Raw genomic sequence first — 54651 nt, forward strand, 5'->3', positions numbered from 1 at the left:
AGAACGGGTGGGCGCTCGCCTGCATGGCCCCGCCGGTCGGGCTACGCCCTCCCGACGGCGCCATGCAGGCGTTTCTCATCCAGATCGCCGCGCGTTCTCACCCTGATCGCCGCGCAGCAGCAAATGTCGGCACGCCGCACACGTCGGCTGACGCCTTCCGCTCCCCGACCTCTACCCGTCCCTCCCGATCCAAGCCGCTACCGCCCCGGCGCAAGATCGAGCATGTGAGGGACCGCGACGGCGCACCCATCGTCCGCGTGGCGCTGCCCTGCGGCGCCTCCGCCAAGACCGACCCGAAGAGCTTCGCCGCGCTGGAGGCCGAAGGGGTGTCGCTCAACTGGACCTTCAACGAGAATGGGCAGCGGTCCCGTGCCTATGTCCGGGTTGGGATGCTGAACGCCGCCGGTACACGAAACAACCTCGCCACCGTCGCCCGCCTCATCACGCAGGCCCCGCCCGGCAGCGTTGTCCATTACCGGGACGGCGATCCCCTCAACCTCCGCCGGGACAACCTCAAGGTTCTCGGGGCTGTCCATGACGACCAAGGCGCATCGGCGCAGGCAGGGGAGGCATAACCATGTGCATCCCGCTTGCCGCCGGCATCGCCTTGGCCGGCGTGGCGGTGTCTGCGGCTGGCACCGCGATGTCCTACTCCGCCGCGAAGTCCGCCTCCAAGGCGCAGAACAGCTACAACGCCGAGACTGAGAAGCAGCAGCTCCAGTACCGACAGGAGGTGATGGAGTACCAGAACCAGGTGTGGGAGCAGGACTTGGCCTACTCCGAGGACTTGCTCTCCTGGGCGCAGGGCGAGTGGAACCGCCAAGAGCGGTACGATGTCCGCGCCCGGCAGGCCATCGAGAAGAACACCCTCGCCGGTATCGGTCAGGTTCTCCTCCGCCAAGTCGAGGAGGACATGAGCGTCGTGGCGCAGGGCATGGAGGTCGGCCGGCAGGGTCAGCAGGCCCGTGCCTCCGCCAGCGCCCGCGACCGGGGCGTCGAGGGTAACTCCGTGGATGCGATCCTCCAGGACGTGTCGCGGCAGGAGGGCGAGGTGCTGAACGTGATGGCGATGAACCGCGCCGGCACGATCCGCCAGCTCAACCGCGAGGCCGTGGCCCTGGACGCCCAAGGCGATCAGCAGCTCGCCAACATCCAGCTCAAGACCTATGCCCCGCAGGCGCAGATCAGGCAGCCCTCGCCCGTGTCTCCGGTCAACCCGGCTGCACCCGTGGCGTCGCCCAACGTCGGCACCCTCGTGACCGGCCTTGCCGGCGCGGGCATCCAGGGCATCACCAACTACAGCACCTACTCCGGGCAGAAGGTGCCCGACACTGTGAATGACCTCGGCAAATGGATGGGGCGTCAGTTCAGCATCACGCCCGCCCCGGCAGGCTGACGGCTCCCCATCCGTTGTCCTTGCGGCCGGCTGCAAAAGTGCAGTCGGCTGCACCGTGGGAGGGTGGGCGATGCGCCTGCGGGCCGCCCGGGGTTGACCCTTGGGCGGTCCCGAGGATTTCGTTGCAAAAATCTGAGCGGCTACCCCCGGTACGGGCGGCGGCTTTACCCCCCGGTGGGGGTGTCGACCTCGCCCGCCGGTCCCACCTCTGGGGCTGCGGTTAGATATGCCCGAAGGTGAACGTGACAGGCTGACCGCCGAGCCTGCCCGTCCCGGTTCCGCGCTGCCCTGTAGACACGAAGGTGAACGGCCCCGTCCGGCCGTCATCGCAGTTGAAGGTGCCTTCGCCCTGTCGGCTGCTGACATAGACGAAGGCCCCGGTGCAGCGGGTGCCGCTACTGGACACCAAAGCCAAGCCGCCCGCTCCGTCCATGTAGCCTGTCGCGCTGCCGCTGAACGTCTCGCCTGCGTCCCCGACGTGTCCTCGGATGGGTAGCGTCAGGCTGCATCCGCCCAGGATCAACAAGGCTGCTACCGAGACAGCGCCGTTCCGAACCATTGCCTTGCTCACAACCTTCGGGCCTCCATGAGGGCGCGAAATGATCCCATAAGGCGATTTTCATTGCTATCCCCCACTGGAGTGTTCTGTGTCGGATGCCCGTGTCGGACGTTATGAGTTATTGACACGGTGCGGTCAGGACGGCACGCTGCCGGAACCACTGGCTCCTGGACCTACCTGCCATGTCCTCCGCTACCTCACCGCTCCCCGGCCGCACCTTCGTCGCCTATGCCCGAGTTTCCACGCAGCAGCAGGGACGCAGCGGCCTCGGCCTGGAGGCCCAGGAGGCAGCCATTCGCGCCTTCCTCCGCCCCGAGGATCGACTGTTGGCTCCGATCTTCGTGGAGGTGGAGAGTGGCAGGCGCACGGATCGCCCCGAGCTGGCCAAGGCGATTGCCCGATGCCGCGCCACTGGCGCCGTTCTGTTGATCGCCAAGCTCGACCGCCTTTCTCGTGACGCGCATTTCCTCCTCGGGCTGTCGAAGGCAGGAGTGGAGTTCGTCGCGGCCGACATGCCCCACGCAAACCGGCTGACTGTCGGCATCATGGCGCTGGTAGCGGAGGAGGAGGCCCGCGCCATCTCCGCCCGCACCAAGGCCGCCCTCGCCGCCGCGAAGGCGCGAGGCGTGAAGCTCGGGGCGCCGAAGGGGACACGTCCGGCCGCGACGCAGGAGAGCGTTCGCAGCGGGGCGAAGGCATCGGCCGAGGCCCGCAGCATGACCGCTGACCACCGCGCCCATGCAGTCCTTCCCATCGTGGAGGAGCTGCGGGCGGAGGGGGCCAGCTCGCTCCATCAACTCGCCGCCGGCCTCAACGCGCGGGGCATCCCGACGCCCCGAGGCGACGGGAGCTGGACCGCCACGGCCGTTCGCAGGGTGCTCCTGCGGGCCGGGAAGGAGGCTGCCTGATGCCCGTTCCTCGCTCCCGCCCTCAGCGCCGGCCCGAGCGCCTCAACCCGCAGGCATCTCGCCCCGTCGGAGTGCGCGGCCGGAAGCCGATGACGCCAGAGGAGTTTGAGGACTACATCAACCCGCGTCTCCTGCCCCACTCCATCGCCGGCCGCCCTGTCCCACAGGCTGCCGAAGTCCTCGTCACGTTCGCCTTCGGGCTGACCGGATGGGGCGCCTTCGGATGGTTGGTGCTGGCCTACCTCGGGATCGCCTGACGCGACGGCCCCACAGGTGCAGTCGGCTGCACCGATGACCGGGGGTGCCCGGCGCCAGTCCAGCAGATGCAGCCGAGCGGCAATCGGTTGCGTCCTCCCCGGCGTCCAGCCCTGCGCTCTCCCGATCTGAACTGTGAGCCGCATGGGCGGGAGGGCATGTTCTTTTTGTCGCCTTCCGCTCCCACTCACGGGAGGGGCGAGGGGCTGGCAGGCCGCAAGATGCTGATGCGAGATGCCTTCCCGACCACAGCCACAATCCCACAACTGAGAGTTTATTTCTGTGTCCGAAATAAACTAAATGGGAGATAATCAGCCCTGCCGCGCAACCCCGCGCGTCATGAGGCCGCCATGAGCACCACCGCACCCAACGCCTTCAACCCCACCCCGCGCCCTACTGCCAGCCGCCGCTTTCCCATGCCGTTCCTTGAGTGGGGCGGCGGTGCCTTGTTCGCCCGCTTCGGCCGCCTGGAGGTCTATGCCCGTCCCGAGTGCCCTGGCGCTTGGTTCGTCCTCCGGGAGCCGGGATCGGTGGAGGTGGCGACGGGGCGGTACCGCGTCACTATCGCCCGCGTCCCCTCGGTGCGTGGTGGGGCATGAGACGCCCCGCTGTGGAGGCGGTGAGCTGCCCGCAGGACCCCATCCGGTGAGCGCCGCCCGGAGGAAGCGCCCGCTGGCGCATGAGGCGGAAGTGCCGCCGGAAACCCTGGGGAACCCGCTTATGGGTGCCCTGCGGAATACCATCCTGGCGGTCGTGCGGCGGGACGGTCCCGATCTGTCGGCCCGCCACCTCGGCTTGTTCCTGACCCTGTACCTCACTGCCGGCCCGCATACCGTTGCAGGGCTGGCGGCGGAGGTCGGCATCACGAAGTCATCCATCACTCGGGCGCTGGACAAGCTTGAGGAGCTGGACCTCGCGCGGCGCAAGCTGTGGCCTCGGGACCGGCGCGTGGTGATGGTGCAGCGGACGCCCAAGGGAGTAGCGATGCTGCGCCGGGTAGAGGCGACGATGGCAGGGAGCATGGCGGGTGCGCCGCCCTCGGCCTGATCGTCCGGGCAACTCCGGGACGGCCCCAGGATCGTCCTGGAGGCCGCCAAGGGTTCGCCCCCTGGTCGCACTACCCCTGTGATGTTGACCCCGCCAGCGGCAGCGGGAACGCCGGGAAAGGGCATATGCGCAGGAGATCACCAGAGGAACACCCGAGGCTTGTCGCCCACCCCCGGTAGTGATCCCGCTCACGTTCCGGCGCCGTTGACCCCCGGCCCGGAGGGTCCCACAATGGCCCCACATCGCGAACCCGCCGGTCGAGAACGTGGTTTGATTTCAGTGCCTTACGGCTGCGGGACTGCGGCTCCAACCGCCGGAGCCATCTTCCCTCCTCATTTCCGCCTTCGCGCCGCTGCCCCAGGCAGCTTTCCTGCGCGTCCCAGAGGGTGAGGTCCGGGAACAGCATGACCAGCGCCGACAGCATGACGAGACCCGCCACGCGGGTCCTGGTGGCGACCGCCTGCGCGTCGCTCTGCCTCGCCTTCTTCTTCCGCGGCCAGCTCGGCAATGGCTTCACGCTGCTGCTCGGGGACCGGCATGACGGCGTCATCGCCCTCTCGATCCTGGAGCACTGGTACAACGTGCTGCGGGGGATCGAGCCCTGGCACCGGACGGCCTATTTCCACCCGGTGCCGGCGACCCTCGGCTACAATGACGGCTACCTGCTCTTCGGCCTGATCCATGCCGGATTCCGGGCGCTGGGCGCCGATCCCTTCCTCTCGGGCGAGCTGGTGAATGTCGCCACCCGCGCCATCGGCTTCGCGGCGACCCTGGCCCTCGGCCGGCGGATGCTCGGCCTTCCCTTCGGCTGGGCGCTGCTCGGCGCCGCGCTCTTCACCATCAGCAACAACCTCTTCATCCGCGGCAGCCATGTGCAGCTCTTCAGCGTCTCCTTCGTGCCGTTGCTGGCGCTGCTGGCGCATGGCGCGCTGGCGGCGCTGTGGGAGGGCCGGCGCGCGGCGCTGATGGCCTGGGGCGCCGGCTTCTGCCTGCTCTTCGCCGCCATGCTCCTGACCGGCTTCTACATGGCCTGGTACAGCGCCTTCCTGGGCGGCGCGCTGCTGCTCGCCTGGCTGGCCGTCGCGGGCGGCGCGGCGCGGCGGCACCTGCTGGCGGCGCTCCGGGCGCAGGCCCTGCCGGTCGCCGGGCTGCTGGGCTTCGCCGTGCTGCTCAACCTGCCCTTCCTCTGGCTCTACCTGCCCAAGGCGGCCGAGACCGGCATGCATCCCTGGTCCGATGTCATCCGCAGCACGCCGGAGCCGATCGACATGCTCAATGTCGGGCAGGACAACCTACTCTGGGGCTGGCTGGTCCGGGCGCTGAACGATGCCTTCCGCCCCGGCTTCCCGGCCTGGAGCGAGCGGATGACCGGCCTGCCGCCGCTGCTGCTGGCCTGCTATGCGGCCGCCCTGCTCTGGCTGCTGCGCGGCGGAGAGGGGCTGCCGCCGCGGCGCCTGGCCCTTCTGCGGGCCCTCGGCCTGGCCAGCCTGGTCACCTGGCTGCTCACCATCCAGGTCGGCGGCGTCACCGCCTGGTCGCTGGTCTATGCCTATGTCCCCGGGGCCAGGGCGCCGCGGGCCGTGGCGCGGTACCAGATCTTCCTCACGCTCGCGGTCATCGTGCTGGCGCTGGCCTTCCTCTCGGCCCGCCGCTGGCCGCGGCCGGTGGTCGCGGCCCTGGCCGGCCTGCTGCTGCTTGAGCAGGCCAATGGCTATGCCCCGCTCTTCCTCGACCGACCGCTGGAGAATGGCAGGCTGGAGGCGGTGCCGCCCGCCCCCGCCGGCTGCCGCGCCTTCTATGTCTCGGCCGCCCGGGCCGAGAGCCGGTTCGACGAGGCGGTGGCCGACCCCTACAACCACAATACCGAAGCGATGATCGTGGCGGCGGTCCGCCACATCCCGACGATCAACGGCATCTCCACCTTCAACCCGCCGCACTGGCCTGCGGGGATTCCGGAGGACCCGGGCTACCTCCCCTCGATCGAGGCCTATGCGAAGGCATGGGGCGTCACGGGCCTGTGCGCCCTGGACCTGCGGCGGATGCAGTGGAGCGGGCCGGAGGACCGGTAGCCGCCCCCGCCCCCCTGCCCTATCTTCAGGGTTCTCGGCCGGGACGGGATAACCAGGAATGACGGATGGGCTCGTGGCCAGCGCGCCGCGTGGGGAGTTCCAGGGCAGCACCTGCCCGCATGACTGTCCCTCGACCTGCGCGCTGGAGGTGGAGGTGCTGCGGGACGCGCAGGGCGTCGGGCGGGGGATCGGCACGGTCCGCGGGGCGGAGGCGAACAGCTACACCGCCGGGGTGATCTGCGCGAAGGTCGCCCGCTATGCCGAGCGCGTCCACCACCCGGACCGCCTGCTGCGCCCCTTGCTGCGCACCGGGCCCAAGGGTTCCGGCCAGTTCCGGGAGATCGGCTGGGAGGAGGCGCTGGACCGCGTCGCCGAGGCCTTCATCGAGCGGACCGCGCGACATGGCAGCGAGACGGTCTGGCCCTACTACTATGCCGGGACCATGGGCCTGGTGCAGCGCGACGGCATCCACCGGCTGCGCCATGTCATGCGCTATTCCGGCCAGCTCAACACCATCTGCACCGCGCTGTGCGAGAGCGGCTGGATGGCCGGCGTCGGGCGCTATGGCGGCCCCGACCCGCGGGAGATGGCGGAGGCCGACCTGATCGTCATGTGGGGCGGCAACCCGGTGGCGACGCAGGTCAATGTCATGACCCATGTCAGCCGCGCCCGGAAGCGGCGCGGGGCGAAATTCGTGGTCGTCGACCCCTACCGCACCGGCACCGCCGCGGCGGCCGACCTGCACCTGGCGGTGCGGCCGGGGACGGACGGCGCGCTCGCCTGCGCCGTCATGCACATCGCCTTCCGGGACGGCTTCGCCGATCGGGACTACATCGCCCGCATGTCGGACGCGCCGGCCGATCTCGAGGCGCATCTGGCGGCGCGCGGGCCGGACTGGGCCAGCGCCATCACCGGCCTCCCCGTCGCGGAGATCGAGGCATTCGCCAGGCTCTACTGCGAGACGGAGCGGGCCTATATCCGCTGCGGCTACGGCTTCTCCCGCAGCCGCAACGGCGCCGCCTCCCTGCATGCGGTCACCTGCCTGCCGACCGTGACGGGCAAGTGGCGCCACAAGGGCGGCGGCGCCTTCTGGTCCAACCGTGCGATCTATCACTGGGACAAGACGCTGATCGAAGGGCTGGACGCGCGCGACCCCGCCATCCGCGTGCTGGACCAGAGCCGGATCGGCGCCGTCCTCACCGGCGACCGCCGCGACCTGGGCGACGGCCCGCCGGTCACCGGCCTGCTGATCCAGAACACCAACCCGGTGGTGGTGGCGCCGGCCAGCGGCACGGTCCGCCGCGGCTTCGCGCGCGAGGACCTCTTCACCTGCGTGCACGAGCAGTTCCTGACCGACACCGCGAAATATGCCGATGTGGTGCTGCCCGCGACCATGTTCGTCGAGCATGACGACCTCTACCAGTCCGGCGGGCACAGCCATATCCAGCTCGGCCCCAGGATCGTGGAGCCGCCGGGCGAGTGCCGCTCGAACCACGAGGTGCTGCAGGGCCTGGCGCGGCGGCTGGGGGCCGAACACCGCGGCTTCCGCATGACGGCGCGCGAGATCGCCGATGCCACCCTGCGCGCCTCCGGCTGGCCGGGCTGGGAGGAGATCGCGGCCGGGCGCTGGCTGGACGCGCAGCCCGACTTCGCCTCGGCGCATTTCGAGACGGGCTTCGGCCACCAGGACGGCAGGTTCCGCTTCGCGCCGGACTGGGCGGCAATTGGCGCCGACCATGCCCGCATGCCGCGCCTGCCGGACCACATGGCGTCGATCGACGCGGCGGATGGCGAGCACCCCTTCCGCATGGTGACGGCGCCGGCGCGGCAGTTCCTCAACACCACCTTCACCGAGACGCCGGGGGCCCGCAAGCGCGAGGTCCGGCCGACCGCCCTGCTGCATCCGCGCGACGCGGAGCGGCTGGGCGTGACGGAGGGCGGCCGCGTGCGGCTCGGCAATGCGCAGGGCGAGGTGGTGGTGACGGCGAAGCTGGCGGAGGGCCAGCAGGAAGGCGTCGTGATCGTCGAGAGCATCTGGCCGAATGCCGATTTCGAGGGCGGCATCGGCATCAACCTGCTGGTCAGCGATGATCCGGGCCCGCCCAAGGGCGGCGCGGTGTTCCACGACACGGCGGTCTGGGTGCGGCCGGCAGTCGCGGAGACCGAAGGGCTGGAGCGGCTGGCGGCGGAGTAGCGGACGCGCCCATCCCGCGCTCGACATTGCCGAGCGCGGCACGCACCGGCACTGCGAGACCGAAGCCGCTTCGCCGCAGCCTGCGGGACGCGGCTACGGCCTTGCCGCCGCTCGGGCAGGGCCGCGGCACGGGGTCGCCTTCGATGCGGCCGAAGGCGCGGGCCGACGCCCCGACCTACACCAATCGCGCGGCGCCCGCCGCGGTGAGATGGGACAGGCGCCCGCCGCAGAACACCGCGAGGGCCTCCGGCCCCGCCGGATCCACCACCACCACATCGCCCCGCAGGCCGGGCTGCAAGGCGCCGCGGTCATGCAGCCCGGCCGCCGCCGCCGGGTTGCCGGAGACCAGCGCCCAGGCCTCCGGCAGCGCCATGCGGCCGCGCCTGACCAGGGCGAAGGGCGCGTCGAGCAGCGCCGGCCAGTGGTAATCGCTGGCCAGCACCGTCACGACGCCGCGTTCCGCCAGCGGCGCCGCGCTGGCCCAGCCGAGATGGCTGCCGCCGCGCACCACATTGGGCGCGCCCATCACCACCGCCTCGCCGGCGGCGCGGGCATCCTCCGCCACTGCCTCGGCCATCGGGAATTCGCAGATGCGGGCGCCGAGGCCGCGATAGAGCGCGCGATCCGCGAGCGTCGCATCGTCATGGCTCAGCATCGGCAGGCCGGCCTTCGCCGCTGCGGCGGCCAGCCGCGCGCGGGCCTCCGGCACCGCATCCCGCCGCGCCGCGACCCGCCCGATCAGCGCCCTGAACGCTTCCGGGGACAGGCCGGCCCGGCCGGCATACTTGGCCAGTTGCTTCGGATCATCGAGGCGCGAGAGGATCGGCGGCGTGTGGTCGTTGAAGCCGAGCAGATGCACCTGGCCGGTGGCGATGCCCGACAGCGCGTCGTCCAGCGCATCGAGGTTGTCCGCCTCGAAGCGCAGATGCACCCGCAGGTCGAGCGCGAGGCGCGGTCTCGCCTCCTCCAGCGCCGCCATCAGCAGCCGCCAGGTCGCGAGCGAGCGCAGCCCCGGCTCCCAGGACAGGGTCACGCCGAGATAGGCGGTGGTGATGCCCGAGGCGAGCAGTTGCGCCGCCATGTCCCGCACTGCCAGCGCAGCGGGAAAACCGATGCCCGGCCGCGGCTGCAGGCAGCGCTCATGCGCGTCGCCATGCAGGTCCACCAGGCCCGGCAGCACCAGCAGGCCGCGCGCATCCAGCACCCGCCCGCCGGATGCCGGTTCGGCAAGGCGTCCATCCGCCAGGGCGATGTCGGCGGGGCGCAGCGCGCCGTCCAGCAGCGCGGTGCCGCCGGTGATCCGCCAGGAGGGCTGTTCCATGCTCAGCTTTCCACCAGGATCTGCATGCGGCCCGCGGCATAGCAGGCCAGGCTCAGTTCCACCGGCTCGCCCGCCGGGTCGACATTGACCGCCTCGGTCACCAGCACCGGGCGGGTGCGGGCCTGCTCCAGCAGCGCCGCCTCCTCCGCCGTCGGCATCCGGGCGGTGATGCGCGTCACCTGCCGGCGGTAGTCGCCGAGGCCGAGCGCCGCGAGCGCCCTGGTGATGGAGGAATCCTCGGCCAGCAGCCGGGCAATGCCGGGGAAGCGCGCGGCGGAGAAGTAATGCGTGCCGATCACCACCGGCCGGCCATCCGCCAGGCCCAGCCGCTCCGCCGCCACCACCGGACGGCCGCGGCGCAGCTTCAGCGCCTCCGCCACTATGGCATCGGCATTGATCTCCTCCAGCCGGAGGATGCGGCCCTGCGGCTCCCGGTTCTGGCGGCGGATGGTCTCGGAGAAGCGGGTGCGCGGCCCGAGGGGGTAGTCGAGCAGATCCTCCGCCACGAAGCTGCCGCGCCCCTGCTCGATCCGCACCAGGCCGCGCGACTGCAGCTCCTCCATGGCGCGGCGGACGGTGTGGCGGTTGACGGCGAAGCGCGCCGAGAGCTCGGCTTCCGTCGGCAGCCGGGCACCGGGCGGCAACTGGCCGGAGCCGATCTCCTTCTCCAGGCTCCCGACGATCTGCCGCCACAGCGCCACCCCCTGGCCGCGGGCCAGGGGTGACGCGATCACCGGGCCTGCGGCCGCCGTCATGGAAGTTTCAACCATGCGCGCATCCTGCCGTGGCAATGTTGGGGCCTGAATATCCGGCTAGACATCTGGTTGTCTAGACCTTTAAGAAAGCCGCATGACCCAGGCCGCAGAGATGCAGGATCCCGAGACAGAACGGAACGCGGCCCGGCGCCGCTGGATGGGCATCCTCGCCAGGGCAAGCGGCGCGGAGATCGCCGGGCGCCTCGCCGCCGCCCCTGCCCTGCCGGCGCATCGCCGCCTGCGGGGCCCGGAGACCGGGCTGGTGATGGCGCGCGGCCGGCAGGGCGGCGACGGCGCGCCGTTCAATCTGGGCGAGGTCACCGTCACGCGCTGCAGCGTGTGCCTGGAGGATGGCCGGATTGGCCACGCCTATGTCGCCGGCCGGGATGCCCGCCAGGCGGAACTGGCCGCGGTGCTGGATGCGGCGCTGCAGGACCCCGCCCGGCAGCCGGCCCTGCTGGCCGCGGTGGTAGAGCCGCTGGCCACGTTCCAGGCAGCCCGGGCGGCGAAGGACGCCGCCAGGGCGGCCGCGACGCGCGTGCAATTCTTCACCATGGCGACGATGCGATGAACGCCCCCCTGACGCCGGGCTTCGCCGAGCCCGTCCTCGATGCGCAGCGCTGCTTCCGCGCGGTGCTGGAGGCGATGGCGCGGCCCGGCCGCGTGCAGGCCCTCCCGGCACTGCCGGAGGCCCCGGCGCCGCTCGCCCCGGCCGCGGCGGCGGTGCTGCTGACCCTGGCCGATGCCGACACGCCGGTCTGGCTGGATGCCGGCGAGGCGGCCGCGGCCTGGCTGCGCTTCCATGCCGGCTGCCCGATCGCCGCCAGCGCCGCCGAGGCGACCTTCGCGCTGGCCGGCGGCGTGCCGCCCGCCCTGCGCGACCTCAGCCAGGGCACGGAGGAGGAGCCGCATCGCTCCGCCACCCTGCTTGTCCAGGTGGCGGCGCTGGCGGAGGGCGGCGGCTGGCGGCTGACCGGCCCGGGCATCGAGCGCGAGCACCGGCTGCTGGCCGCGGGGCTGCCGGCAGGTTTCGAGGCGGAGTGGGCGGCCAACCACGCCCGCTTCCCGCGGGGGGTGGATGTCATCCTCTGCGCCGGCGACCGGCTGGCCGCCCTGCCCCGCACCACCAGGCTGGAGGCCGGCTGATGTATGTCGCGGTAAAGGGCGGCGAGCGCGCGATCGAGGCGGCGCATGCCTGGCTGGCGGAGGAACGGCGCGGCGATCCGGCGCTGCCGGAACTCTCGGTCGAGCAGATCGGGCAGCAGCTCGGCCTCGCCGTGGACCGGGTGATGGCGGAGGGCGCCTGCTTCGACCGCGGCCTCGCCGCGCTCGCCATCAAGCAGGCGCGCGGCGACCTGATCGAGGCGGCCTTCCTGCTGCGGGCCTATCGCACCACCCTGCCCCGCTTCGGCGCCAGCCTGCCGCTGGATACCGGCGCCATGCGCATCCGCCGGCGCGTCAGCGCCACCTACAAGGACCTGCCGGGCGGCCAGGTGCTGGGCCCGACCTTCGACTACACCCACCGGCTTCTGGACTTCGCCCTGGCCTGCGATCGTCCCGGGTCGCCAGACCCGGGGCGTGAATCGCAGGCCCCAGGTTTGACCGCCGCCGAGGGCAATGCGCCGCCCTCCGCCCCCGAGGCACCGGCGAAGGCCGCGGCCATGCCGCGCGTCACCAGCATTCTGGCGCAGGAAGGGCTGATGCAGCCGGAGACGCCCGGCGAGGCGGAGCCGCCCGACCTGACGCGCGAGCCCCTGTCCTTTCCCGCCGACCGGCCAGTGCGCCTGCAGGCGCTGGCGCGCGGCGACGAGGGCTTCCTGCTCGGCCTCGGCTATTCGACCCAGCGCGGCTACGGCAACGCCCACCCCTTCGTCGGGGAGATCCGCATGGGCGAGGTGGCGGTGGAGATCGAGCCGCCCGAGCTCGGCTTCCCCATCGAGATCGGCGAGATCACCGTGACCGAATGCCAGATGGTGAACCAGTTCGCCGGCTCGAAGACCGAGCCGGCGCAATTCACCCGCGGCTACGGCCTCACCTTCGGGCATGGCGAGCGCAAGGCCATGGCCATGGCGCTGGTGGACCGCAGCCTGCGCGCGGCGGAGCTGGGCGAGGAGGCGACGGCGCCGGCCCAGAGCGAGGAATTCGTGCTGTACCACTGCGACAATGTGGAGGCGACCGGCTTCGTCGAGCACCTGAAGCTGCCGCATTACGTCGATTTCCAGAGCGAGCTGGAGAAGATCCGGCAGATGCGGGCAACGGCGCTGCGGGAGGCCGCGGAATGAGCGCCGTGCCGGCCGCCCGACCGGCGGAGGACGCGGCCGCCGAGGGTGGTGAGGACCGGAGCGATGGATCGGCCGGCCGGCTGGCGGGCTACAATCTCGGCTATCTCGACGAGAACACCAAGCGGATGATCCGCCGGACCCTGCTGAAGGCGGTGGCGATCCCCGGCCACCAGGTTCCCTTCGGCAGCCGGGAGATGCCGCTGCCCTATGGCTGGGGCACGGGCGGCATCCAGGTGACGGCGGCGGTCATCGGGCCGGAGGACCGGCTGAAGGTCATCGATCAGGGGGCGGACGACACCACCAACGCCGTCTCCATCCGTCGCTTCTTCGCCCGTGTCGCCGGCGTCGCCACCACCGAGCGGACGCGGGAGGCCAGCATCATCCAGACCCGCCACCGCATTCCCGAAACACCGCTGCGCGAGGGCCAGATCATCGTCTACCAGGTCCCGATGCCGGAGCCGCTCTTCCGCCTGGAGCCGCGCGTGGCGGAGACGCGGCGCATGCATGCGCTGGCCGATTACGGCCTCATGCATGTGAAGCTCTATGAGGACATTGCCCGCCACGGCCAGGTCGCGATCAGCTACAACTACCCGGTCATGGTGAATGGCCGCTACCTCATGGCGCCCTCCCCCATTCCGTCCTTCGACAATCCGAAGATGGACCGGATGCCGGCGCTGCAGCTTTTCGGCGCCGGGCGGGAGAAGCGGATCTACGCCGTGCCGCCCTACACCGCGGTGAAGAGCCTCGACTTCGAGGACCACCCCTTCCAGCCGGTCCGCGCCCCGGCGGCCTGCGCGCTCTGCGGCAGCCAGGAGAGCTACCTGGACGAGGTGGTGACGGACGACCGCGGCGGGCGGATCTTCGTCTGCTCCGATACGGATTACTGCCACACCCGCCAGGCGGCGCAGCCCCGGGAGGCGGCGGAATGAGCCCGCCCCTGCTGGAGGCGCGCGGACTGTCCCTGCGCTATGGCGCGGTGCCGGCGCTCGATGACGTCGCGCTTTCCATCTGGCCGGGTGAGGTTGTCGCCATCGTCGGCGAATCCGGCTCCGGCAAGACCACCCTGCTGCGCGTCCTCTCCGGCCTGCTGCGGCCGGAGGCCGGCACGGTGCTCTACCGCGCCCCGGCGGGCGCCACGCATGCGGTCCATGACATGGGCGAGGCCGCGTTGCGCCGGCTGCAGCGGACCGATTGGGGCTTCGTCCACCAGAACCCGCGCGACGGGCTGCGCCTCGGCATCTCCGCCGGCGGCAATATCGGCGAGCGGCTGATGGCGACCGGCGCGCGCCATTACGGCACGATCCGGGGTGCCGCGACCGAATGGCTGAAGCGCGTCGAGATCGACCCGGCGCGCATCGACGGGCTGCCGCGCACCTTCTCCGGCGGCATGCAGCAGCGGCTGCAGATCGCCCGCACCCTGGTGACGCATCCGCGCCTCGTCTTCATGGACGAGCCGACCGGCGGCCTCGACGTCTCGGTCCAGGCCCGGCTGCTGGACCTGATCCGGGCGCTGGTCGCGGATCTGGGCCTCTCGGTCCTGCTGGTGACGCATGATATCGCCGCGGCGCGGCTGCTGGCGCACCGCATGCTGGTGATGCGCCAGGGCCGCGTGGTGGAGGAAGGGCTGACCGACCGCGTGCTGGACGATCCGCAACACGAATACACGCAGCTTCTCGTCGCCTCGGTGCTCGCGGCATGAGCTGGGCGCTGCGGACCGAGGGCCTCGGCAAGGCATTCACCCTGCATCTCCAGGGCGGCACCCGCATACCCGTGCTGCACGGGGTGGAACTGGCGGTCGCGCCCGGCGAATGCGTGGCCCTCGCGGGTCCCTCGGGCGCCGGCAAGTCCACCCTGATGCGCTGCCTCTACGGCAATTACGGGGCCGGCGAGGGCCGCATCCTGCTCCGCCACCACGGCGCGGAGACCGACCTCGCCACCGCCGATCCGCGGCTGGTGCGGGAGGTGCGGCGGGACACGCTCGGCTATGTCAGCCAGTTCCTGCGGGTGATCCCGCGCGTCCCGACCATCGATATCGTGGCGGAGCCGCTGATGGAGCGCGGGATGCCCCGCGGGGAGGCGCGCGCCCGTGCCGCGGCGCTGCTCGCGCGGCTCAACCTGCCGGCCAGGCTGCACGGGCTGCCGCCCGCCACCTTCTCGGGCGGCGAGCAGCAGCGGGTGAACCTGGCGCGCGGCTTCGCCCCGCACTATCCGATCCTGCTGCTCGACGAGCCGACCGCCAGCCTGGATGCCGGCAACCGCGCGGTGGTCATCGGGCTGATCGAGGAGGCGAAGCGCGCCGGGACTGCCATCATCGGCATCTTCCACGATGCGGAGGTCCGCGACTGCGTCGCCGACCGGCTTTTCGAGGTAACCCCCATGCAGGCCGCCGCATGAAGGAGACCATTCTGACGAATGCCCGGCTGGTGCTGCCGCAGGAGGTGGTATCCGGCACGGTGCTGATCCAGGGCGAGGCGATCGCCGACATCCAGCCGGGGCGCAGCCATCTGAGCGCCGCCGAGGACCTGGAGGGCGACCACCTGATCCCGGGCGTCGTCGATGTCCATACCGACAACCTGGAACGCCAGGTGCTGCCGCGCGCCAATGCCCGCTGGCCCAGCCGGTCCGCCATGCTGGCGCATGACGCGCAATGCGCCGCAGCCGGCGTCACCACGGTGCTGGATGCGCTCTGCCTGGGCGATCTCGGCTTCGATGCCGGCCGCGGCCAGACCTTCCGGGACGGCGTGCGGGACCTGGATGCGCTGGCCGGGACCGGCCTGCTCAAGAGCCAGCATTTCCTGCATCTCCGCTGCGAACTGCCGGCGCGCGACATGCCGGAGGCGCTGGAGAGCGTCGCCGAGCATCCGCGCGTGCTGATGGCGAGCCTGATGGACCACTCGCCCGGCGTCGGCCAGTACCGCGACATCGCCCGCTACCGCGCCATGCGGCAGCGGCAGATGCAACTTTCGGATGCCGAGGTGACGAAGCGGATCGAGGAACTGCTGGAGCAGCGCGCGCGGCTGCGGGAGCCGCAGCGGCGCTGGCTGCTGCGGCGCCTCGCCCATCGCGACCTGCCGCTTGCCTCGCATGACGACGACAGTGCCGGGATGGTGGCGCAGAACGCGGAGGACGGCATCCGTATCAGCGAATTCCCGGTGGTGATGGAGGCGGCCGAGGCGGCGCGCCGCCTCGGCGTGGCGGTCATCGCCGGCGCCCCCAATATCGTCCGCGGCGGCAGCCATTCCGGCAATGTCGCCGCCGCCGACATGATCCGCGCCCGCGCGGTGGATGCGCTGGCGAGCGATTATGTCCCGGCGGCGCTGGTGGAGGCGGCCTGGCGCGCCGTGGCGGAGACCGGCATCACCCTGCCGGCCGCCATCGCCATGATCACCGAGGCGCCGGCCCGCATGGTGCGGCTGGAAGATCGGGGACGGATCGCGGCGGGGCTGCGCGCCGACCTCGCCCGCGTCGCGGTCCATGCCGACCTGCCCTTCGTCCGGCAGGTCTGGCGGGCGGGGGAGCGGGTCGCGTGAACAACGCGCGGGAGAAACATGTGAACAACGCGCGGGAGAGACACTCGTGAACGACTCGCGGGAAGGGTATCCGTGACCGGGGCGCCGCAGCCGGGGGCACGGCTCGCCCTCTACTGGGCGCCGGATCTGGATGACCCGCTGCATGCGCTGGGTTCCGCCTGGCTCGGGCGGGATGCGGAGACAGGGGCCGCGCTGCTGCAGCCGGCGCTGCCGGGGCTCGACATAGCGGAGATCACCGCCGATCCGCTGCTCTACGGGCTGCACGCTACGCTGAAGCCCCCCTTCCGCCTGGCGGTGTCCTGGGCCGAGGCGATGGCGGCGGCGGAGGCGCTCGCGGCACGGCTCTCGCCCTTCGCCCTGCCGCCGCTGGCGGTGCGGGACCTGCATGGCTTCCTCGCGCTGCGCGAGACCGCGCCTTGCCCGGCGCTGCAGGTGCTGGCCGATGCCTGTGTCGAGGCGCTCGATCCCTGCCGCGCCCCACCTGGCGAGTCGGAACTGGCGCGCCGCCGCCGGGCCGGGCTGAGCCCGCGCCAGGAATCGCTGCTGGCGCGCTGGGGCTATCCTTACGTCTTCGGGGAATGGCGCTTCCACGTCACGCTCACGCGGCGCCTCACGCCCGCGGAGAAGGCCGTGGTGCTGCCGGCCGTCACCGAGTTCCTCGGCGAGGCGCCGGCGCGGCCGCGACGGGTCACGGCGATCAGCCTCTTCACCCAGGCCGCGCCGGGTGCGCCCTTCCTGATCGCGGAGCGTTTGCCGCTGCGCGGTTGACCACGGGCCCGGAGCCTGTCCCTATCCGGCCCGGAAGCGCCCGCGGAGCCAGACCCGATGTTCACCACCCGCCCCGAGATCGCCGGCACCTTCGGTGCCGTCGCCTCCACCCACTGGATCGCCTCCCAGGTCGGCATGGCGGTGCTGGAACGCGGCGGCAATGCCTTCGACGCCGCCGCCGCCGCCGGCTTCACCCTGCAGATCGTCGAGCCGCACCTGAACGGCCCGGGCGGCGACTGCCCGATCATCCTGCACAGCGCGAAGCTCGGCACGCAGCAGGTGATCTGCGGCCAGGGGCCGGCGCCCAGGGCTATGACGGTCGCGAAGATGCAGGAACTCGGGCTCGATATCGTGCCCGGCACGGGCTTCCTCTGCGCGCCCGTCCCCGGCGCCTTCGATGCCTGGGCGCTGATGCTGCGCGACCACGGCAGTTGGAAGCTCCGGGACGTGCTCGAATACGCGATCGGCTACGCCGCCCGCGGCGCGCATGTGGTGCCGCGGATCTGCGCGACGCTGGAGACGGTACGGCCGCTCTTCGAGACCGCCTGGCCGACCAGCGCCGCGCTCTGGCTGCGCGATGGCGGGCCGAAGCCCGGGCAGCTCTACACCAACCCCGAATTAGCCGAGACCTACAGCCGCGTGGTGCGGGAAGCCGAGGCCGCTGGCCCCGACCGCGAGGCGCAGATCGAGGCGGCGCGCAAGGCTTGGTATGCGGGCTTCGTCGCCGAGGCGATTGACCGCTTCGGCCGCAGCTTCGAGGCGCTGGACACCTCGGGCCGCCGCCACAGCGCGTTGCTGACAGCGGACGACATGGCCGGCTGGCGCGCCGGCGTGGAGCAGCCGGTGACGCGCGACTACCGCGGGCACACGGTGCTGAAATGCGGCCCCTGGAGCCAGGGCCCGGCCATGCTGCAGACCCTGGCGCTGCTCGAGGGCTTCGACATCGCGGCCATGGACCCGGTGGGCGCGGAGTTCGTGCACACGGTGGTGGAGGCGATGAAGCTCGCCTATGCCGACCGCGAGGCCTATTACGGCGACCCGGATTTCGTGGATGTGCCGATGGCAACGCTGCTCTCGGCCGACTACACCGCCGAGCGCCGCAGGCTGATCGGGCCCAAGGCGAACAATGACTGGCGCCCGGGCTCGCCGGAGGGCCGGACGCCGCGCACCGACTATGAGGGTGCGCTGCGCCGGGCGCGGGAGATGGCAGCGGCCGCCGGCACCGGGGAGCCGACCGTCGCGCGGCTCGGTGCCTCGGGCGGCGATACCTGCCATATCGACGTCATCGATCGCTGGGGCAACATGGTCTCGGCAACGCCCTCGGCGGGGTGGCTGCAGTCCTCGCCGGCCATCCCCGGCCTCGGCTTCTGCCTCGGCAGCCGCTGCCAGATGTTCTGGCTGGACGAGTCGCTGCCGAACGGCCTCAAGCCCGGCAAGCGGCCACGCACCACCCTTTCGCCTTCCATGGTGCTGCGGGACGGCAAGCCCTGGATGAGCTTCGGCACGCCGGGCGGCGAGCAGCAGGATCAGTGGCAGCCCATTATGCTGATGCGCATGCTGGATCACCGCTTCACCATCCAGCAGGCGATCGACCTGCCGAGCTTCCATTCCGAGCACTGGATCAGCAGCTTCTGGCCGCGTGGCGCCCGCCCCGGGAAGGTGGTGATCGAGGGCCGCTTCGCCCCCGAGGTGCTGGCCGACCTCCAGGCCCGCGGCCATGCGGCGGAGATGGGCGGCGAGTGGTCCGAAGGCCGCCTGACCGGCGCGCGGCTGGAGCCGGACGGGCAGATCTTCGCCGGCGCCAATCCGCGCGGCATGCAGGGCTACGCGGTCGGGCGGTGAGGCGGCGGACCCTTCCTGCCCTGCTGGCCGCGTTGCTGGCCCCATCCTGCACCGCCTGGCAGGATCCCCGGCCGGGGCCGGTGCGCGCCATGGCGCCCAGGCCGAACCCGCCCGCCACCCCGGCGCGCTCCGCCGCCCCGGAAGGCGCGCAGCGCGGCCGCTGGGTCACGCGCTTCTGGGAGGAGTTGACGCCCGCCCAGCGGCGCCTGGTCGCGGCCAGGCTGCGCCGTGGCTCCCTGCCGCGCACCGCCAGCCCGGGGGAGACGCAGGCGGCCTGGGATGTCATGGGCCTGGCGGAGCGGGAGGCGCTGATTGCCGGGCGTCCGGCATCAACCGCGGCCACCGGTGCGGCGGAAGCGCCGCCGGGCCGGCGCGCGGAGGCGGAAGCGGTCCCCCCGCACATGACGCAATGAGCGCCTGACGCCTGCGGGGAAGGCTCGCCGGCGCAAGCGATCCCGGTCTCGCGCGGCTGCGCGGCGGACCGCATCGCAGCACGCCGTGGACAATCCGGAATGGCAGCGGCGCGCCAAACTGCAGGACCGACCCGGCAGCGGCCTTGCAGAGCATGATCGGACGCGGCGCGGGCATGCCTGCGTGGCACGCCCGCGCCGCGCGCGGTCAGCCCTTCGCGGCCTGCGCCCGAAGCTGCGCGATCGTCGCCCGGTTCGTCACCTGCTCCGGATTCGTCCGCACCTCGATCACCGCGGGCTTGCCGCTGGCGACCGCGCGCTGGAAGGCCGGCACCAGCTGGTCGGTCGCCTCGACGATCTCGCCATGGCCGCCGAAGCTCTCGATGAAACGGGAGAAGTCGGGGTTGGTGAGCTGCGTGGCGGAGACGCGGCCGGGGTAGGTCTTCTCCTGGTGCATGCGGATGGTGCCGTACATGCCGTTGTTGAAGACCAGGATGATCGGGTTGACGTTGTGGTGGAAGGCGGTGGCGATCTCCTGCCCCGTCATCAGGAAGCCGCCATCGCCGACGAAGGAGATGACGGTGCGCTCCGGATGGACGATCTTCGCGCCGATCGCCGCCGGCACCGAATAGCCCATGGCGCCATTCGTCGGGCCGAGGAAGTCCTGGCCCTCGCGCACATGCATGAAGCGCGTCGGCCAGGTCGCGAAATTGCCGGCATCGGTGGTGAAGATGGTGTCGGGCGGCAGGACCTTCTCCAGCTCCTGCAGCGCGACCGCGAGATTCAGCGGCCCCTCATAGGCCTGCGGCTTGGCCTGGGCCTCGCGCGCCGCGCGGAGCTCCGCGCGCCAGCCGGACCAGACGGGCTTCTCCACCGGCTTCGTCGCCTTCGCCGCCGCCGCGAAGGCATTGAGGTCGGAGGTGATGCCGAGCGCCGGGCGATAGACGCGGCCGATCTCGGACTGCTCGGGATAGACATGGATGACCGGCTTGGCTCCGGCCATGTCCATCAGCGTGTAGCCCTGCGACACCGTCTCCCCGATGCGGGTACCGATGGCGAGGAAGAGGTCGCTCTCCTTCGCCGCCTTCACCAGCGCCGCATCGGCGCCGACGCCGAGATCGCCGACGAAGTTGGCATGCGTGCCGTCGAAGAGCCCCTGCCGGCGGAAGGCAACCGCCACGGGCAGGTCGTTCGCGAGGAGGAATTCCCTGATATCCGCCCGACCCTGCGCGGACCAGCCGGCGCCGCCGCCGAGCACCACCAGCGGCCGCTCGGCCTTCCGCAGCATCTCCATCATGCGCGGCAGCGCGTCCGGCGCGGGATGCGGCGGGAAGACGGGCGCGGGCGCCAGGTCCGCCACCGCCGCCATCTCCTTCTGCATCTCCTCGGAGATCGCGACCACCACCGGGCCGGGCCGGCCGGAGGTGGCGACGTCGAAGGCATGCGCCATCAGTTCCGGGATGCGCTTCGCATCGTCGATCTGCGTGACCCACTTGGCGAGCGGCGCGAACATCTTGCGGTAGTCCACCTCCTGGAAGGACTCGCGGTCCGTCTCCTCGAAGGGGATTTGGCCGACCAGCAGCACCAGGGGCGTCGAATCCTGAAAGGCCACATGCACGCCGATCGCGGCATGGCAGGCGCCGGGGCCGCGGGTGACGAGGGCGACGCCGGGCTTGCCGGTCAGCTTGCCATAGGCCTCCGCCATATGGACCGCGCCCGCCTCGAAGCGGCAGGTGACGAGCTGGATGCGGTTGCGCTGGGCATAGAGGCCGTCGAGCAGGTCGAGATAGCTCTCGCCCGGCACGCAGAAGGCGTGGGTCACGCCCTGCGCCACCAGCGCATCCGCGAGGATATGCCCACCGAGCCGCGCCTCGCGCCCCGCCGACTGCGTCATCTGGTCCGCTCCCGTCCCGTCATTCGAAAAGGTGGCGGACCATAGCCCTGGGTGCGAAGGCCGTCACCCCGCCCCGAGCGCGCCGCTCGCGGTCCCGGCATGGATCTGCCGCAACTCCCGCTTCAGCAGCTTCCCGGCGGTGTTCTTGGGCAGGCTCTCGGCCAGCATGATGCGCTTCGGGACCTTGTAGGGGGCGAGGCTGGCGCGGGCATGCGCGAGCAGCGCCTCCTCGATATCCGCCGGCGCCTCGGGGCGGAGGACGACGACGGCCGCCACCGCCTCGATCCATTTCGGGTCGGGCACCGCGATCACCGCCACCTCGGCGACGGCGGGGTGGGTGAAGAGCGCCTCCTCCACTTCCCGGCTCGCCACCAGCACCCCGCCGGTATTGATCAGATCCTTGGTGCGGTCGACGATCGCGAGATACCCCTCCGCGTCGATGGTCGCCACATCGCCGCTGTGGAACCAGCCGCCCTCGAAGGCCCGCGCCGTCTCCTCCGGCATGTTCCAGTAACCGAGGCAGAGCTGCGGCGAGCGGTGGATGACCTCGCCGCGCTCGCCGGGCGCGACGTCCCGCATCTCCGGATCGACGACGCGCGTCTCCACGTTCAGGACGGGCCGGCCGACCGAGCCGGGGCGGGCATCGTGCTCCTCCGGCCGCAGGACGGTCGCCAGCGGCGCGATCTCGCTCTGGCCATAGCAGTTGAAGGGCCGCGCGCCCGGCAGGCGCTGCCGCAGTTCCTGCAGGATGGGCACCGGCATGATGCTGGCGCCGTAGTAGATGTTGCGCAGGCTGGAGAGGTCGCGCCGGCCGAAATCCGGGTGCTGCAGCAGCGTGATCCAGACGGTCGGCGGGGCGAAGAAGGAGGTGATCCGCTCCCGCTCGATCAGCTCCAGCACCAGGGCGGGGTTCGGCGCCTCGATCAGCAGGGTGAAGGCGCCGTTGAGCATCTGCGGCATGGTGAAGCAGTGCATCTGCGCGGTGTGATAGAGCGGCAGGGCGGCCAGCGCCCGGTCGTCCCGCCGCATCTCCAGTTCGATGGTCACGCTGGCATATTCGGCCAGGATGGCGCGGTGGGTCATCATCGCGCCCTTGGGCTGGCCGGTGGTGCCCGAGGTGTACTGGAGCTGAACCAGGTCCTCGTCCCGCACGCCCTCCCCCACCTCCGGGTTGCCGGGCCGGCCCCAGCGTGCCTCGCCCGCCGCGGCGAGGATGTCATGCTGCCCCTCGCCCGCATCGATGGTGCCGCGCAGCAGGCCGGTGAGCCCGGTCCCGGCGGCTTCCGCCACCGGGCGCAGGGCCGGCTGGACGAAGAGCGCCGAGGCGCCGCATTGCCGCAGGATGTAGTCGAGCTCGGCCGCGGTCAGGGCGAAATTGGCCGGCACATGCACCAGGCCGGCCCGCGCGCAGCCCAGCCAGAGCAGCAGGTAGGCGTCCGAGTTCCTGCCGAAGGCGACCACCCGCTCGCCCGGCCTGAGACCGCTGTCGAGCAGCATCCGGGCGACCCGGTCGGCGGCCAGGTCCAGATCGGCGAAGCGCCAGAGCCGTTCCCCGAAGCGGAGCGCCGGCCGGTCCCGGAAGCGGGCCCCGGCCCGCCGCACCGCATCGCCGATGGTATTGCGCCGTGCCCGCGCACCGATCTCCGCCATGAACGCCTCCCCTTTGGCCGCCATTCTAGCGGCCGGCGGGGAGGGCTGGAATCACCCTGCCGCGGGCACCCTGACGCAGCGGGCCATCCGCCCCGGCACCGGGCGACGCGGCGCCGGCCCCTGCTCCTCCAGGCAGGCCGGCTCGGCCTCCGGGCAGCGGGGGGCGAAGGGACAGGTGGTCGGCGCCGTCTCCAGGCTCGGCGGCGCGCCAGGGATGGTGGTCAGCCGCTTGCCGCGCATGCCGGGATGCACCGTCGCGCCCAGCAGCCCGCGCGGATAGGGGTGGAGCGGCCCCTGCATCAGCGCGCCGACCGGCCCCCCCTCCACCACCTTGCCGGCATACATCACCGCGACCCGGTCGGCGATCTCACCGGCCACGCCCAGGTCGTGGGTGACGAAGATCACGCCCATGCCGAGCTGCTCCTGCAGCCTGCGCAGCAGCAGCAGCACCTGGATCTGCACCGTGGCATCCAGCGCCGTGGTCGGCTCATCCGCCAGCAGCAGCTTCGGCCGGCAGGCCAGCGCCACGGCGATCATGGCGCGCTGGCGGAGACCGCCCGAGAGCTCATGCGGATAGGCGGCCAGCCGGCGCTTGGCCGAGGGGATCTGCACCAGTTCCAGCAGTTCCAGCGCCCGCGCATCGGCCGCGGCGCGGGAGACGCCCTCATGCCGCTGCACCGTCTCGGCGATCTGCCGGCCGATGGTGAAGACCGGGTCCAGGGCGGTCATCGGCTCCTGGAAGATCATCGCCACGTCGCCGCCGCGGAAATCCTGCAGCTTGCCTTCGTCCATCGCCATGACGTCGCGGCCGGCGACCTCGATGCTGCCCGAGACCCTGGCGAATTTGGGCAGCAGCCGCATCAGCGCGCGCATGGTGACGGACTTGCCGGAGCCGGACTCGCCGAGGATGCACAGCACCTCGCCGGCGGCGAGGTCGATATCGACCCCGTTCACCGCATGCACGGTGCGGTCGCGCGTGACGAATGTCACGCCGACATCCCGCATCTTCACCAACGGCGTGACGGGGGTTTCGCTCACCGCCGGGCGCTCCAGGACTTCACTCATCGGCGCGCTCCTCGCAGGACGCTCACGCCTGCTCCTCGCATGATGCTCATGCCGCCAGCCTCCCCGCCCTGCTATGCCCGCTGCCGGGCGCCGCCATGTGGCAGGCGGCCAGATGCCCGCCCCCGAGATCGGCCGCGACCGGCTTGCGATCGGCGCAGACCGCCTCGGCGAAGGGGCAGCGCGTGCGGAAGCGGCAGCCGGAGGGCGGGTTGATCGGGTTGGGCGGGTCGCCGGTCAGCGGCGGCTCCATCCGGCGCTTGCCGGGATCCATGGAAGGCCGGCTGGCCAGCAGCGCCTGGGTGTAGGGATGCGCCGGGCGATCATAGATCGCGTCCACCGGGCCCATCTCCGCCACCTCGCCCAGATACATCACCAGCACGCGGTCCGAGATGTACTGCACCACGTTCAGGTCGTGGCTGATGAAGACATAGGTGAGGCCGAATTTCTCCTTCAGGTCCACCAACAGGTTCAGCACCTGCGCCTCGACCGACTTGTCGAGGGCGGAGACCGGCTCGTCCAGCAGCACCAGCCGCGGCTGCAGGGCCAGGGCGCGCGCGATGTTCACGCGCTGGCGCTGGCCGCCGGAGAGCTCATGCGGGTAGCGGCGGGCGAAGGTCGCCGGCGCGAGCCCGACCGCCGCCAGCAGGTCGCGCGCCCGGGACCGTGCCTCGGCATCCGGCACGCCATGCACCTTGGGGGCGAAGGCGATGCTGTCCTCGATCGGCAGGCGGGGGTTGAGCGAGGCGTAGCTGTCCTGGAAGACCATCTGCACCTGGCGGCGGTATTCCTTGAGGGCTAGGCCGCCGGTCTGGGTGCTCTGCCCGACGCCCTCCCCATCGAAGACCAGGGAGCCCGCATCGGGGTCCATCAGCCGCATCAGCAGCCGGGCGGTGGTGGATTTGCCGCAGCCGCTCTCGCCGACGATGCCGAGCGTCTCGCCCTTGCGGACGGCGAAGGAGACGCCGTCCACCGCCCGGACGGTCGCCACCGTGGCGCCGAACATGCCGCCCTTGATCGGGAAATGCTTCTTCAGGTCCTGGACGATCAGCAGGGGCTGGGCGGGGCCGCCGCGATCCTCTTGGGTGCTCTGCGCGATGCTCATGGAGGAGCGAGCAGCAAGCCGCGTGCCAGGGTGATGGCGGGTGGCGGGGCGAGTCGACCCCACTCCCGCTGCCCCGATCCGGTCACGCTGCCCCGATATTGTGCAGCCGCGCCCGCGCGCCCTGTCGTCAGGCGGTGGGGATCACCGCGCCGCCGAAGCTCGCCTCAACGAAGGCCTTCACCTCGGGATGCGCGTATCCCGCGGCCAGCGCCCTGGCCCATGGCGCCTCCGCATCGGCCCGGCGGACCACCACAAGGACGGAATAGACACTGTCTGCACCCTCCGCGACCAGCCCATCCTTCAGCGGGTTCAGCCCGGCCGGCACGGCGTAGTTGCCGGTGACGGCCGCGGCATCGACATCCTCCAGGCTGCGGGCGATCTGCGCCGCCTCCAGCTCGACGATCCGTACCCGCTTCGGATTGGCGGTGATGTCCGCGATGGTCGCGCGGTAATCGACGCCGGGGCGCAGCCCGATCACCCCGCCCTTGGCCAGCAGCAGCAGAGCGCGGCCGCCATTGGTCGGGTCGTTGGGGATGGCGATGCGGGCGCCCTGCGGCAGCGCGTTGAGGGAGCTGTGCTTGCGGGAGAAGACCGCCAGCAGCGTCAGCACGGTGCGGCCCACGGGCACGAAATCATAGCCGCGCTGCGCCTTCTGCGCCTCCAGGAAGGGCAGGTGCTGGTAGGTGTTGGCGTCCAGCTCGCCGGCGGCCAGCGCCGCGTTGGGCTGGATGAAGTCGCCGAACTCGGTGATGCGCAGCACCAGGCCGTCGCGCGCGACGACCTCCTTTACCTTCTCCAGCACCTGGGCATGGACGCCGCTGCTCACGCCGACCCGCAGCGGCCGGGCCGCGGTGCCGATCGCCGCCTGGGCGCGGGCGGCGGCAGGGAGGAGGAGCGCGGCGGCAAGGCCGGCGCGGCGGGTCAGCTGGATCATGCGGGGTCTCCCTCGGCGAACCTCAGCGGTTCGCGCTCTCGAGATGAAGTCAGGCCTGCCGGTCAGCGGCGGCGGAGCCGCCGCACCAGCCAGTCGCCCAGGGATTGCAGCCCCTGGACGAAGAGAATGAGGATCAGGACGACGGTCGCCATCACCTCCGGCATGAAGCGCTGGTAGCCGAAGCGGATGCCGAGATCGCCGAGGCCGCCGCCGCCCACCGCGCCCGCCATGGCGGAATAGCCGACCAGCGAGACCAGGGTGACGGTGATGGCGGCCAGCAGCCCCGGCAGCGCCTCCGGCACCAGGACCTTCAGCACGATCTGCAGCCGGCTCGCGCCCATGGCGCGCGCCGCCTCCACCACGCCCCGGTCCACCTCGCGCAGGGCATTCTCGAAGAGACGCGCGATGAAGGCCGTCGCCGCCAGGGCCAGCGGGACGATGGCGGCGCCGGTGCCGATGGAGGTGCCGGCGACCAGCCGCGTGAAGGGCACGATCGCCACCATCAGGATGATGAAGGGCGTTGAGCGCACAGCATTGACGACGAGGCCGAGCGGCCGGTTCAGCGCGGCGCTCGGCGCCAGGCCACCCGGCGCGGTCGCGTGCAGCAGCAGCGCCAGCGGCAGGCCGAACAGCACCGCGATGGCGGCGGCGCCACCCACCATGACCAGGGTCTCGAGCGCCGCCTCGACCAGCAGGTCCTCGAGCATGGGCGTGAGCCAGGGCAGCATGGTCAGCCCTCCTCCCAGGCAAGCTCGTCCACCGTGAGGCCGAGGCCGCGCATCCAGAGGATGGCCGCCTCCACCGCCTCCGGCACGCCATAGGCGGCCAGCGCCATGATGCCGAAGGGCCGCGCGCCGATGGCATCGATCCGGCCGGCGACGATGTTGAGGTCGAGCGCGAAGCGGCGCGACGCCTCGCTCACCACCGCGCGGGTGCTGTGCGGCCCGGCGAAGAGCACGCGCAGCAGCCGGCGCGCCTCGCCCGGGCCGGGCGCGGGCAGCGCGGCGAGCGTGCCGGGCGGCACGTCATGGCCGATCACCTCGGCGACGAAGCGGCGGGTGGTGGCGGCACGCGGCCGGGTGAAGACATCGAAGACCGGCCCCTGCTCGATCACCCGCCCCGCCTCCAGCACCGCGACCCGGTCGCAGAGCGCCTTCACCACCGCCATCTCATGCGTGATGAGCAGCACGGTCAGCCGGAGCCGCGACCGCAGATCGGCGAGCAGCCCGAGGATCTCCGTCGTGGTCTCCGGGTCGAGCGCCGAGGTCGCCTCGTCGCAGAGCAGGATCGAGGGCGCGGAGGCCAGGGCGCGGGCGATGCCGACCCGCTGCTTCTGCCCGCCCGAGAGTTGCGCCGGCCAGGCATCGCGCTTCTCGGCCAGGCCCACCAGCGGCAGCAATTCGGCGACGCGCGCCTCGCGCTCGGCCCGCGGCACGCCCGCGACCTCCAGCGGGAAGGCGATGTTGCCGGCAACGGTGCGCGAGGCCAGCAGGTTGAAGTGCTGGAAGACCATGCCGATGCCGCGCCGTGCCGTGCGCAGCCCGGCCTCGCCCTCGGCGGTCAGGTCGCCGCCGAGCACCTCGACCCGGCCCGCATCCGGTCGTTCCAGCAGGTTCACGCAACGGATGAGGGTGGACTTGCCCGCGCCGGAGCGGCCGATGACACCGAAGACCTCGCCCGGCGCGACCTCGAGCGAGATGCCGTCGAGGGCCGGCGCCGGCGCGCCGCGGAAATGGCGGCGGAGGCCGGTCAGGCGGATGGCGGGTGGCACCCTCCCCGCCGCCACCGGCAGGTCTGGTCCTGGCTGGTCGAGCATCATGCGCAATCCGGAAGCGGGATGCCGGCCCGGCGGTTTCCCGGCACGGCATCCGATACGGCGCCGCCTTCGCACGACCAGGTGTCGTTGATAATTTATTTCTCCGCATGACAGCCGCGCAAGGACGGCAGGGCTGCCGGGCGCTTTCCCGCCGCCCCGTCCCGGTGCAGGCTCCTGCCTTTACTGCGGAAGGGGGTTCGGCCCATGCGGGCGATCTTCGTGATGATCAAATGCGAGATGGGCCAGGCCTATCGCGTGGCGCGCCAGATGGCGGACACGGTCGAGGCGCTGTCCGAGATGCACTCCATCTCCGGCCAGTATGACCTGATGGGGAAGTTCTACCTGGAGCCGGACCAGGATATCGGGCTCTTCGTCGTGGAGACGCTGCAGACCGTGCCCGGGGTGAAGGACACCTACACGCTGCAGACCTTCAACGCCTTCTCGGGGGCGAAGGGATAGAGCGGGCCGCGGCGGGGCGCGAACGCCCGGAAGGGTGATGCGGCCGGGCAAATGCCGCCGGACCGGCCTGCGCGCCCAACCGGAGGCCGGGCCGCCGGGGGCGCGTCGCCGCGCCCCCGATGATCGCGGCGCCGGACATGGCGGGGCGGGCGCCCGCTCAGCTGACGGCCCCATCGATCACCTCGCCGAAGCGCTGCCACATCCGCCCGTCCCAGCGGATGAGCTGCAACTGCTGCAATGGCCGGTAGTCGGTGGGCGAGGTATCGACGCGGATGCCGGGCAGCAGCGTCGGAATCCCCAGGCCACGCAGGTTCGCCGCCTCCCGCATGATCCGCTCGCGGCTGAAATGGCCGTCGCATTGCCGCAGCACCTGCATCAGCGCGAGCGCGACGGTATAGCCATAGGTGTAGTAGATGTCGGTGGTGTCGGCCTCCGGCAGCCAGCGCGCCATGAAGGCGCGGTACTCCGCCATGCCGGCATCCCCGGCCCAGGCCTGGTCGTTCGGGTCCTTGAGATAGGCCGAGGAGAGCGTGCCGATGGCGCGTTCGACGCCCGCCGGGGTGATGACGCCGGCGACGGAACTCGCGCCGCTCGGGATGTAGTGGGGCGCCCGCCAGCCCAGCTCATGCAGCTTGCGGATCGCCATGGCGGCGAATTTCGTCGTGACGCCGGAGACCAGCACATCGGCGCCCTGCAGCGCGATGAGCTGGCTGTCCACCGTCGGGTCCGTCACCTCGTAGGAGGCGGCGCGGACGCGGCTCTCATACGCCACGCCCAGCACGTCGCGCAGGCCATGGACATAGTCCCGGCCGAAATCATCGTTCTGGTACAGCAGCGCGAAGCGCGCATCCGGCTTTCCGGCCAGCGCATGGCGGGCGAAGACCTGCGCCTCCGTCCGGGCGGAGGGCGCGAAGCCCATGGTCCAGGGATTGGCCTGGTAGTCGCCCCATTTGTCGCCGTTCACCGAGAGGAAGAGGTGCGGCACCTTGCGCTGGTTGACATAGCGCACCACGGCGTTGTTGGGCGCGGTCCCCAGCATGTTGAACAGGAAGGCGACGCGATCCTGCTCCACCAGCCGCCGCACCTGCTCCAGCGTCTTGGGCGGGCTGAAGCCGTCGTCATAGAGGATGTAGGTGAGCTTCCGGCCGGCAATGCCGCCCGCCTCGTTGACCATGCGGCAGACGCCCTCCACGGCGCGGCACTGCACGCCGAGGGCGGAGACCGGGCCGGAGAGCGCGGTGGTGCCGCCGAAGCGGATCTCCGTCGCGGTCACCCCTGGCGCCTCCTGCGCCCGGGCGAGGCGCGGCGCGGCGAGCGCGGCGGCGCCGGCCAGCAAGGCGGTGCGTCTTTGCATGGTCCCTTCCCTCCCCTGTCTCGCATCCTCAGCGCGCGGGCTCGACCAGCACCTTCACCTGGCTGCCCGGCCGGCGCAGCGACTCGAAGGCTCCGGGGAGCGCCTCCAGGCCGATGACCTCGGTGACGAAATCCGCCGCGCGGATCTCCCCCGCCGCCAGATGCCGCAGCACGCGGGCGAAATCGGCGCGGGCATAGGCGAGGACGAAGCGGAGGCTGAGCTCCTTGCGGATGGCCATGCGGGGGCGGAGGCGGTCCTCCTCCATGCAGACGCCGACCACGACGATGCGCCCGCGCGGCGGTGCCAGCTCGATCATGCGCTGCAGCATCCCGGGCACGCCGACGCATTCGAAGATGAGGTCGGGCGGACCGCCCGCCGCTTCGGCGAAGGCTTCGGCCAGCGGCGCCGCCCCGGGGTCGAGCACCGCCGTCGCGCCGAGTTGCGCCGCCCGGAGCCGGCGCGCCGCCCCCGGCTCGCTCACCACCACCGCGCCGGCCCCGCCGAGCCGCGCCAGGACCGCGACGGCAAGCCCGATCGGGCCCGCCCCCGTCACCAGCACGCGGGCGCCGGGCGGCATCTCCGCCATGACGACGGCATGCGCGCCGACCGCCAGCGGCTCCAGCAGCGCACCCTCGGCGAAGCCGACGTCCTCCGGCAGGCGGAGCGCCTGGCTGGCGCGGATGCGCACGCGCTCCGCATAGCCGCCCGGCGCGGCGGGGGAGAAGCCGAGGCCGGTGATGCCCGGGCAGACCGCCGCCAGGCCCTTCCGGCACTCGCCGAAGGGCTCGCATTCGGCGCAGGGGGCGAAGGGAATGCCGGCGATGCGGTCGCCGGGGCGGAAGGCCGGATCGCCGGAGGCGATGACCGTGCCGGCGAATTCATGGCCCAGCACCGTGCCGGGCTGCAGCCGGTAGTCCGGCACCTCGGTCGCATGCAGGTCGCTGCCGCAGATGCCGCAGAGGGCCACCTGCAGCAGCAGGTCGCCGGGGCCGGCCTCGGGCTCCGGCAGGGCACGCAGCGCAAGCGGGCGCCCGATGCCTTCGAAAACGGCGGCGCGCATGGGACGTTTCCTTCCTTCGATAGCAAGCTAGGCTTCCGGCCGCCGGCACCGCAAGCCGGCGGTCAAGGATGGGGGAGGAAGGGAGATGGCCCGTTTCTCGGAGAAGGTGGTGCTCGTCACCGGCGGCGGTTCCGGCATCGGCGCGGCGGCGGCGGTGCGCTTCCTCGCGGATGGCGCCGCGGTCTGCATCGCCGATCTGCGGGCCGAGGCGCTGGCGGCGCAGGTGGAGGCGCTGAATGCCGGCCCGCGGCTGCATGCGGTGGAGTGCGACGTTACCGATGAGGCTGCAGTGAACTCCCTCATTGCCGAGGTCGCCACGCATTTCGGCCGGCTCGACGTGCTGGTGAACAATGCCGGCTTCGGCAGCTTCGCCCGCGTCGAGGAACTGACGACAGAGAACTGGCGCCGCGTGCAGGCGGTCTGCCTCGACAGCGTCTTCTTCGGCAGCCGGGCGGCGATGCCGCACCTCAAGGCGCGGCAGGGCTGCATCGTCAACACCGCCTCGATCAGCGGGCTGCGCGGCGATTACGGCTTCGCCGCCTACAACGCGGCCAAGGGCGGGGTGGTGAACCTGACGCGGAACATGGCGATCGACCATGCGCGGGACGGCGTGCGGGTGAACGCCGTCTGCCCGGGGCTGACCGCGACGCCGCTGACGACGAAATTCACCGACCGGCCCGACATCATGGCCGAGTACGACCGCCGGATTCCCATGCGCCGGCCAGGGCGGCCGGAGGAGATGGCGGCCGCCATCGCCTTCCTCGCCTCCGAGGACGCCTCCTACATCACCGGCGTGACGCTGGCCGTGGATGGTGGCATTACCGCCGCCACCGGGCAGCCCAATTTCCTCGACCTGCTGTAGCCCTGCCCCCAAAGGAGGGGGTTCGTCACCCGGCGCGGGGCTGTTATGTTGCACTGCGACATGGAGCCCCGCGGCCCGGCCGCTCGCCCGCACGGCGCATCATCTGGAGAGACAAATGCGTATCGACGCCATCCCCATCGGCAAGAACCCGCCCGAGGACGTCAACGTCATCGTCGAGGTCGCCATCGGGGGCGAGCCCATCAAGTACGAGATGGACAAGGAGGCGGGCACGCTGATCGTCGACCGTTTCCTCTATACGCCGATGCGCTATCCCGGGAATTACGGCTTCGTCCCGCACACGCTGAGCGAGGATGGCGACCCGATCGACGTGCTGATCGCCAATACCCGCCCGATTGTGCCCGGCGCGGTGATCGCGGTCCGTCCCGTGGGCGTGCTGCGGATGGAGGATGACGGCGGCGGCGACGAGAAGATCATCGCCGTGCCGGTGCCGAAGCTGACGCGGCGCTACGAGAAGGTCACGAACTACTCGGACCTGCCGCAGATCACCCTCGACCAGATCCAGCACTTCTTCGAGCACTACAAGGACCTCGAGCCCGGCAAGTGGGTGAAGGTCGCGGGCTGGGGCGACGCCGCCGAGGCCAAGCGCATGATCGTCGAGGCGATCGAGCGCGCGAAGAAGGCGAAGGGCTGACCTTCCCCCCACCCTCCGCCGCCCCGGGCGGCGGAGGGCAGGGGCCCGCCTGGCCCGACAGGCAGGCCGTCGGGACAGGCGGGATACCGCCGCCCGACGCCCCGCTCCGCGCGGGGCGCCGCGGCCCCCTGCCGGGCCTCGCCAGGGCTCTCGGAAACCGGGCATGCAATCGTGGCGCCCTCCCGGCCGGCGCCGCGCCACCCCATCTGGGCCGCCGATGACAGTCTTCCCCCCGCCCGCCGGCCAGGCGGACCGCCAGGCCAGCCTGCCCGATCCCGACGCCCCGCTGCGCGCCGCCCTCGCCCGGCACCGCGCCATCGCCACCGGCCTGCTGGCCGGGATGGCCGGGCTGACCGTCGGCAGCTACGCCCTGCCCCCGGGCTACTGGACCGATCTGCTGCAGGCGGCGTCCAAGGCCGGCGTGGTCGGCGGCATCGCCGACTGGTTCGCGGTGACGGCGCTGTTCCGCCGGCCGCTCGGCCTGCCCATCCCGCACACCGCCATCATCCCGAAGCAGAAGGAGAGGCTTGGCCAGGGCCTCGGCCGCTTCGTCGCCAACCACGTCTTCACCGAGGCCGAGGTGGCGCGGGTGCTCAGCCGGCTGGACCTGGCCGGCATCGTGCGCAGCTTCATGGCTGATCCGGCGACCGCCCGGCCGGCGGCAGAGGCGATCGCCGCCTCCCTCCCCCGGCTGCTGGCGAGCCTGGAGGATGGCCGCGCGCGGCGGCTGATCGGGCGGCTGCTGCCGCGGCTGGCGGGCGGCCCGGGCGGCGCCCGCATCGTCGCGCGCGCGCTGCGCAGCCTGATGGAGGGCGGCAAGCACCAGGAGGTGTTCGACCTGGCGATCACCGAGCTCCGCCGCCTGCTGGTGGAGAAGGAGGACCAGCTCCGCGCCGCCATCGAGGCCCGGGTGCGGGAGGAAGGCGGCCGCCTGGTCGGCTGGGCACTCGGCGCCGCCGTCGCCCGGCGGGCGCTGGCCGGGGTGAATGCCGAGCTGGCCCGGATGGAGGCCGATGACAGCGACCTGCGCCGCGCCTTCGAGCAGTGGATCCGGACGGAGGTGGAGCGGCTGGAGACCGACCCGGAGCGGGCCGCGGCGCTCGGCCGGGCCATGCGCAAGGCGATGGCGCACCCGACCGTCGCCGCCTGGCTCGGCGATGTCTGGGGCCGGCTCCGGGCGGCGCTGGAGGCCGATGCGGCCAATCCGCAGGGCCGGACGGTGACCCTGCTGGAGGGCGCCTTCGCCAATGCCGGCACGCTGCTGGCCGAGGATCCGAGGGCGCGGGAGCGGCTGAACCTCGCGGTGCAGCGGGTGCTGGTGCGCCTGATGCCGGCGGCGCGGATGCAACTCGCGGGCTTCATCGCCCAGGTGGTCGCGGGCTGGGACACCGCGCAGGTGACGGAGAAGATCGAGCTGCGGGTCGGGCGCGACCTTCAGTATGTCCGGATGAACGGCACCCTGGTCGGCTTCCTGGTCGGCGGGGTGCTGTTCGCCGTGCTCACCGCGCTGTTCGGCCGGGTGGCGTTCTGAGCCCGGGCGGGCGCTGGGCAGGGATGCTCCCCGTCGCGCCGCAGCCGGCCCTGCGGCCTGGGCCCCGCCCCCGCGGCGGACCCACGCCCCGACCATCGCCGGCTGGTGCATCGCCCGTGCCGCTGCTGCGGGGGGACCAGGGTCCGTCCACCGGGAAGTCGGGACATCCCGGGCGGCAACCGGCCGAGGCGCGGCCGCCCCCTTCCCGGCCGGGGCGGCGTGGCTACACTTGGCGCATGACCCTCGGCCTCGCCATCCTCGACCAGTCCACCATCGCCTCGGGCCGCGGCGCGGACGAGGCTATCCGGGAAACCCTCGTCCTCGCCCGGCTGGCGGATGAGTGGGGCTATGGCCGCTACTGGCTGGCCGAACACCATAACAGCGGCGCCCATGCCGGCTCGGCGCCCGAGATGCTGGTGGCCGCCATCGCCGCCACCACCCGGCGCATCCGCGTCGGCACGGCGGGCGTCATGCTGCCGCACTACGCCGCCCTGAAGGTCGCCGAGCAGTTCAAGGTGGCGGAGGCGATCGCGCCCGGCCGGATCGATCTCGGCCTCGGCCGGGCGCCGGGCAGCGACGGGCGCACCGCCTTTGCGCTGAACCCGAATGCGAATGAGGCGGCCGAGCGCTTCCCGAACCAAGTCATGGACCTGCTGGGCTGGCTGGGGGATGGCCTGCCGGAAGGCCATCCCTTCCGCGCGGTCGCCGCCAACCCGCAGGTGCCGACCCGGCCGGAGGTCTGGATCCTCGGGTCCAGCGACTATGGCGCGCAGGTCGCCGCCTATTTCGGCCTGCCCTACTGCTTCGCGCATTTCATCGGGGAGCGCGGCTCCGAACAGGTCATGGGGCTGTACCGCGAGGGCTTCCGGCCGCATCCGGGCCAGCCCGGCCGCCTCGCGGCGCCGCATGGCGCGCTCGGCGTCTTCGCCCTGACTGCCGACACCGAGGCGGAGGCCTGGCGGCTCTACAGGTCGCGCGAACTCTGGCGGCTGTTCCGTGACACCGGCCGCTTCCCGCCCCTTCCCTCGGTCGAGGAGGCCGAGGCCTATCCCTTTACCGAGGCGGAGCGGGCGCATCTCGACCGCCTCCGCGCCCGCGCCATCGTCGGCGCGCCGGAGCAGGTGAAGGGGAAGCTGGAGGCGCTGGCGGCGGCGCATGGCACGCAGGAGGTGGCGGTGCTGACGCCCTGCCACGATCCAGCGGCGCGCCAGCGCAGCTACCGGCTGCTGGCCGAGGCCTTCGGCCTGACCACCGCGCCGCTGCCGGCCGCCGCGGCATAGGGGCCGGAGCGCGGCCGGGCGGCGGGACACCCGGAATGCGGCCGAATGCGGCCGCACCCATCCTTGGCCTATGCCGCCCCGGCGCCCGTGCGGTCAGCGATTCGCCCCGCCGCCCTGCACCGCCGGCGCCGGCATGCTGCCGCCGGCCTGGCCGGCCGCCGAGACCACATGCCCGCGCAGTTCGGCGAGCACCTGCAGCGCGTCCCGCGCCGCCTCATCCGCCTTTTCCTTGGAGAGCGAGCGGTCCGGGCCGACCTGGTTGAAATCCCGCCGCATGCGGCGCTGCGCCTCCTGATAGGCGACCGTCTCGGCGAAACCCTCCGGCACCCGCTGCATGTCCTGCCAGGCGCTGCGGACCGTCTGCATCAGATTGATGCGTTCCTGCGAGAAGGCGCCGGTCTGGCTCTCGGTCCGGCCGGCTGCATGCTCCTCCCGCGCGCGGGCGAGCCGCGCCTCGGCATCCTGCAGCAGCAGCGCATAGGCCTGCAGGTCGGCGGCGGCCGCGGTCGCCGGCGGCGGGGTCTGCCGCGCGGTCTCGCGGGCGGATTGTGCCGTGGCCAGGGCGGGCAGCCCCGCCGTCAGTGCCAGCGCCGCCAAGATCGTGACTGCCCGCATCGCCGTCTCCTCCATCGCTCCGGCGGCGAACGCCGCGCGCGGCGAGGCGGTTGCCCGGCCACGGGCAGGCCGGGCCGGGTCGCCGCCCCGGCGGCGGGCCGTTGCCGTCAGTCCGCGCGGATGCCGTTGGCGCGCACCACCCCGCCCCAGACCTCCACCTGCCGCTCCAGGAAGGCCTGCAGGGCCGGCGGGTCGGAGAGCACGAGGCGGGCCTGCTGCGCCTCCTCCATCTGCCGCCGCGCCCGCTCCTCCGAGAGGCTCTCGCGCAGCGCCGCGTTCATCCGCGCGACCAGGGGCGCCGGCGTGCCGGCCGGGGCGAAGACGCCCCACCAGGCCTCCGCCTGCAGGCCGGCGAAGCCCGCTTCCTCCGCTGCCTGGACCTGGGCGAGCGCCGGCAGGCGCGCCGGGCCGAATTGCGCGATGGCGCGCAGCGTCCCGCCGGCGATATGCGGCGCCAGCAGCGCTGCGCTGCCGATCATCACCTCCACATGGCCGGCGATGGTGTCGTTCACGGCCAGCCCGCCGCCGCGATAGGCGATGTGCGGCATGCGCGTGCCGGTGCGGGACTGCAGCAGCATCATCGTGAGATGGCCGATCGTGCCATTGCCGGTGGAGCCGTAGGAGACCGCCTCCGGCCGCGCCTTCGCCGCCACCACCAGGTCGGCGAGCGTCCGGTAGGGCCGGTCCGGCCGGGTCGCGATCACATAGGGCGCGCCGCCGATCAGCATGACCGGATCGAGGTCGCGCATCAGGTTGAAGGACAGGTTCGGCAGCAGCGCCGGCAGCACCGCATGGCTGTCGAAGGTGAGCAGCCAGGTCAGCCCGTCCGGTGCCGCCTTCGCCACCGCCTCCGTCCCGATCGCGCCGGCGGCGCCGGAGCGGTTCTCGACCACCACCGGCTGGCCGAGCCGCTGGGTGAGGCCGGGCGAGGCCAGCCGGGCCACGGCATCGGTCGAGCCGCCGGCGGCAAAGGGGACGATGATGCGGAGGGGCGCCGTGCCCTGGGCGCGGAGCGCGGGCGCGGCCAGTGCCGCGCCGGCCAGGCCGAGCGCCGTCCGGCGCCCGATGCAATGGGTCATGGTTTTCCTTCCCCGGACTCTTTTCGCCGCGCCGGAATCGACGGCGCGGCCCGCAGCCTCCTCTACAGGAAGCGTAGGGCTTGCCCAGACATGGGCGGAGCCCAGTGGAGGAATGGTTACGGCGGATGTCGCGCCGGCCTGGGGGCCGGCCGCCCGCGATCCATCCTATCCCGAGGGGAAATCCTCCGGCCGCGTCGTATGCCGCTGCCGGTGCGGCCGGCGGTGCCGCCACCAGTCGAGCGCCGGCCCGACGCCGACCAGCGGCGTCGCTGCCAGGGTCGCCAGTGCGAAACCGGCCGAGACCACGCGGGCGCCGAGGGCGAAGGTCAGCACGGTCAGCCCCGCCAGCGCCCCGGTCGTGCCGGCGCCCAGGGCGACCCAGCCCAGCACCCGCCGGTGGCGGGCATCCAGCCATTGCGGCGGCTGGCCCGCCTCCGTGCCGGTGCGGGGTGTGCCGTCCGGCGCGACGTCATAGAGACGCCTGGGGTCGATCTCGAAAGGCGTAGGCAGGCCGCACCTCCGCCCGGCATGCGGCCGGGCTCAGCGCCGGAGGATGACGAATCGGACAGGCTGGCCGCCAGCGCGGCGCAGCCGCCGCATCCGCCACCAGAGCGAGACGAAGGCGACCAGCCCTGCGCCGATCGCGACTGGCAACAGCAGCCCGATGAAGACGACGGCGAGCGCAACCAGCAGCAGCCCGCCGGCCGCCAGCGTGACCAGCAGCGCCAGGCCGCCGAGCTTGCCGAGGGCGCGGTCCAGCCCGCTGCGGGGCGGCGGGTCGCGGAACTCACCCTCCGGCGTCATGTCCAGGATGGTCGGGTCCCGGTATGGCGATCCGGGGCGCCGGTGCGTGTCCATGGCCTTGATGTTGCCCGCCCTGGGGCCGGGTTCAACCCCGCTCCGTATCCTCGCCGCGGCGGAGGCTGTCGAGGTGCTGGAGGATGTCCGCGGTCGGCCGCTGGGTGGCATTGTCGTCATCGCCTCCCCGCCACTCGGCCCGGCTGTCGCGGCCAGATCGAGGCTGGCGGTCGCGATGACCGTCTTCGGCATGCCTTCGGGCCCCCGGCCCCGGCCGCTGTGGGTGGGGGCGCGCGCAACCGCCCTGCAGTGGGCGGCGTTGGCCCTCGCCTCTGGGAAAGACCGATTTCATGAGCGACAGACGTTCCGATGATGACGCGCGCAACGCGCAGCCCCCGAAGGATGCCCGGCACGGCACCGAGCACTCCCATCCCGCGCTGAGCCAGGAGCGGGGCGAGGACCCGGCGACCGGCAGCATCGACAGCCCGACCGCACCCGGCGAGGCGCAGGCGGGGGATCTCTCCGAGAGCGGCGCCAATCTCGGCGGGCCGGTGGATGTCTTCCCGCTGCGGGGCCGGGCGAGGAAGGAACGGCCGGCGGGTTGACAAAGGGGCGGGTCGCCCGCTCTGTGCAAGGGCGGAGCCCCCGGTTTGCGCGGGGCCGGGCGGCCGCCCGGCCCGGGTTTCAGAGCGGCCGCACCACCAGCACCGTCCCCTCCACACCCTCGACCCGCACCCGCATCGGCGCGTCCGGCACCTTCACGTCGCGCGGCAGCCGCGCCGGCCAGTCGCTGTCGCCGATGCGCACCCGCAGTTCCGCGCCGTCCATGGGCAGCAGCATCCCGTGCCGCCCGACCAGCCCGGCATCCGGCGTATTCACCCGCACCGGCGGCCGCCTGCCCTTCAGCCGCAAGGACAGCGTGATGCCGCCGGCGAGCAGGGCGATGAAGACCGCCACCACCGCCTCGAAGGGCGGCAGCGCCGCCAGCACGACGATGCCGGTGCCGATCGCCGCCAGCCCGACCCAGACCAGGAAGATGCCCGGCAGCGCGAGTTCCGCCGCCAGCAGCAGCAGCCCGGCCAGGATCCAGATCAGCCCTGGTTCCACGGCCCGCTCCCCGGAACGGTCGTGGCCGGCCGCGGCGGCGGCGCACCGCCGGGGGGCCGCAGCAGTTCCAGCGCCTGCACGATCCCGCCCGCCAGCGCGGCGGACTCCATGGGCACCACCACCAGCTTGCTTGCCGGGTTGGTGCCCAGCGCCTCGAAGGCCTTCACATAGCGTTCGGAGATGAAGTAGCGCAGCGCCTGCTCGCCGGCGCCGGAAGCCGCCTCGCTCACCATGCGCGTCGCCGCCGCCTCCGCCTGGGCCAGTCGCTCCCTCGCCTCGGCATCGCGCATCGCCGCCTCGCGACGCCCTTCGGCCGCCAGGATCAGCGCCGCCTTCTCGCCTTCCGCCCGCACCACGGTCGCGCGGCGCTCGCGCTCGGCCGTCATCTGCAGGTTCATGGCACGCACCAGGTTCTCCGGCGGCTCGACCTTGCGCAGTTCGACCCGGCTGACCTTCACCCCCCAGGGCTCGGTCGCGCCGTCCAGGATCGTCAGCAGGGAGGAGTTGATCCTCTCCCGCCCCGAAAGGGTCGAATCCAGGTCCATCTCGCCGATCACGCTGCGGATGTTGGTCATGGTCAGCGCGGTCAGCGCCTGCTGCAGGTTCTGCACCGCATAGGCCGCCTTGGCCGGGTCCATGACGCGGTAATAGACGATGCCGTCCACCGCGACCGAGGCATTGTCGCGGGTGATCACGGACTGTTCCGGAATGTCCAGCACCACCTCCTGCACGTTCAGCCGACGGCCGACGGCGTCGATGAAGGGGATGATGATGTTGAGGCCGGGCTGCAGCAGGCGGGTGAAGGCGCCGAAGCGCTCCACCGTCCAGACCTCGCCCTGCGGCACGGTGCGGATGCCGCGCGCGGCGGTCACCACCGCGAGCAGCAGCAGGACGATCAGGACGATCTCAAGGCCGGTCATCCGGGTCCCCCAGACAGGTCATTACGCCCTTCGGTAGCACGCCGTGCGGCCGGGCGGCACGCACGCTCGGGTGCCCGGGCGGCTTGCGCCCGCCCAGCCACCGCCTACCATCGCCCGACTTGGAAGGAGACGGGGGATGCAGGGCAACACGGCGCCGCTGACGGTGCGGCTGGACGGGCTCAGGGTGGCGATCACGGCGGGCGCCGGCGGCATCGGCCGGGCCATGGCGGATGGCTTCGCCAGCTGCGGCGCCAGGGTGTTCCTTTGCGACCTGGACCGGGAGGCGCTGGCCGCCTCCCCCTACCCCTCCATGCTCGCCGACATGGAAACGGTCGAGGGCTGCGAGGGCTTCGTGGAGGCCGCCATCGCCCATCTCGGCGGCCTCGACGTGCTGGTGAACAATGCCGGCATCGCCGGCCCGACGGCCCGGGTCGAGGACGTGACGCCGGAGGCGCTGACGCGCACCCTGAAGATCGACCTGGAAGCCATGTTCCACTGCGCCCGCCGCGCCGTGCCGGCCCTGCGCGCGGCTGGGGGCGGCTCCATCATCAACATCTCCTCCGCCGCCGGGCGCTTCGGCTTCCCGCTGCGCAGCCCCTATGCGGCCGCCAAATGGGGCGTGGTCGGCTTCACCAAGTCGCTCGCCATCGAACTCGGGCCGGAGCGCATCCGGGTGAACGCCATCCTGCCCGGCCTGGTCGCCGGCGACCGCATCCGCCGCGTCATCGAGGCCAAGGCGCAGGCCAATGGCCGCAGCTTCGCCGAGCAGGAGGCGGAGGCGCTGAATCCCGTCTCGCTCCGCTGCTACGTGACGCCGCAGGACATCGCCAACATGGCGCTCTATCTCTGTTCGCCCTTCGGCGCGACCATCAGCGGCCAGGCACTGGCCGTGGATGGCGACATGCAGTCCCTGGCCTGAGGCGCGCGCCATGCCAGAGCCGCTCCGCAGCTTCGACGAACTCGCCCTCGGGCAGGAATTCGACTTCGGCAGCTTCCGCATGGAGCTCGCCGAGATCCTGGACTTCGCCCGCCGCTACGACCCGCAACCCTTCCACACCGATGAGGCGGCGGCGAAGGCCGGCATCTTCGGCGGGATCATCGCCAGCGGCCTGCACACCCAGGCCGCGGCCTTCGGCCATATCATCCGGACGGGCTGGGTGGAGCGGGTCTCGCTCGGCGGGACGGAGCAGGTGGTGCGCTGGCCGGCGCCGGTGCGGCCGGGCGATGAGATCGCGCTCTCCGCGCGCGTCGAGGAGCTCATTCCTTCGCGCAGCAAGCCCGACCGCGGTGTTGCCAGGATCCGCTACACCGGCCGGCGCGTCGCCGATGGCGTCACGGTGCTCGACATCCTGGGGACGCATTTCCTGAAGCGCTGATCAGGTGCGGGCAGGCTCCGCCGCGGCGACGGCCGGCGCGGCGGGCAGGAGGATGGTGAAGACCGCACCATCGGCCTCATTCCGCGCGGTGATGGTGCCGCCCATGCCGCCGACCAGGCCGTGGCAGATCGACAGGCCGAGGCCGGTCCCCTTCTCCACATCCTTGGTGGTCACGAAGGGCTCGAAGATCCGCTCGAGCACGGCCTGCGGGATCCCGCCCGCATTGTCCGTCACCGTGATGCGCACCTGGCCGGACGGCTCGTCGGTGCGGGCGGCGATGCACACGCGGCGCGGGGCTTGCGGCGGCAGCGCCGCCAGCGCATCGCGCGCATTGGCCAGCAGGTTCACCAGGACCTGCTCCAGCGGCACGAGCTGCGCCAGTACGACCGGCCCGGGCGGCGGGCCGAGCGCGAGGTCCAGACTCACCTCCGCCTCGCGCAGCGCCCCTCCGACCAGCGCCAGCGCCCCCTCCACCGCCTGCTGCAGCGGCACCGGCTGGGGCGCCGCATCCTCCGCCGCGCCGCGGGCGAAGCGGCGGAGATGCTCGATCATCTCGCCCGCCCGCCTTGCCTGCGCGGCGATGCGGCCGAGGCGCCCCGCCGCCCCTTCCGGCCGGCCGTTGCGCAGGGCGTTGTCGGCGTTCTGGGCAGCGAGCGTGATGATGGCGAGCGGCTGCTTCAACTCATGCGCGAGACCGGCCGCCATCTCCCCGAGCGCGGCCAGCCGGCCGGAGGCGGCGGCGCGCGCCGCCGCCTCGCGCTCCGCCTGCACGTTGAGGACATAGCCGACAATCTCCCCGCCGCCATCCGGCCGGCGCGACAGCACTTGGCCATGGGTGCGCATCCAGCGCCAGGAGCCGTCCGGCTGGCGCATGCGCCACTCTCCCGCCAGACTGCCCGCCCGCAGGATAAGGCACAGGAAGTCGCGCAGGGGCATGGCCCCCGGCGCGGCGAATTCCGCGAACTCGGCGCTGCGCGCCACGACCTCGCGCGGCCAGCCCATCACCGCTTCGATGTCGCCGCCGCGATAGAGCAGGGTGGACCGGCCATCCGGCTCCACGCTGCGCAGGAAGATGAGCGCGGGAAGGCCGGCATGCAGCCGCTCGATCTCGCCCCGCCCGGCGCGCAGCGCCTCGGCCTCCTGCCGCGCGGCCAGCAGCGCCTGGCGCCAGCCCGCCCAGCCGATGATGCCGAGCCCGAGCAGCAGCGACGCCCCGCCCGCCAGCAGCCAGGCCATTGCCTCCCGCGCGGAGGCCCCCAGCGCCGCCGCCGGCGCCGCGACGGCAACGATCCAGCCCGGGGCCAGGCCGGGCCGCTCGAAGGCATAGACCATCTCCTGCCCGGCGCCATCCGGACCACGGAGGATGCCGTGCGGCCGGCCCTCCGCCGCGCGCGTCACCCAGTCGGGCATCGGCAGGCCGAGCCGCAGGCCCGCCGGGTCGAGAGAATGCGCGAGGATGCGGAGCCGGCCATCGGCGACGACGGCATGGCCACCTTCCGGCGTTTCCTGGCGCATCAGCAGGTCGCGCAGCGCCGCCGGCTCCACCCCGAGCGCAACCGCGCGGGTCACGCTCTCCCCGCGCCGGACCGGCGCCAGGGACCAGATGACAGGCCGGCCGACCAGCGGGCCGAGGAAGAGGTCGGAGACGCCCGGCCGGCCCTGCCCGAACACCCGGCCGAGCGGCAGGGCAAGGGCCTCGCGCATCCCGGCCTGCCGCAGGTCGGGCAGTTCCTGGCCTGGCTGGCGGAGCGTGTTGGCGAGCATGCGCAGTTCAGGCGGCGGCCCGAGCGCCACCACCCAGCCGCCGAACTCCCGGCCGACCGGCCGTGCATTGGCCTCGAACTGCGCGGGATCGGCGCCTTCATCCAGCATGGGGCCATGCGAGAGCGCCCGGGCGGCGGCCACATAGGCGCCGAGCTGGGCATCCACCACGGCAACCAGGCCGCGGACCGTGGCGCGCAGCCGGGATTCGTCGGCCGCGTGGTCGGACCGGCCGGCTTCGCGGATGGCGAAGCCCGCGAGCAAGGCGAGCGGCAGGACGGCGCCGAGGGCGACCGCCAGCAGGAAGCGCCGGGACCGGAGGAGCCGGGAGGCTGCGGCCTGCATCATTCTCCCTTCTGGCAGGTCATGCGGCGCCTGCCGCGGTTCCGCTCTTCAGGATGCTGTAACGGGCCGCCAGCCTGCCTGTCCCGCGCGGGATGCAGGCCGGGCCTGCTCATCGCAAGGTCGGCGCAGCGGCAAGGCGGGTGACGAGACCGGTGGTGGAGCGCCCGGGCACCAGGTCGATCAGCGCGACCTCGCCGCCCGCCGCCTGGACGATATCGGCGCCCACCACCCGATCGATGGTGTAGTCGGCGCCCTTCACCAGCAGGTCGGGCACCAGGAACTGGATCAGTTCCAGCGGTGTGTCCTCGCCGAAGGCGACCACCGCATCCACGGCGGCCAACGCCGAGACGACAGCGGCGCGGTCGGCCAGGCTGTTGATCGGCCGGCTCGGCCCCTTCAGCCGGGCGACGCTGGCATCGGTGTTGAGCGCGACCACCAGCCGGTCGCAGCGCCGGCGCGCGGCGCGCAGCAGGGCGACATGGCCGGCATGCAGGATGTCGAAGCAGCCATTGGTGAATCCGACGCGCAGGCCATGGGCCTGCCATTCGCGCACCAGCCGGAGCGCGGCATCCCGGTCGAGCAGCGCCTCCTCCCCCGGGGTGGAGCCGCTGCCGGCGCGCAGCGCATGGGCGAGTTCATCGGCCGAGACGGTCGCGGTGCCGAGCTTGCCGACCACGATGCCGGCCGCGGCATTGGCGATGCGCATCGCCTCCGGCAGGGGCTGGCCGGCGGCGTGCGCCAGGGCAAGGGCGGCAATCACCGTGTCGCCGGCGCCGGAGACGTCGAAGACCTCGCGCGCCTCGGCCGGGACGCTGTCCACCGCGCCATCGGCACGGACCAGCATCATGCCCTTCTCGGCGCGGGTGCAGAGCAGGGCGGGCAGGCCGGCTTCCGCCATCACCTTGCGGGCGGCGGCCGCGACCTCGGCCTCGCTGCCGACCGGCAGCCGGGCGGCGCGGCCCAGTTCACGGGCATTGGGGGTCAGGCAGTCCGCGCCGCGATACTGGGCGAAATCGTCGCTCTTCGGATCGGCTAGCACCGGGATGCCGAGGCCCTTGGCGGCGGCCACGGCGGCGGCGATCACGGTGGGGGTGAGGACGCCCTTGGCATAGTCGGACAGGATGAGCGCGGCGCAGCCCGGCAACGCGGCCTCGACCGCGGCGACGAGCGCCGCCTGCTCGGCCGCATCGGCCGGCGCCGCCACCTCGTCATCCAGCCGCACGACCTGCTGGTTGCCGGCGATGACGCGCATCTTGCAGATGGTGGGCCGGCTCGCGCTTGCGACAAGGCCGTCGGTGATGCCCGCATCGGCCGCGAGCAGGCCGCGGAACTCGGCCGCCGCCGGGTCGCGCCCCACCAGCCCGGTGAGGATCGCCTCGCCACCGAGCGCCGAGATGTTGCGCGCGACATTGCCCGCCCCGCCCGGCATGGCGAGCGTGCGGCCCAGCCGCACCACCGGCACCGGCGCCTCGGGCGAGATCCGCTCCACCGCGCCGTAGAGGAAGCGGTCGAGCATCACGTCGCCGAGGACAAGGATGCGGAGGCCGGTGAAGTCGAGCATGGGCGCGGAATAGACCCTTGGGGTCCGAAAAAGCAAACGGCGCGGGGGTTGCCCCCCGCGCCGCCGCCCGGCCTGTCCTCCGGAAGAGGCTCAGGCCGACTTCTTCATGATCTCGTCCGCCACGTTGCGCGGCACCGGATCGTAGTGGTGGAACTGCATGGAGAAGGAGGCGCGCCCCTTGGTCATGCCCCGCAGGTTGGAGATGTAGCCGAACATCTCCTTCAGCGGCACATGCGCCCGGACGATGACCGAGGTGCCGGCCATGTCCTGCGACTGGATCACGCCGCGGCGGCGGTTCAGGTCGCCGACCACGTCGCCGACATGGTCGGACGGCGTCGTCACCTCGACATCCATGATCGGCTCCAGGATCACCGGGCCGGCATTCTTCATGCCCTCACGGAAGCAGGCCTTGGCCGCGATCTCGAAGGCCAGCGCCGAGGAGTCGACGTCGTGGTACTTGCCGTCCACCAGGGTGTACTTGAAGTCCACCGTCGGGAAGCCGGCCAGCACGCCGGTATCGGCCTGGACCTTGATGCCCTTCTCGACCGCCGGGATGTACTCCTTCGGCACCGCGCCGCCGACCACGGCATTGACGAACTCGATGCCCTCGTTCCGCTCCTTCGGCTCGAAGACGATCTTCACCTCGGCGTACTGGCCCGAGCCACCCGACTGCTTCTTGTGGGTGTAGGTCTCGGTGTGCGACCGGCTGATCGTTTCGCGGTAGGCGACCTGCGGGGCGCCGATATTGGCATCCACGCCGTATTCGCGCTTCAGGCGGTCGATGATGATCTCGAGGTGCAGCTCGCCCATGCCGGACAGGATGGTCTGGCCGGTCTCCTGGTCCGTGCGCAGGCGGAGCGACGGGTCCTCGCCGGCCAGCTTCTGCAGGCCGAGGGTCATCTTCTCGATGCCCTCCTTGGTCTTCGGCTCGACCGAGATGTCGATGACCGGGACCGGGAAGGCCATGCGCTCGAGCACCACCGGATCCTCCTGCGAGGCCAGCGTGTCGCCCGTACCGGTGTCCTTCAGGCCGACGAAGGCGGCGATGTCACCGGCGAAGACCTCCTTGATCTCCTCGCGCTTGTCGGCGTGCATCTGGAAGATGCGGCCGATGCGCTCCTTGTGGCCCTTCGTGGTGTTCAGCACCTGGTCGCCGCTGCGCAGCACGCCGCGATAGACCCGGACGAAGGTCAGGTTGCCGTACTTGTCGTTGATGATCTTGAAGGCCAAGCCGGCGAAGGGCGCATTCTCATCCGCCGGGATCACGCGGCGGTCGGCGTCCTCCTCCTGGCCCTCCTCCGGGGCGACCTTGATGCCCTCGATGTCGACCGGGCTCGGCAGGTAGTCGATCACCGCGTCGAGCAGCGGCTGCACGCCCTTGTTCTTGAAGGAGGAGCCGCAAACCACCGGACGGAATTCGCCGGAGATGGTGCCCTTCTTGATGCAGCGCTTCAGGGTCTCGACGGAGACGTCGCCCTTGTCGAAATACTCCTCCATCGCCGCCTCGTCGATGCCGACGACGGTGTCGAGCAGCTTCGTGCGGTACTCGGCGGCCTTGTCCTTCAGGTCGTCCGGGATCGGCGCGTCATGGTAGGCGGCGCCAAGCTCGTCGCCCTCCCAGATGATCGCCTTCATCTCGATCAGGTCGACCACGCCCTTCAGCGTGTCCTCGATGCCGATCGGCAGCTGCAGCGCCACCCAGTTGATGCCGAGCTTCTCGGTCAGGGTCGCCGCCGCGCGGTAGAAGTCGGCGCCGGTGCGGTCGAGCTTGTTGATGTAGATGAGGCGCGGGACGTTGTAGCGGTCCGCGAGGCGCCAGTTGGTCTCGGACTGCGGCTGCACGCCGGCCACGCCCTCGATGATGAAGACCGCGCCGTCGAGCACGCGCAGGGAACGGTTCACCTCGATGTTGAAATCGATGTGGCCGGGCGTGTCGATGATGTTGATCCGGTGGTCGTTCCACACGGCGGTGACGGCGGCGGAGGTGATGGTGATCCCCCGCTCGCGCTCCTGCGCCATGTAGTCGGTGGTGGTGTTGCCGTCGTGCACCTCACCGATCTTGTGGGACTTGCCGGTGTAGTACAGGATCCGCTCGGTCGTCGTGGTCTTCCCGGCGTCGATATGCGCCGTGATGCCGATATTGCGGATTCTCTCGAGCGGGGTGCGCGCCACGTGGGCCTCCATAGGCGAAAGCGGGCCCGGCCATCGGGGTTCCCCCGTGCCGCCCGCCGAACGGTCTGACTCGTCGGTGTGCTATCGCGCCGGGAGATGCCCCCTCCCGCCCCGATTTGCAAGCGCGTTTGCACCGGGAAGCCCTTCCCGTGACGCGGGGCGGGCATTCCGGGGCCGGCGCCGCGCACGGCCAGCCCGCCGCGGCGCCTCCCGAAGCCGGCGCGCCCCGGTCAGCCGAACAGCTTCGCCGTGATCTCCGCCACATGCCGCCCCTGAAAGCGGGCCAGTTCCAGCTCGTTCGCGCTCGGCTGCCGCTCTCCCTTGCCGCCGGCGATGGTGCTGGCGCCGTAGGGCGTGCCGCCCGTGACCTCGTCCAGCCGGGTCAGACCGGCGGCGCTGTAGGGCAGCCCCACCAGGACGATGCCGTGATGCAGCAGCATGGTATGGATCGCGATCAGCGTGGTCTCCTGCCCGCCATGCTGGCTGGCGGTGGAGGTGAAGGCGGCGCCCACCTTCCCGATCAGCGCGCCGCGCGCCCACAACCCACCGGTCTGGTCCCAGAACTGCGCCATCTGCGCCGCCATCCGCCCGTAGCGGGTGGGAGACCCGACGATCACGGCATCGTACTGGTCAAGCTCCTGCGGGGAGGCCTCAGGGGCCGGCTGGTCGAGCTTCGCCCCGGATTTCTCGGCGACCTCGCGCGGGACCAGTTCCTGCACCCGCTTGATGGTCACCTCGGCGCCGGCGCCGCGGGCGCCTTCGGCCACCGCCCCGGCCATCGTCTCCACATGACCGTACATCGAATAATAGAGGACAAGAATGCGCGCCATTGTCGGGAATCCCTCGCTGTCCCGTGCCTGACGCGCGGCGAGCCGCGGCGGTTGCCTCGGCCAGCGCCGTCCTGCGGCCCGGCCACGCCTCTACCGCCGCCATCGCCCCGGGCGGCGGGCGCGGGTTGCCGGAGCGCTTCCGCAAGGGCGCGCCCGGCGCACCGGCTGCCGGTGGCGCCCGGCAGCGCCCCCCCCCTGCCCCCGCGGCCGGGTCCGGTGCCCCGGCCGCCACGCATCGTCCCGAGGCCGGGCAAAGGCGCGGGTCAGGACCCGCGATAGGTCGTGTAGCTCCAGGGCGCGCAGAGCAGCGGCACGTGGTAGTGCCCCTGCCCGGCCGCGAGGTGCACGCGGACCGGCACCACATCCAGATAGGGCGGGTCCGCGGCGAGCCCGGCCTCCCGGAAATAGGCGCCGATGTGGAAGCGCAATTCGTAGCGGCCGGGCATGAACGCGGCCTCGGGCAGAAGCGGGTCACGTGCCCGCCCATCGGCGTTCGTCACCGTCGTGACGACATGCCCCGGCTCCGGCTCCAGCCGCCAGAGCTCCACCGTCACCCCGGCGCCCGGCCGGCCGCGCGCGGTGTCGAGGATATGGGTGGTAAGATAGCTGTCCTGTGCCATGCGTTGCCGCTCCTGCCGAGGCCGCAGCGATACCATGTTCCGTGGCGGGGGCGCTTGACGCCGGGGGGCGGCGCGGGCTGTAGCGCAGGCACAACCGGGACGAGGTCAGAATGGGCACGCGTGTGGCGCCGAACGCCGTGGCGGCGGTGAGCGAAGCCAGGCAATGGGACCGGCTGATGGAGCTGGCGAAGCTCGGCGCCATCACCGGCGCGGACGGCGCGCCTGGCGTCAACCGGCCCTGCCTCTCGCCGCTGGACCGCGAGGCGCGGCGCCTGCTGATCGGCTGGGGCAAGGCCATCGGCCTCACGCCCTCGGTCGATGCGCTCGGCAACCTCTTCCTGCGGCATGAGGGGACGGAGCCCGGCCTCGCCCCCGTCCTCTCCGGCAGCCATATGGACAGCCAGCCGGCCGGCGGGCGGTTCGACGGCATCTGGGGCGTGGTGGCGGCGCTGGAGGCGGTGCAGGCGCTGCGCGAGGCCGGCATCACCACCAAACGCCCGATCGAGATTGTCGCCTGGACCAATGAGGAAGGCGGCCGCTTCGCCCCGGGCTGCATGGGCAGCATGGCCTATGCCGGCCATCGCCCGGCCGATGCCTGGGACGACGTGACGGATGGAGAGGGCATCCGCTTCGGCGACGCGCTGCGCGAGCACCTGGCGGCGGAGGCCGACATTCCCCGCCGCGGCCTCGGCGTGGTCGATGGGCCGGCGCCGCATGCCTATCTCGAGGCGCATATCGAGCAGGGGCCGGTGCTGGAGCAGGAGGGGCATGACATCGGCATCGTCACCGGCATCCAGGGCAGCCGCTGGTTCCTGGTGGAGCTGAAGGGCGAGAGCGCGCATGCCGGCACCTCGCCCGTATCGCTGCGCAAGGACGCGGTGCAGGACATGGTCCGCGCCATCAATGCCCTGAACCGGCTGATGGAGGACCCGACCGATGTGCTGCGCTTCACCGTGGCGCGGATCGAGGTCGCCCCGAACAGCTCGAACAGCGTCGCCGAGACCGTCCGCTTCACCATCGACTTCCGCCACCCGGATGCTGCGGTGCTGACCGGGCGCGGCGACGCCATCGAGGCGACGATCCGCGGCGCGGTGAGGAATTGCGAAGTGAAGGTCACCGAGCGTTTCCACGCCCTGCCGGTGGAATTCGCGCCTCAGGTGACGGAGACGGTGGCGCGCGCCGCGGCGGCACAGGGGCTGTCGGCGAAGCGCATGCCGTCCGGCGCCTTCCATGACGCGCAATTCCTGGTGCCGCTCTGCCCGGCCGGGATGATCTTCGTCCCCAGCCACAGGGGCATCAGCCACAATCCGGCGGAATACTCCTCGCCCGAGCAACTCGCGAAGGGTGCGCGGGTGCTGGCCCAGGCCCTGGCGGAACTGGCCAACGGCTGACACCGGATCGCCGGCAGCGGGCGCCCGGGAGGGTCAACCCGCTCCGCGGTTGATGGCCTGGAACGGATTGGCGTTCCGTCCTGAACGCAATCCGCTGCGGGAGGCCGCGGCCCGGTGCCCTCGGGGGCGGGCAGTTGGCCGCAGCGATCCGTCAGGCGATCTCGAACATCCCCTCGACCTCCACCGCCGCATCCCCGGGCAGGGAGGGCACGCCGATCGTCGTCCGGGCATGCCGCCCGGCCTCGCCGAAGAGCTCGACCGCCAGGTCGGAGGCGCCGTTCATCACCACCGCATGCTGGGTGAATTCCGCCGGTGCGGCGATGAAGCCGCCGAGGCGCACCACCCGCCGCACCCGGTCGAGATCGCCGCCGCAGGCCGCCCGGAGCTGCGCGACCAGGTTGATGAAGCAGAGCCGCGCCGCGGCCCGACCTTCCTCCAGGGAGACGCCGGCGCCGAGCTTGCCGGTATGGGCGATCCGGCCGTCCCGCAGCGGGATCTGGCCGGAGACCACCACGAGATTCCCCGTGACGTTGAAGGGAATGTAGTTGGCTACCGGCGCCGCCGGCTCCGGCAGGGTGATGCCGAGTTCCTGCAGCCGCGCCTCGATCCTGCCTGCCATGGCGTCCTCCGTTCCGGACTATGCCGCACCGTCATGGCCGGGCTCCGGCGCGACGGCAAGCCCCGGGATTGGGTGCCCCCGGAGCCGCATCGCCAGGAATGCCCGCCCCCGTGGGACCATGCCGGGTGAGGCGCCCCGGCATAGCGGCGTTCCACGCCAACTCGGTCCATGCCCACGGTGCCGTCGAGGTCCGGTTGCAGGCCTCGCCCGGAGGGCCCGGGCGCCGTGCCGGCCGCCTTCAGCCCACCACGCGCAACGAGCGCCGCCGGCCGCGCGGCGTGCCGGCCGCCGGCAGGTCCAGCGGCAGCAGCGGCGCCACCTGCGCCGCCTGGCCGACCGCATCCGGCAGGCAATCCTCCTCCGAGGGCTGCGGCAGGTCGCGCCGCCCCAGGTAATCCAGCGCCAGCCGGCGGAAGGCCCAGTCCAGCACCGAGGTCGCGCGCGGGATGGCCGGGTCGCCCTCCACCAGGCCGGAGGGGCCGAAGCGGGTATAGGCGAAGGCCTCGACATAGTCCGCGAGCGGCACGCCACGCTGCAGGCCGAGCGAGACGGAGTGCGCGAAGGCGTCCATGAGGCTGCGGAAGGCTGCCCCCTCCTTCGAGAGGGTGAAGGCGATCTCCAGCAGGCGGCCCTGCGAGTCCTCGGCGGTGCGGAGCGCCACGCGATGCCCGCCGACCGTGACATGCAGCGTGGTGCCGGCATGGCGCCGCATGGGCTGGGCCGGCTTCGGCGCCGGGCGGGCCGGGGCGGGCAGCGCGACGGGCGCGGGCGGCGCGACATGCAGGAAGGGCGCGACGGCGAGCCGCATCGCCTCCCGCGCCGTCTCCGGGACGGGCCCGAGCAGTTCCCCGGCGCGGGCGGCATGGTCGCGCTCGGCCCGCAGCGCGGCGCGGGTCGGCCGTTCCGCCAGCCCGGCGACGGTCAGCACGCTGCGGCTCGTGCCGGCCGCGGGCGCGATGCCGGCGGTCTCGGCGCCGAGCAGCGCCTCCACCGCATCGGCCGGGGCGAGCGCGACGAGCGCCTGATGCCGGAGGCCGGGCGCGCCGGCGGCGGCATCGAGCGCGGCGCGCGCCGCGGCGGCCAGGCCGGGCACCACCGTCTCTCCGGGCGGGGCGGGCCAGAGCAGGGCGACCGGCTCCCGCGCCCCCAGCCAGGCGGCGAGCCGGCCCGATTCGGCCTCCGCCGCGCCGCGGGTCAGCGCCGCGATGCCGGTGGCGACCGCGCGCGCCTCGGCCGAGTCGTAGGGGAGGCCGAGGCCGCAGAGCAGCCCGGCCAGATCGGCGAAGCCGAGTCGCAGGCGTGTCGCCTTGCCAGAGGAGAGCGCCTCCAGCGCGCGCACCGCCAGGGCGCAGGCCTCGGCATAGCCTTCCAGATCGAGGCCGCCCTCGGGATCGAGGAAGGCGGGCAGGTTCAGCACGAAGCGCGTCTCGGCCGCCGCGCGGGCGGGCTTCGTCTCATTGCGCCAGACCTCGGCGCCGGGCGCGCCGCGGCGGGTCAGCAGCAGGGCGCGCAGGCCTTCCGCCAGGGCGGCGGCGCCGGCCTCGTCGAAGGTCCCGGCGCGCTGGCCGCGGGCGCTGACGCGCGCGATCCAGACCTCGGCCGCGCGTGGCAGAGAGACCGGGCCCTCGCCGGGCGCCAGCGCGGCGAGGGCCTCGGCCGCTTCCGCCTCCCAGGCGATGGGCAGGGCGACCTGACGAAGGGGGGCATCGGGATCGGCCCCTGCGCGCCTCCGGCGCAGCGCCACCCCTTCCCACAGCGTGCCTTGGATGCGTGCCATGCGCCGATGGTAGGGGGACCGTTGCGACGGGGGAAGCCATATTTGGTGAGTCTCAGACTCCGAGACCCCAAGATGCGGTGGTTTCCCATCCGGCCGGTGCGACTTTGCGCCGCAGCAGGCGTTGTGCGATTGTGCGCCCCGAGCGTGCCGATCCCGAGGAGCTTTTCCGGCCCCATGTCCTTCCTGCTTCGCCTCACCTCGTCCCTCAAGGGTCGCAAGGTCGGCACCGACCATTTCGGCAATGTCTATTACGAAGGCAAGACCAGCCAGCCGATCTACGACCGGCCGCGCCGCTGGGTGCTCTTCGCCCATGGAAAGGAGCCGACGACGGTCCCGCCCGAGTGGCATGCCTGGCTGCATCACACGACGCCCGAGCCGCTGCCCGAGACCAGGCTCTATCCCTGGCAGCAGGAGCACCGGCCGAACCTGACCGGCACCCCGCATGCCTATCGCCCGGCCGGGCATGACTATGTCGGCGGCACGCGCCGCGTCACCGGGGGCGACTACGAGGCCTGGACGCCCGGTGCGTGACCCGGCGGCACGGACACTGACCTCATGAAGGGACGGAGCCTCGTCGAGGTCGCGGCCGGCGCGATCGTGCTGGCCGTCGCCGCGATCTTCCTCGGCTATGCCGTGCTGCACAGCGGCCGCGGCCCGGTGATGGGCGAGGGCATGCAGCTGACCGCGCGCTTCGACCGCATCGACGGCCTGGCCAATGGCGCCGATGTGCGGATCGCCGGCGTCAAGGTGGGCGCGGTCACGGCCAGCCGTATCGACCCGGAAACCTTCGGGGCGGAGCTCACCCTGCGGGTGGACCGCTCCCTGAAGCTGCCCTCCGACACTTCGGCCGAGGTCACCTCGGAAGGGCTGCTCGGCGGCAAGTATGTCTCCCTGGTGCCGGGCGGCAGCGAGAGGCTGCTCGCCGATGGCGGGAGGATCACGGAAACACAGGGCTCCGTCAGCCTTGAATCGCTGCTCGGCCGGTTCATCTTCTCGGTCACTCAGATGAACGCGGGTCCTCAGGGCCAGGGTGGAGAGCAGGGGGCGGGGTCCGCGCAGGGCGCCGGCGCGCCGCGGTGAGCCTCGGCCCGCCCGAAACCTGGCCGGGCGCCGATGGCGCCCCCCTCTCCTGCCGGGAGAAGCTGAAGGTGCTGACGGAGAACCACCGCGAACTGGCGCAGGTCATGCGCGACGCCTTCGAGGATGCGGTGCTGATGGGCGTGGACGAGGCGGCGATGCGTCACATCCTGACCGAACTGGTGCAGGCGCTGCCGAGCCCGAAGCGCAAGGCATGAGGCGCTTCCTGGGGGCGCTGGCAGGGGCGCTGCTGCTCGCGCCCCTGCCGGCCGCGGCGCAGGACTGGGAGCCGAAGCGCAGCGCCGAGCTGCAGATGCTGGACAAGGTGACGGCCCGGGTCGCGGTGCTGCGGGCGGCGGTGAACCAGCCCGCGCAATATGGCACGCTGACCATCACGGTGCGCGCCTGCAATGCCCGGCCGGTGGGCGAGGTGCCCGATGCCGCGGTCTGGATGGAGATCAGCGACAGCCGCCGCCCGGGCGAGACCGCCTTCCGCGGCTGGATGTTCGCCAACGCGCCCGGCGTGAACATGCTGGAGCACCCCGTCTATGACGTGCGGGTGCTGGACTGCAAATGACCGCACCGGGGCGGATACCCCCCTGTGCCGACCACCACGACGCGCGCGGCTTCCGCAACCCGCATGACCCGACCATCCGCACCCTGCGCGATGTCTGGCGCTGGCGGCGGGAGGCGGTGCCGGCGCCCTGGCCGGACCGGATCGAGGACCCGCCGCAGCCGCCGCCGGCGAGGCTCGGCCCCGGGCGGATCGCCGCGACCTTCATCGGCCATGCCAGCTTCCTCCTGCAGATCGGCGGCCGCTGCGTATTGGTCGATCCGGTCTGGTCGAAGCGGGCGAGCCCCCTGCCCTTCGCCGGGCCGAAGCGCGTGCGCGCCCCGGGGCAGCGGCTGGCGGACCTGCCAGGCTGCGACCTGCTGCTGGTGAGCCACAACCATTACGACCATATGGATCTGCCGACGCTGCGCGCGGTGCGGCAGCGCTGGGCGCCGCCGGCCGCGACCGGCCTCGGCAATGCGCGGCACCTAGCCAAGGCCGGTATCCATGCCGCGAGGGAGCTGGATTGGTGGCAGCATGTCGAGCTCGCCGGGCTGCGCATCACCTACGTCCCGGCGCAGCATTTCTCGGCCCGCACGCCCTGGGACCGCAACCGCAGCCTCTGGGGTGGCTTCGTCATCGAGGCGATCGATGCCCCCCTGGGGGCCTGCGTCTACTTCGCGGGCGACAGCGGCTGGTGCCCCTTCTTCGCCGAGATCGGCCGGCGTTTCCCGCGCATCGACCTGGCGCTGCTGCCGATCGGCGCCTATGCGCCGCGCTTCTTCATGCGCACCCAGCACATGGACCCGGATGAGGCGGTGATGGCGCATCGCGCGCTGGGGGCGCGGCGCAGCATCGGGATGCATTTCGGGACCTTCGCCGGGCTGACCGACGAGCCGATCGCGGAGCCGGTCGAATGGCTGGCCAGGGCCCGGGCGGAGCAGGGCCTGGCCGAGGAGGCTTTCGTCACGCTGCCCTTCGGCGCGACGCTGGAACTGCCGGCGGGCGCGTGATGCGCGCCCGGCCGCGCCGGGCGGCTCCCGCCAGGGGCAGCG

Annotated in this window: 56 protein-coding genes; 32 read left to right on the forward strand and 24 right to left on the reverse strand. The window is 72.3% G+C overall.

All coding sequences use genetic code 11. The features are described from left to right. The 8 genes from LHA35_RS21350 to LHA35_RS21385 all read left to right on the forward strand — a co-directional run. Window positions 1-575 (forward strand): hypothetical protein (locus LHA35_RS21350; RefSeq protein WP_226611824.1); only part of this gene is annotated, 575 nt, incomplete at its 5' end. A 2-nt stretch (window positions 576-577) separates the two neighbouring features. Next, window positions 578-1396 carry a virion core protein, T7 gp14 family gene (locus LHA35_RS21355; protein WP_226611825.1) on the forward strand — a complete coding sequence of 273 codons (819 nt, stop codon included), beginning with the start codon at window positions 578-580 and terminating at the stop codon, window positions 1394-1396. A gap of 741 nt (window positions 1397-2137) precedes the next feature. Further along, entirely contained in the window at window positions 2138-2863 is a 726-nt protein-coding gene (locus LHA35_RS21360; protein WP_226611826.1) for a recombinase family protein, read from the forward strand. Between the two features lie 89 nt (window positions 2864-2952). Beyond that, on the forward strand, window positions 2953-3120 hold the full coding sequence (locus LHA35_RS21365; RefSeq protein WP_226611827.1) for a hypothetical protein: 168 nt from the start codon (window positions 2953-2955) through the stop codon (window positions 3118-3120). A 348-nt stretch (window positions 3121-3468) separates the two neighbouring features. Then, window positions 3469-3717, forward strand: coding sequence for a hypothetical protein (locus LHA35_RS21370; protein WP_226611828.1), 249 nt, complete (start codon window positions 3469-3471; stop codon window positions 3715-3717). Between the two features lie 121 nt (window positions 3718-3838). Continuing rightward, window positions 3839-4165 carry a MarR family transcriptional regulator gene (locus LHA35_RS21375; RefSeq protein ID WP_226611919.1) on the forward strand — a complete coding sequence of 109 codons (327 nt, stop codon included), beginning with the start codon at window positions 3839-3841 and terminating at the stop codon, window positions 4163-4165. A 422-nt stretch (window positions 4166-4587) separates the two neighbouring features. Next, window positions 4588-6234: a hypothetical protein gene (locus tag LHA35_RS21380; protein WP_226611829.1), complete on the forward strand. Its 1647-nt coding sequence runs from the start codon at window positions 4588-4590 to the stop codon at window positions 6232-6234. A 58-nt stretch (window positions 6235-6292) separates the two neighbouring features. Then, on the forward strand, window positions 6293-8428 hold the full coding sequence (locus LHA35_RS21385) for a molybdopterin-containing oxidoreductase family protein (protein ID WP_226611830.1): 2136 nt from the start codon (window positions 6293-6295) through the stop codon (window positions 8426-8428). A gap of 175 nt (window positions 8429-8603) precedes the next feature. On the opposite strand, the gene LHA35_RS21390 is transcribed toward LHA35_RS21385, so the two are convergent. Both LHA35_RS21390 and phnF read right to left on the reverse strand, forming a co-directional pair. Further along, a complete protein-coding gene (locus LHA35_RS21390) occupies window positions 8604-9749 on the reverse strand; it encodes an alpha-D-ribose 1-methylphosphonate 5-triphosphate diphosphatase (RefSeq protein WP_226611831.1) in 1146 nt (381 codons plus the stop codon). A gap of 2 nt (window positions 9750-9751) precedes the next feature. Further along, window positions 9752-10519: a phosphonate metabolism transcriptional regulator PhnF gene (gene phnF / locus LHA35_RS21395; RefSeq protein ID WP_226611832.1), complete on the reverse strand. Its 768-nt coding sequence runs from the start codon at window positions 10517-10519 to the stop codon at window positions 9752-9754. A 79-nt stretch (window positions 10520-10598) separates the two neighbouring features. On the opposite strand from phnF, the gene phnG reads away from it, so the two are divergent. From phnG to LHA35_RS21445, 10 genes are all read left to right on the forward strand, one after another. Next, on the forward strand, window positions 10599-11075 hold the full coding sequence (gene phnG, locus LHA35_RS21400; protein ID WP_226611833.1) for a phosphonate C-P lyase system protein PhnG: 477 nt from the start codon (window positions 10599-10601) through the stop codon (window positions 11073-11075). After that, window positions 11072-11650 carry a phosphonate C-P lyase system protein PhnH gene (gene phnH, locus LHA35_RS21405; protein ID WP_226611834.1) on the forward strand — a complete coding sequence of 193 codons (579 nt, stop codon included), beginning with the start codon at window positions 11072-11074 and terminating at the stop codon, window positions 11648-11650. The genes phnG and phnH overlap by 4 nt, the downstream gene beginning before the upstream one ends. Beyond that, window positions 11650-12786 (forward strand): carbon-phosphorus lyase complex subunit PhnI, encoded by a 1137-nt coding sequence (locus LHA35_RS21410; RefSeq protein WP_226611835.1) that lies wholly within the window; start codon window positions 11650-11652, stop codon window positions 12784-12786. The genes phnH and LHA35_RS21410 overlap by 1 nt, the downstream gene beginning before the upstream one ends. 80 nt (window positions 12787-12866) lie before the next feature. Beyond that, window positions 12867-13715, forward strand: a complete 849-nt coding sequence (locus LHA35_RS21415; protein WP_226611921.1) for an alpha-D-ribose 1-methylphosphonate 5-phosphate C-P-lyase PhnJ — start codon at window positions 12867-12869, stop codon at window positions 13713-13715. After that, complete coding sequence (gene phnK, locus LHA35_RS21420; RefSeq protein WP_226611836.1) at window positions 13712-14485, forward strand: phosphonate C-P lyase system protein PhnK; 774 nt, start codon at window positions 13712-13714, stop codon at window positions 14483-14485. Before LHA35_RS21415 ends, phnK begins: the two co-directional genes overlap by 4 nt. Then, window positions 14482-15180, forward strand: a complete 699-nt coding sequence (phnL, locus tag LHA35_RS21425; RefSeq protein WP_226611837.1) for a phosphonate C-P lyase system protein PhnL — start codon at window positions 14482-14484, stop codon at window positions 15178-15180. Before phnK ends, phnL begins: the two co-directional genes overlap by 4 nt. Continuing rightward, entirely contained in the window at window positions 15177-16316 is a 1140-nt protein-coding gene (locus LHA35_RS21430; protein WP_226611838.1) for an alpha-D-ribose 1-methylphosphonate 5-triphosphate diphosphatase, read from the forward strand. Before phnL ends, LHA35_RS21430 begins: the two co-directional genes overlap by 4 nt. Window positions 16317-16388: 72 nt before the next feature. Further along, a complete protein-coding gene (locus tag LHA35_RS21435) occupies window positions 16389-17084 on the forward strand; it encodes a DUF1045 domain-containing protein (protein WP_226611840.1) in 696 nt (231 codons plus the stop codon). A 57-nt stretch (window positions 17085-17141) separates the two neighbouring features. Continuing rightward, on the forward strand, window positions 17142-18926 hold the full coding sequence (locus LHA35_RS21440; RefSeq protein ID WP_226611842.1) for a gamma-glutamyltransferase family protein: 1785 nt from the start codon (window positions 17142-17144) through the stop codon (window positions 18924-18926). After that, window positions 18923-19339 carry a hypothetical protein gene (locus LHA35_RS21445; protein WP_226611844.1) on the forward strand — a complete coding sequence of 139 codons (417 nt, stop codon included), beginning with the start codon at window positions 18923-18925 and terminating at the stop codon, window positions 19337-19339. Before LHA35_RS21440 ends, LHA35_RS21445 begins: the two co-directional genes overlap by 4 nt. Window positions 19340-19544: 205 nt before the next feature. Here the strand turns inward: LHA35_RS21445 and LHA35_RS21450 are convergent, their stop codons facing one another. From LHA35_RS21450 to LHA35_RS21480, 7 genes are all read right to left on the reverse strand, one after another. Further along, window positions 19545-21230 (reverse strand): thiamine pyrophosphate-dependent enzyme, encoded by a 1686-nt coding sequence (locus tag LHA35_RS21450; protein ID WP_226611846.1) that lies wholly within the window; start codon window positions 21228-21230, stop codon window positions 19545-19547. Between the two features lie 63 nt (window positions 21231-21293). Next, window positions 21294-22880 carry a fatty acyl-CoA synthetase gene (locus tag LHA35_RS21455; RefSeq protein WP_226611848.1) on the reverse strand — a complete coding sequence of 529 codons (1587 nt, stop codon included), beginning with the start codon at window positions 22878-22880 and terminating at the stop codon, window positions 21294-21296. A gap of 51 nt (window positions 22881-22931) precedes the next feature. Beyond that, on the reverse strand, window positions 22932-23945 hold the full coding sequence (locus LHA35_RS21460; RefSeq protein WP_226611850.1) for an ABC transporter ATP-binding protein: 1014 nt from the start codon (window positions 23943-23945) through the stop codon (window positions 22932-22934). A gap of 46 nt (window positions 23946-23991) precedes the next feature. Continuing rightward, complete coding sequence (locus LHA35_RS21465; RefSeq protein WP_226611851.1) at window positions 23992-25047, reverse strand: ABC transporter ATP-binding protein; 1056 nt, start codon at window positions 25045-25047, stop codon at window positions 23992-23994. A gap of 127 nt (window positions 25048-25174) precedes the next feature. After that, window positions 25175-25981 carry a MetQ/NlpA family ABC transporter substrate-binding protein gene (locus tag LHA35_RS21470; RefSeq protein ID WP_226611853.1) on the reverse strand — a complete coding sequence of 269 codons (807 nt, stop codon included), beginning with the start codon at window positions 25979-25981 and terminating at the stop codon, window positions 25175-25177. A gap of 62 nt (window positions 25982-26043) precedes the next feature. After that, window positions 26044-26709, reverse strand: coding sequence for a methionine ABC transporter permease (locus tag LHA35_RS21475; RefSeq protein ID WP_226611856.1), 666 nt, complete (start codon window positions 26707-26709; stop codon window positions 26044-26046). Window positions 26710-26711: 2 nt separating this feature from the next. Beyond that, the gene (locus tag LHA35_RS21480) at window positions 26712-27800 is read right to left on the reverse strand and encodes a methionine ABC transporter ATP-binding protein (RefSeq protein WP_226611858.1); all 1089 of its coding nucleotides are present in this window, start codon (window positions 27798-27800) and stop codon (window positions 26712-26714) included. A 201-nt stretch (window positions 27801-28001) separates the two neighbouring features. On the opposite strand from LHA35_RS21480, the gene LHA35_RS21485 reads away from it, so the two are divergent. Beyond that, window positions 28002-28256, forward strand: coding sequence for an Lrp/AsnC ligand binding domain-containing protein (locus LHA35_RS21485; protein ID WP_226611860.1), 255 nt, complete (start codon window positions 28002-28004; stop codon window positions 28254-28256). Between the two features lie 157 nt (window positions 28257-28413). On the opposite strand, the gene LHA35_RS21490 is transcribed toward LHA35_RS21485, so the two are convergent. Together LHA35_RS21490 and LHA35_RS21495 are read right to left on the reverse strand one after the other, a co-directional pair. Next, a complete protein-coding gene (locus LHA35_RS21490) occupies window positions 28414-29610 on the reverse strand; it encodes an ABC transporter substrate-binding protein (RefSeq protein ID WP_226611862.1) in 1197 nt (398 codons plus the stop codon). A gap of 28 nt (window positions 29611-29638) precedes the next feature. Then, window positions 29639-30670: a zinc-binding dehydrogenase gene (locus tag LHA35_RS21495; RefSeq protein WP_226611863.1), complete on the reverse strand. Its 1032-nt coding sequence runs from the start codon at window positions 30668-30670 to the stop codon at window positions 29639-29641. Window positions 30671-30755: 85 nt separating this feature from the next. Between LHA35_RS21495 and LHA35_RS21500 the strand changes: the two genes are divergently transcribed. From LHA35_RS21500 to LHA35_RS21515, 4 genes are all read left to right on the forward strand, one after another. Then, the gene (locus LHA35_RS21500; protein WP_226611865.1) at window positions 30756-31532 is read left to right on the forward strand and encodes a meso-2,3-butanediol dehydrogenase; all 777 of its coding nucleotides are present in this window, start codon (window positions 30756-30758) and stop codon (window positions 31530-31532) included. Window positions 31533-31647: 115 nt separating this feature from the next. Next, window positions 31648-32184, forward strand: coding sequence for an inorganic diphosphatase (gene ppa, locus LHA35_RS21505; protein ID WP_226611867.1), 537 nt, complete (start codon window positions 31648-31650; stop codon window positions 32182-32184). Between the two features lie 217 nt (window positions 32185-32401). After that, entirely contained in the window at window positions 32402-33715 is a 1314-nt protein-coding gene (locus LHA35_RS21510) for a DUF445 domain-containing protein (protein WP_226611868.1), read from the forward strand. Between the two features lie 236 nt (window positions 33716-33951). After that, window positions 33952-34995, forward strand: coding sequence for an LLM class flavin-dependent oxidoreductase (locus LHA35_RS21515; RefSeq protein ID WP_226611870.1), 1044 nt, complete (start codon window positions 33952-33954; stop codon window positions 34993-34995). Window positions 34996-35088: 93 nt separating this feature from the next. Here LHA35_RS21515 and LHA35_RS21520 read toward each other — a convergent pair whose 3' ends face one another. The 4 genes from LHA35_RS21520 to LHA35_RS21535 form a co-directional block, all read right to left on the reverse strand. Beyond that, on the reverse strand, window positions 35089-35610 hold the full coding sequence (locus LHA35_RS21520) for a hypothetical protein (RefSeq protein ID WP_226611872.1): 522 nt from the start codon (window positions 35608-35610) through the stop codon (window positions 35089-35091). Between the two features lie 107 nt (window positions 35611-35717). Beyond that, a complete protein-coding gene (locus tag LHA35_RS21525) occupies window positions 35718-36689 on the reverse strand; it encodes a tripartite tricarboxylate transporter substrate binding protein (RefSeq protein ID WP_226611874.1) in 972 nt (323 codons plus the stop codon). A gap of 165 nt (window positions 36690-36854) precedes the next feature. Then, a complete protein-coding gene (locus LHA35_RS21530; RefSeq protein WP_226611875.1) occupies window positions 36855-37079 on the reverse strand; it encodes a hypothetical protein in 225 nt (74 codons plus the stop codon). 150 nt (window positions 37080-37229) lie between these two features. Next, complete coding sequence (locus tag LHA35_RS21535) at window positions 37230-37547, reverse strand: hypothetical protein (RefSeq protein WP_226611877.1); 318 nt, start codon at window positions 37545-37547, stop codon at window positions 37230-37232. A gap of 290 nt (window positions 37548-37837) precedes the next feature. Between LHA35_RS21535 and LHA35_RS21540 the strand changes: the two genes are divergently transcribed. Further along, window positions 37838-38092 (forward strand): hypothetical protein, encoded by a 255-nt coding sequence (locus LHA35_RS21540; RefSeq protein ID WP_226611879.1) that lies wholly within the window; start codon window positions 37838-37840, stop codon window positions 38090-38092. A gap of 79 nt (window positions 38093-38171) precedes the next feature. Here LHA35_RS21540 and LHA35_RS21545 read toward each other — a convergent pair whose 3' ends face one another. Together LHA35_RS21545 and LHA35_RS21550 are read right to left on the reverse strand one after the other, a co-directional pair. Continuing rightward, window positions 38172-38594 (reverse strand): NfeD family protein, encoded by a 423-nt coding sequence (locus LHA35_RS21545; RefSeq protein WP_226611880.1) that lies wholly within the window; start codon window positions 38592-38594, stop codon window positions 38172-38174. After that, window positions 38579-39514, reverse strand: a complete 936-nt coding sequence (locus tag LHA35_RS21550; RefSeq protein ID WP_226611886.1) for an SPFH domain-containing protein — start codon at window positions 39512-39514, stop codon at window positions 38579-38581. The genes LHA35_RS21545 and LHA35_RS21550 overlap by 16 nt, the downstream gene beginning before the upstream one ends. A gap of 136 nt (window positions 39515-39650) precedes the next feature. Between LHA35_RS21550 and LHA35_RS21555 the strand changes: the two genes are divergently transcribed. Beyond that, on the forward strand, window positions 39651-40433 hold the full coding sequence (locus LHA35_RS21555) for an SDR family oxidoreductase (RefSeq protein ID WP_226611892.1): 783 nt from the start codon (window positions 39651-39653) through the stop codon (window positions 40431-40433). Window positions 40434-40443: 10 nt separating this feature from the next. Then, on the forward strand, window positions 40444-40890 hold the full coding sequence (locus LHA35_RS21560; protein ID WP_226611894.1) for a MaoC/PaaZ C-terminal domain-containing protein: 447 nt from the start codon (window positions 40444-40446) through the stop codon (window positions 40888-40890). On the opposite strand, the gene LHA35_RS21565 is transcribed toward LHA35_RS21560, so the two are convergent. From LHA35_RS21565 to uraH, 5 genes are all read right to left on the reverse strand, one after another. Beyond that, on the reverse strand, window positions 40891-42999 hold the full coding sequence (locus LHA35_RS21565) for an ATP-binding protein (RefSeq protein WP_226611895.1): 2109 nt from the start codon (window positions 42997-42999) through the stop codon (window positions 40891-40893). It abuts the gene before it with no gap. 106 nt (window positions 43000-43105) lie between these two features. Beyond that, window positions 43106-44557, reverse strand: a complete 1452-nt coding sequence (hldE, locus tag LHA35_RS21570) for a bifunctional D-glycero-beta-D-manno-heptose-7-phosphate kinase/D-glycero-beta-D-manno-heptose 1-phosphate adenylyltransferase HldE (protein WP_226611897.1) — start codon at window positions 44555-44557, stop codon at window positions 43106-43108. A 90-nt stretch (window positions 44558-44647) separates the two neighbouring features. After that, window positions 44648-46741 (reverse strand): elongation factor G, encoded by a 2094-nt coding sequence (gene fusA / locus LHA35_RS21575; RefSeq protein WP_264185704.1) that lies wholly within the window; start codon window positions 46739-46741, stop codon window positions 44648-44650. Window positions 46742-46959: 218 nt separating this feature from the next. Then, entirely contained in the window at window positions 46960-47559 is a 600-nt protein-coding gene (gene wrbA, locus LHA35_RS21580; RefSeq protein ID WP_226611900.1) for an NAD(P)H:quinone oxidoreductase, read from the reverse strand. A 263-nt stretch (window positions 47560-47822) separates the two neighbouring features. Then, window positions 47823-48179: a hydroxyisourate hydrolase gene (gene uraH, locus LHA35_RS21585; protein WP_226611902.1), complete on the reverse strand. Its 357-nt coding sequence runs from the start codon at window positions 48177-48179 to the stop codon at window positions 47823-47825. A 110-nt stretch (window positions 48180-48289) separates the two neighbouring features. Between uraH and LHA35_RS21590 the strand changes: the two genes are divergently transcribed. After that, window positions 48290-49570 carry a M20 family metallo-hydrolase gene (locus LHA35_RS21590; protein WP_226611904.1) on the forward strand — a complete coding sequence of 427 codons (1281 nt, stop codon included), beginning with the start codon at window positions 48290-48292 and terminating at the stop codon, window positions 49568-49570. A 151-nt stretch (window positions 49571-49721) separates the two neighbouring features. On the opposite strand, the gene LHA35_RS21595 is transcribed toward LHA35_RS21590, so the two are convergent. After that, window positions 49722-50189, reverse strand: a complete 468-nt coding sequence (locus tag LHA35_RS21595; protein ID WP_226611905.1) for a RidA family protein — start codon at window positions 50187-50189, stop codon at window positions 49722-49724. A 238-nt stretch (window positions 50190-50427) separates the two neighbouring features. After that, window positions 50428-51966 carry a TSCPD domain-containing protein gene (locus tag LHA35_RS21600; RefSeq protein WP_226611907.1) on the reverse strand — a complete coding sequence of 513 codons (1539 nt, stop codon included), beginning with the start codon at window positions 51964-51966 and terminating at the stop codon, window positions 50428-50430. A 174-nt stretch (window positions 51967-52140) separates the two neighbouring features. Between LHA35_RS21600 and LHA35_RS21605 the strand changes: the two genes are divergently transcribed. Genes LHA35_RS21605 through LHA35_RS21625 form a run of 5 tightly spaced genes read left to right on the forward strand, consistent with a single transcriptional unit; the run spans window position 52141 to window position 54609 of the window. Continuing rightward, the gene (locus LHA35_RS21605; protein WP_226611908.1) at window positions 52141-52497 is read left to right on the forward strand and encodes an NADH:ubiquinone oxidoreductase subunit NDUFA12; all 357 of its coding nucleotides are present in this window, start codon (window positions 52141-52143) and stop codon (window positions 52495-52497) included. 24 nt (window positions 52498-52521) lie between these two features. Next, a complete protein-coding gene (gene mlaD / locus LHA35_RS21610) occupies window positions 52522-53046 on the forward strand; it encodes an outer membrane lipid asymmetry maintenance protein MlaD (protein WP_226611910.1) in 525 nt (174 codons plus the stop codon). Further along, on the forward strand, window positions 53043-53261 hold the full coding sequence (locus tag LHA35_RS21615; RefSeq protein ID WP_226611911.1) for a hypothetical protein: 219 nt from the start codon (window positions 53043-53045) through the stop codon (window positions 53259-53261). The genes mlaD and LHA35_RS21615 overlap by 4 nt, the downstream gene beginning before the upstream one ends. After that, window positions 53258-53620: a DUF2155 domain-containing protein gene (locus tag LHA35_RS21620; RefSeq protein WP_226611913.1), complete on the forward strand. Its 363-nt coding sequence runs from the start codon at window positions 53258-53260 to the stop codon at window positions 53618-53620. The genes LHA35_RS21615 and LHA35_RS21620 overlap by 4 nt, the downstream gene beginning before the upstream one ends. Further along, window positions 53617-54609, forward strand: a complete 993-nt coding sequence (locus tag LHA35_RS21625) for an MBL fold metallo-hydrolase (RefSeq protein ID WP_226611914.1) — start codon at window positions 53617-53619, stop codon at window positions 54607-54609. Before LHA35_RS21620 ends, LHA35_RS21625 begins: the two co-directional genes overlap by 4 nt. The last annotated feature ends 42 nt before the right edge of the window (window positions 54610-54651 follow it).

It is taken from the genome of Roseicella aerolata (assembly GCF_020523605.1).
In the GTDB taxonomy this organism is placed as follows: domain Bacteria; phylum Pseudomonadota; class Alphaproteobacteria; order Acetobacterales; family Acetobacteraceae; genus Paracraurococcus; species Paracraurococcus aerolatus.

Excerpts from the sequence above, each read along its gene's own strand:
- LHA35_RS21360 (WP_226611826.1), top strand. The coding sequence starts at position 2,138 with ATGTCCTCCGCTACCTCACCGCTCCCCGGCCGCACCTTCGTCGCCTAT.
- phnK (WP_226611836.1), top strand. The coding sequence starts at position 13,712 with ATGAGCCCGCCCCTGCTGGAGGCGCGCGGACTGTCCCTGCGCTATGGC.
- LHA35_RS21500 (WP_226611865.1), top strand. The coding sequence starts at position 30,756 with ATGGCCCGTTTCTCGGAGAAGGTGGTGCTCGTCACCGGCGGCGGTTCC.
- LHA35_RS21550 (WP_226611886.1), bottom strand. The coding sequence starts at position 39,514 with ATGACCGGCCTTGAGATCGTCCTGATCGTCCTGCTGCTGCTCGCGGTG.
- LHA35_RS21455 (WP_226611848.1), bottom strand. The coding sequence starts at position 22,880 with ATGGCGGAGATCGGTGCGCGGGCACGGCGCAATACCATCGGCGATGCG.
- hldE (WP_226611897.1), bottom strand. The coding sequence starts at position 44,557 with ATGCTCGACTTCACCGGCCTCCGCATCCTTGTCCTCGGCGACGTGATG.
- LHA35_RS21595 (WP_226611905.1), bottom strand. The coding sequence starts at position 50,189 with ATGGCAGGCAGGATCGAGGCGCGGCTGCAGGAACTCGGCATCACCCTG.
- LHA35_RS21440 (WP_226611842.1), top strand. The coding sequence starts at position 17,142 with ATGTTCACCACCCGCCCCGAGATCGCCGGCACCTTCGGTGCCGTCGCC.
- ppa (WP_226611867.1), top strand. The coding sequence starts at position 31,648 with ATGCGTATCGACGCCATCCCCATCGGCAAGAACCCGCCCGAGGACGTC.
- LHA35_RS21510 (WP_226611868.1), top strand. The coding sequence starts at position 32,402 with ATGACAGTCTTCCCCCCGCCCGCCGGCCAGGCGGACCGCCAGGCCAGC.
- LHA35_RS21590 (WP_226611904.1), top strand. The coding sequence starts at position 48,290 with ATGGGCACGCGTGTGGCGCCGAACGCCGTGGCGGCGGTGAGCGAAGCC.
- phnH (WP_226611834.1), top strand. The coding sequence starts at position 11,072 with ATGAACGCCCCCCTGACGCCGGGCTTCGCCGAGCCCGTCCTCGATGCG.
- LHA35_RS21555 (WP_226611892.1), top strand. The coding sequence starts at position 39,651 with ATGCAGGGCAACACGGCGCCGCTGACGGTGCGGCTGGACGGGCTCAGG.
- LHA35_RS21525 (WP_226611874.1), bottom strand. The coding sequence starts at position 36,689 with ATGACCCATTGCATCGGGCGCCGGACGGCGCTCGGCCTGGCCGGCGCG.
- wrbA (WP_226611900.1), bottom strand. The coding sequence starts at position 47,559 with ATGGCGCGCATTCTTGTCCTCTATTATTCGATGTACGGTCATGTGGAG.
- phnL (WP_226611837.1), top strand. The coding sequence starts at position 14,482 with ATGAGCTGGGCGCTGCGGACCGAGGGCCTCGGCAAGGCATTCACCCTG.
- mlaD (WP_226611910.1), top strand. The coding sequence starts at position 52,522 with ATGAAGGGACGGAGCCTCGTCGAGGTCGCGGCCGGCGCGATCGTGCTG.
- LHA35_RS21370 (WP_226611828.1), top strand. The coding sequence starts at position 3,469 with ATGAGCACCACCGCACCCAACGCCTTCAACCCCACCCCGCGCCCTACT.
- LHA35_RS21565 (WP_226611895.1), bottom strand. The coding sequence starts at position 42,999 with ATGATGCAGGCCGCAGCCTCCCGGCTCCTCCGGTCCCGGCGCTTCCTG.
- LHA35_RS21375 (WP_226611919.1), top strand. The coding sequence starts at position 3,839 with ATGGGTGCCCTGCGGAATACCATCCTGGCGGTCGTGCGGCGGGACGGT.
- LHA35_RS21450 (WP_226611846.1), bottom strand. The coding sequence starts at position 21,230 with ATGACGCAGTCGGCGGGGCGCGAGGCGCGGCTCGGTGGGCATATCCTC.
- LHA35_RS21520 (WP_226611872.1), bottom strand. The coding sequence starts at position 35,610 with ATGCGGGCAGTCACGATCTTGGCGGCGCTGGCACTGACGGCGGGGCTG.
- phnF (WP_226611832.1), bottom strand. The coding sequence starts at position 10,519 with ATGGTTGAAACTTCCATGACGGCGGCCGCAGGCCCGGTGATCGCGTCA.
- LHA35_RS21475 (WP_226611856.1), bottom strand. The coding sequence starts at position 26,709 with ATGCTGCCCTGGCTCACGCCCATGCTCGAGGACCTGCTGGTCGAGGCG.
- LHA35_RS21355 (WP_226611825.1), top strand. The coding sequence starts at position 578 with ATGTGCATCCCGCTTGCCGCCGGCATCGCCTTGGCCGGCGTGGCGGTG.
- LHA35_RS21390 (WP_226611831.1), bottom strand. The coding sequence starts at position 9,749 with ATGGAACAGCCCTCCTGGCGGATCACCGGCGGCACCGCGCTGCTGGAC.
- LHA35_RS21490 (WP_226611862.1), bottom strand. The coding sequence starts at position 29,610 with ATGCAAAGACGCACCGCCTTGCTGGCCGGCGCCGCCGCGCTCGCCGCG.
- LHA35_RS21430 (WP_226611838.1), top strand. The coding sequence starts at position 15,177 with ATGAAGGAGACCATTCTGACGAATGCCCGGCTGGTGCTGCCGCAGGAG.
- phnG (WP_226611833.1), top strand. The coding sequence starts at position 10,599 with ATGACCCAGGCCGCAGAGATGCAGGATCCCGAGACAGAACGGAACGCG.
- uraH (WP_226611902.1), bottom strand. The coding sequence starts at position 48,179 with ATGGCACAGGACAGCTATCTTACCACCCATATCCTCGACACCGCGCGC.
- LHA35_RS21365 (WP_226611827.1), top strand. The coding sequence starts at position 2,953 with ATGACGCCAGAGGAGTTTGAGGACTACATCAACCCGCGTCTCCTGCCC.
- LHA35_RS21410 (WP_226611835.1), top strand. The coding sequence starts at position 11,650 with ATGTATGTCGCGGTAAAGGGCGGCGAGCGCGCGATCGAGGCGGCGCAT.
- LHA35_RS21385 (WP_226611830.1), top strand. The coding sequence starts at position 6,293 with ATGACGGATGGGCTCGTGGCCAGCGCGCCGCGTGGGGAGTTCCAGGGC.
- LHA35_RS21470 (WP_226611853.1), bottom strand. The coding sequence starts at position 25,981 with ATGATCCAGCTGACCCGCCGCGCCGGCCTTGCCGCCGCGCTCCTCCTC.
- LHA35_RS21460 (WP_226611850.1), bottom strand. The coding sequence starts at position 23,945 with ATGAGTGAAGTCCTGGAGCGCCCGGCGGTGAGCGAAACCCCCGTCACG.
- LHA35_RS21465 (WP_226611851.1), bottom strand. The coding sequence starts at position 25,047 with ATGAGCATCGCGCAGAGCACCCAAGAGGATCGCGGCGGCCCCGCCCAG.
- LHA35_RS21495 (WP_226611863.1), bottom strand. The coding sequence starts at position 30,670 with ATGCGCGCCGCCGTTTTCGAAGGCATCGGGCGCCCGCTTGCGCTGCGT.
- LHA35_RS21605 (WP_226611908.1), top strand. The coding sequence starts at position 52,141 with ATGTCCTTCCTGCTTCGCCTCACCTCGTCCCTCAAGGGTCGCAAGGTC.
- LHA35_RS21540 (WP_226611879.1), top strand. The coding sequence starts at position 37,838 with ATGAGCGACAGACGTTCCGATGATGACGCGCGCAACGCGCAGCCCCCG.
- LHA35_RS21480 (WP_226611858.1), bottom strand. The coding sequence starts at position 27,800 with ATGATGCTCGACCAGCCAGGACCAGACCTGCCGGTGGCGGCGGGGAGG.
- fusA (WP_264185704.1), bottom strand. The coding sequence starts at position 46,741 with ATGGAGGCCCACGTGGCGCGCACCCCGCTCGAGAGAATCCGCAATATC.
- LHA35_RS21535 (WP_226611877.1), bottom strand. The coding sequence starts at position 37,547 with ATGGACACGCACCGGCGCCCCGGATCGCCATACCGGGACCCGACCATC.
- LHA35_RS21380 (WP_226611829.1), top strand. The coding sequence starts at position 4,588 with ATGACGAGACCCGCCACGCGGGTCCTGGTGGCGACCGCCTGCGCGTCG.
- LHA35_RS21485 (WP_226611860.1), top strand. The coding sequence starts at position 28,002 with ATGCGGGCGATCTTCGTGATGATCAAATGCGAGATGGGCCAGGCCTAT.
- LHA35_RS21600 (WP_226611907.1), bottom strand. The coding sequence starts at position 51,966 with ATGGCACGCATCCAAGGCACGCTGTGGGAAGGGGTGGCGCTGCGCCGG.
- LHA35_RS21515 (WP_226611870.1), top strand. The coding sequence starts at position 33,952 with ATGACCCTCGGCCTCGCCATCCTCGACCAGTCCACCATCGCCTCGGGC.
- LHA35_RS21625 (WP_226611914.1), top strand. The coding sequence starts at position 53,617 with ATGACCGCACCGGGGCGGATACCCCCCTGTGCCGACCACCACGACGCG.
- LHA35_RS21620 (WP_226611913.1), top strand. The coding sequence starts at position 53,258 with ATGAGGCGCTTCCTGGGGGCGCTGGCAGGGGCGCTGCTGCTCGCGCCC.
- LHA35_RS21560 (WP_226611894.1), top strand. The coding sequence starts at position 40,444 with ATGCCAGAGCCGCTCCGCAGCTTCGACGAACTCGCCCTCGGGCAGGAA.